The sequence below is a fragment of the Nonomuraea sp. NPDC003727 genome (genome assembly GCF_053586935.1).
In genome coordinates, this window is the sequence record NZ_JBSFNE010000027.1 from 1 (window position 1) to 56,705 (window position 56,705).

Below are 56,705 nucleotides of genomic sequence, written 5' to 3' on the forward strand. Positions count from 1 at the left end.
CCCGCTACGACAAACGCGCCTACATCTTCCTGGGAACCGTCACGGTCGCAGCCTTGGTCATCTGGCTCCGCACGTGATCCAGGAAACAGCTCCTAATCGCTGGCTGGACTCGACTCCCTTGCGGGCGATACGCACCGCGATGCGCCTGCCGCGCAGCCATCGGCGCAGGTCATCACGGTCATAAGCCTTGTCTGCGTGAAGCTTTCCGGGCTTGATCCACCGGCCGTGGCGAGGGTCGCGTCTCGTTTGAAGCTCGGTCACGACGGGTTGGAGGGCTTCGCTGTCGTGGGTGTTGCCAGATGAGACACCGACCACGACATGCAGTCCGGACCGGTCGGACAGGACATGCATCTTGGAACCCGGCTTGCCCCGGTCCACGGGGCTCGGGCCTGCAAGTTCGCCCCCCCCTTTTGGCCCGCACGTGGGCGGAATCGAGCACGACACGGGAGAGGTCGAGCAGGTCGGCGGCAGCGAGTTCGTCGAGCACCGCCTGGTGCAGCTTGGCCCATACGCCGGCCCGTGACCAGATCAGAAGGCGGCGGTGCGCGGTGGACTTCGATATCCCGAAACACGGTGGCAGGGCCCGCCACGCACATCCACTCACCAGCACGTAGACGATGGCCGCGAACACCGCTTCATCAGGCGTGTTCCGCGTCCCACCGCCCTGTGGACGCACCCGCGCCAGCGGTAACGACGGCCGGGCGATCTCCCAGAACCCGTCCGGGACGGTCCACCCCCACTCGTTCCTTCCCATGCCCTCTTAACGTCCGGCTCACCACATAGGACACGCTCTAAGGGGTAACCGACCGTCGAGGAGGGGACCCGTTGCGCCTGCCTGGCACTGCCGAGGCTCCGTCCGGCCGGCAGCAGGCTTTCCCTGGGAGACCGGCATGTCCGGCTCCTCGTTCTTGCGGTAGAGCTCGGATGGAAAGTCGTACTACCGGGAGGCACGCCCTGACGGGTTCGCGGTCATGGCCGGGATCGGCACAGGTCGGCGAAACTGTGCTTGATCCTGGAGACGGCCTGCTCGACGTGCGGGAGCTTGAGGGGGTCGTCCGCGGCGAGGGACTCTTCCTGCTGTTCCGGCGTATCACCGTAGAGCATGCTTGTAGCCACCTTGAAACGCAGTGCGCGTCGATCGTCGTCGAGTTGATGGCCTCCCAGAACCGCAATGCCATATCGATCCAGCAGGCGGCGCTGCAGGCGTGGTGAATCGGCGACGCCTTGCCTGGCAAGCGCCGAGCGAAGGCGTTCGAGATCGGGATAGAGATAGAAGCCTGCCGTCGGCGGACGGCACGTCGCACCCGCCGAGACCACGGCCCGGTGGACCGCTCGGGCGACGTGGCCGTGAAGGCGTGCGGCGGCCAATCTCCGATCCTGAACTTCCAGCGGCTCGGAGAAGGCGTATTCGGCCACGGCCTGCATGGGTCCGGCGAGCGAGGACCAGACATCGCTGGCGACCGCCACCAGCCCGTCCCGGAGCCATTCACCGAAGGCCCCGTCCGGAACGCGGAGCATACCGATACGCCACCCGCCGAGCGCCAGGCTCTTCGAGAGGCCGGTAACCACGACGGTACGCTCGGGCTCCACCTCTGCGGGACTCAGAAACGTCATGGCGGAGTCGTGAAGGGTGTCCCGATAGACCTCGTCCGAGACAATCAGCAGGTTCTCCTCGCGGGCGACGGCGCAGATTTCCCGGATCAGCTCCGGGGGCACGACGGTGCCGGTCGGATTATCCGGTGTGGTCAGAATGAGAATCCGGGGGTCATGCCCTTCAGCACGCGCTCGCCGGATCGCCTTTCTCGCCTGCGCCGGATCCGGTACGCCGCCGCACTCGTCAGGGATCGCCACATGAACGGTTCGTTTCCCGGTGAACTCGGCCTGCGGCCTGTAGCTGTTCCAGCACGGGCGTGGCAGAACGACATCGCCGGGCATCACCAGATTCAGCGCGAACAGCAGTGGCTTGCTGCCGGGACCGACCACGATCTGCCCGGCGTCGGTGGCAAGCCCTCGTCGCGCGAAATAGTCGGCTCCCGCCCGACGGACGTCGCTCTCCCCCGCGACCGGACCGTACCGGTTGCGGTGAGCGCTGTCTCGAAGGAGTCGCACCAAGGGAGCGAAAGCCGGCAGCCTCGCCTCGCCGAACCCGAGGTTGAGAACCGGCTCCCCCGTCGCGACGCGCGCCGCCACTTCCTCGTTGAGCCGAAGATTGGGCGACATACGCCACGTTGTCGAAGGGATCGGAGGCGACGTCACAGTCCGGTGTCTCCCTGCGAGGGTGCGGATGGTCTGGCAGCACGAAGGAAAGCGTCCATGGTCAGCCGGAATGCTGAATCCGTGTTGATCCCGATCGCCCGGAGCACATCGGCGGAGATTCCCCGAACAGTGGACGGAAATCTTCTACGCCGGTGAAGCCCGACCGGTGAGCGAAACAGCACGCGGCGCCCAATGCAGGGGAATGCGGCACGGCAGTCGACGTCATTCAAGGAAGCGCGTCCACCGGCACCCGCCACTACAGTTCAGCCAGGTGGCTACGAGCGGGCATCCAACTCGACCCGCATTGCCGATGCGCAGGAAAGGTGCGCGCTCCAGAAATACTCCAGCTCCTCGCCACAAGGGTGTCTGAGATCTCAGCGGTGCCGCGTATCGCATGTCTCCACTCTTGTATCACATCGTTCCGGAGCACAATACACCTATGCGCGGATATCCTCCACGGAGCGCCTCAAAGTCCGTTGTTAGGCTCCTATGGGGTACTCGTTGTGATGGAGAGTCGCGTACCCGTCCATACCTGCCCGTGTCGCCGATCTTCCGATGCAGGCGGCAATACCTGCGACGGGATACGTCTGCGGAGACGGAGGACTACCCCACGTGTTCCGGAGCAGCAGTCGGCCGCCCGCGCGTCGGGCAGGGGAACTCCGGCCCTCGTGGGTATGCCTCGCTGCGGGCCGCACACTCTGCCAGGTGACGCTGTTCGGGGACGGCGCGCCGCCGGAGTACGCCACCCGCCGCGCGCCTTCCGGCCAGGAGGAGTCGGCACTCGCCCGCGTCGAGCATCCCCGTCCAGGGCCGGGCATTCGCCGTGGGCCGGTGCCCAGTCTGTGCGTTCCCGCCTGAAAGCCCACCCGGACCGCAACGCCCGTCCCGGTCGCGCGGAGCTCGGCAACTCACGGCGTCAGAAGGCAGCTCACCCGACGCACCGGAGGCATGGCCGGCTACTGCGCAGCCGCTCATACTGAAGGGCGTAGTTCTCGTAGAATCGTCTGCGGAGGCTACTCCACGGCGTCCTTGCATGGTATATCTGACGGTACGCAGCAATTGAGCCCATACAATCAAGAGAACACTTCGAATAAGCAGAGGAAGCCGGGCAGCGTCTCACACCGTTCTGCCTCTCATCGTGTTTCCGTACCGAACACCGAAAGCGGGTGCAGGGGGCCTGAAGGCGGTTCTCCCCGCTTTGTTTGTCGCCCGGACTCCGCTGCCGACAAGGTGGTTGTCGAGAGTAGTCGCGTCGTACGGCACAGTACGTTCCACAACCAGGGAGAGCCTCGTTGAGCGATCGATCAATGCGTAGCGAACGCTTGTCGGATTCCGAGATGGAGCGATGGCTCACGCTGTTCTGGATGACCCAGGCCGATCAGACCCCTGTTCTCGAAGAGCACTGGCGCCTCAACCTGCCGGCCACGAGGGAACAGGTCACAGCGGGGGTATCACGCCTTTGCGCAAGACATGAGATGCTTCGGAGCATATTCGACATCGAGCCAAGCGGGCTTCCGGTTCGCAGAGTGGTTCCCATGGAGGATTTCGTAGCGCCGACCGTCTTCACTGACGCCGATACCCCGTTTCCGACTCCGGAGATCGGCGACGCGGTATCATCGGGCAGATTCTTATGGTACATGGTCTTTCTAGTTGAGAACGACCTCATCCACGAAGTTCAATTATATCTGCAACACATCATCGCGGACGCAGCAGGCTTTGCCCTATGGCGCACACAAATGGATCAGGCGATTCAAGGCGTGGACTGGACGCCCCAAAGGCTCGCAAAGAGCGACGGCGGGCACGCGGACAAAAGTGGTACCGACTCTCCGGCGAACGCGCATCGCGATGAGCGGCTTGCGCGATCAAGCCAAGCGATTGTGCCGGCAGTTCGCAGCGATGCCCCCCACTCCCACTTTCAAATCTCCACTGTACTGCCCGGCCTGGCGGTCGAGCTTCAACGAGTGAGCGACGCCGCAGGCGTAAGCGTCCCTGTCGCCGCAAAGTTCTTGCTCGCATGGGCGATGTCGCAACTCTCAGGGCGATCCGATGTCTTACTCGCCAACGTCGCCTCTACCGGAAGCCTCAACAGCGAGGAAATAGGCTGCAGGATTTCAAACCTGTACGAGCTGGTCACCGTACGCGATGAAGCCACATTCCATCAAGCACTGAGCGAGCTGCAGGCCGAATCGTTCAACACCTACTTGGCCTGGGAGGATCGCGACTACTCGCAAGAGGTTGACCGGCGCGCGCGGATGCTGCAGCGGAGAGGGATCGGCGGCATCGCACCGGTCTACTTCGACTACATCACCGCGGTCCAGCAATCCGCGCCCCTCCACAACGAAACCACAAGGCCGCGGCAGATCGTCATCGAGGTCGGCGCCAACGCCGTGGACTGTCTGTCGCCGGTGTTCATTTTTTACCATGTGAACGATCGAGACATTCAGCTTGAGATTCGGGCAGACGAAAGGGTCATCGACTCAGACCTTGCCAAGGATCTGCCTCACATTCTCACACGGCTGACTCTTCTCGCCCAGCAAGTCTCGTTGCCGGTCTCTGCGGCGAAAGAGTTTTTTCCCCAGAAATTCCGCAATCGTTCGGACGCGATTTCGGTCGGCGGTCGCTGGCTCTCCCCGTCAGGTTTGAAGCGTCTTCTGGCGGAGTCTCCAGATGTGATTCACGCGGAAGTGGAGATTTCAGGCGAGCAGGTAGCGGCCGAGCTGCAGCTTGCCGAGTCGGCCGACATATTCGACGTACACGAGTTCGTCACCTGCCGCCTCTTCTCCAATCGCACGGTCTGTGCTCCGGATGTCTATTTTTGGCACAAGCCGGGCCGTCCGGCACGTCAGAAATGGACGGCAAGCCGCGAGGCGCTGCCAAGGCTGGCATGCGAAACGGAGAACGAGGAGCTTCTCGTTGCGTCTATTCAGGCATTTCATCGTGACGAAATTTCGAACCTGGCAGAGTCTTACGTCCAAGCAGGGGGTCGCCTGCTCCTGGCTCCGGCGGTTGTGCGCCGATTGGAAGAGCATGGGCTGACCGGGCTTGGGAGAGAGCATTTTGAGGCGCCGTTCTCGTTGCGTAGTCTCGCGCGACTGCTGCGCCCCTCGCCTTTCCCAGTGCTTCCGCGCGCCCGGCAGCCCGGCAGCGACCCGGTTGAGGCCGACTCGGCTCAGGTGCCCCTCTTCCTGCAGCCCCCAAACTGACGCCACCATTTGTTCAGGACCAGGCTGGCGAAAGCCGTGGTCGTGGCGGCGGCGGGTTCGACCGCGCCCAGGAGCGCGGTCGTGATGGCCACTTGACTGCCCTGCTCCGTCGCAGGCCACCCGGAGCGATTCTTCCGCTCGGCGACACGGACCGGACCGCGGCCGGTGAACGGCGTGGGACGCACCACCGCCTCGGCTTCATCCACTGGATGGTCCCGCCCGGATTGTATGGACGCCATTCCCTCCTCGGCGAGGTGTTGCGGTACTCGATCAAGCCCGTGTGCCGCAGTACGGTCTGAACACTTGGCCGAATCGAAGAGGGGAACCGCTATGAGCTCCGCCACGTACGCGAACCCTTCGATTCCGAACCCGAGTTCGCGCTGATCGGCGGGGAGGTCACCGAGGGCGTAGTGCGCGTCGGTGATACGGTACGGCGTCCGGTCGGCTTCAACGCCCCGCTCGTTCATGCCGTGCCTGCGGGTGATCAACCCGAACTCCGCCACCCTGGCGGAGGTCATCTCGGCCGCGCCGCTGGAAGGTCAGTGGTGGTTCTGGTGGTCGTGGGCCGAGCCGATCACCCCTGTCGGCGACATCGCCACGACGGCCGAACGCATCCGCCGCGTGCTGGCCACAGCCGCGCCAGCGCGCGCCCTTCCGAGCGGTGTGACCGTGCCGATGACATAGACCCTGTCACCGGCAGCCTCCCGTCCCACGGGTGCGGGAACGGCCGGTGACAGCACACACGCCCTCACCCGCGCCGAAACCGGGTAACCAACGGCGCAGGCCCCGGCAACGGCCGGGTGAGGGTCCTTCTGTAGGGGTGAGAGCCGTAGCGCCGGCGCGCTTGCCCACCCCCGCAAACCGGTGACCGCAGGCGTCTTGCGCCACGGTGACCGCAGTCACCCTCCGGTGGCTGACCGGATTGAAGAGGAGGTCCGGTCCGCCACCCCCTCTCGACGATTACGGCGGAACCCCGTCCGCCGAATCGTCGCCAGGGCGGTCCCTCGCCCAGGTCAAAATTCGCGGCGGCTGGGGGCCGCGACGCGAGGGACCGCCCACCCCCCAGACGTCCGGCAGCAGCACCCCCTCCCATGTGTGAGAGCTGCTGCCGGGCCGCAGCCTCCGAGCGCCGGATGCGCGTCGCTGAGACGCTTCCGGCGCCCGGGGGATCTCCTTCGCCGGAGAACCAGAGAAGGGGAGGGAGGGCCGCCGTCAGGGGATGTCCGGCGGCCCTGCCTCCCCAACCTCCGCACGCGTCCTCACTGCCCCCGAGGTCTGCCCTGGTGTCTAGTTCTGACTGGTGGGCGGGTGGATCACCGACCCTCCCCGCTCGGTCCCCGGACCGGTTCCTCGCCCGGCAGGTCGTGGAGATCGGCGTCCGAACGAGCTCGGCGGCATTGGCGCCACGGGCTGGGCCGCCAAGAGCGCGGCGGTCGCCTCTGCCGCAGCAGCGGCGGCCTCCGGATAGACGCTGGTGTAGGTGTCACGGGTGAAGGCCGACGAGCGGTGCCCGAGCGTCTCCTGCACGATCTTGATGTATCGGCGCGGCGTTCGTGGCGTGTTCGGAGGCGTTTGAAGGCATAGAGCCAGGCGAGGGTGCGTTCGACCGGCGTCGGTGATCAGGTGATGCTTGGAACCGGGCCGGGCACGGTCGACCGGGCTGGGCCCGGTGTGATCCCCCTTTTGAGCACCCGGACGTGCGAGGAGTCGACCACCGCGTGGGCCAGGTCGAGAGCGCCGACGGCGCGTAGTTCGGCCGGCAACACCTCGTGCAGTCGCTGCCAGATGCCTTGCTCATGCCACTCGGCGAGGCGTCGCCAGCAGGTCGACCCGGACACCCCGAACGCGGCGGTCGGCAGGTCCTGCCAACCGATCCCGGTACGCAGTACGTACAAAAGACCCCGGAAAAGCTGATCTTGGCAGGGTCGTAGCCGCAGCCTGCCGGGAGACACGACACGACGGGCGGAGGCTGATCGGCGGCCGCGGCGCCGGCAGCGGCTTAAGCAGGCCGCCGGGGCCGAGGGCCCGCCGCCGCAGACCGGTTCGGGCCACGGAGTCACCGGCCGGCGGACGGCCGCCCGCCACCGTGCGTGGTTTCGTGGAGCAGTTCGCGACGCTGCCGGTCGGGACCGGCCTTCCACACAGGATTCCGGCCGCCGCGAGCGGTACGTCATCGACGACGACGTCTGGCTCCGGGCGTTCAATGCCGACACCGGGGCACAGGCCGAGCCGATAGCCGTAGGGTGGTTTCCGCCCTCTCAGCGGACGGGCTGCAGAGTGACGGGGAGCGGCCCAAGCTGAGATCTTTTCTCGGCACGTGGATATGGGTCTGCGGGGTTGTGGAGACGCTTGCCGGTGGCGTCGCCTGAGCAACTTCCTGAGTTTCCCACGGCCGGCGTGGCCAAATCCCCATCACGCAATACTTGCAATGGACCCAACAGGCCCGCAATGCGACCAACCCTCGCCACCACTCTACTGCGATGTCGCCTGATGCCGACTTTGACATTCAATGTTGAAGAGGCGCATGTGATGGCTCGCATCTGGGACCACGTCCCAGATGCGGTTGCGGTTGATCGAAAGTCGATCTGGTTACGATCGCTGTTCGACCTATCCAAATTGTGGCAATCCGGTACCGTGTTAGCAAGGCATAGAGGAGTCCATATGGCAAATCGCAGACTTCCACCCGCCATCCCTGCGCCCCCGTGGCGGACCGTCGCCAGGCCGGAGCCCGACAAGGAGCCGTTGACGCGGAATCTCATCCTGAAAACAGCCCTGCGAATTATCGACAGAGAAGGCTTGGACGCCTTGAGCATGCGCCGGGTCGCCCACGACCTGCAGACGGGGCCGGCCTCCCTCTACGCGCACGTGGCCAACAAGAACGAACTTCTGGAATTGCTCATCGATATGGTGTTCGGGGAGGTCTCGGTCCCACAGGCTGACGCCGAGCACTGGCAGGAGAAGCTGAGGGAACTCGCCTTCGAGCTCAGGCGGGCGCTGACCCGTCACGGGGATATCGCGCGGCTGGTCAGCGCCTTCGCGCCCTGCGGTCCGAACGGGGTATGGGTGGCCGAAGCATTCCTGTCCATACTGCGCGCCGCCGGGCTGTCGGACCAGGAGTGCGGCTGGGCGGTGGGCCGTCTGACCTTGTACATCACCGCGGACGCGCTCGAGGTGAGCCAGCACTTCAGCAGGGGGCGTGCGACCGAGCCCAACGTCGAGGCCCACTGGCGGCGGCTGGGCGACTACTACTCCAGCCTTCCACCGCAGCACTTTCCGCACACCACGGCGATGGCGGAGACCCTGCTCTCCGGTAGCGGCGACGCGCGCTTCGAATTCGGCCTCGACCTTCTCATGCATGGCCTGAAAATTGTTTGCGAAAATCAGCAGACGACGTCCGACGAAACTCCAGAACCTGCCGCATTCGTAGATCTTTAGATTAGGGTTCGCCACGTCGGCGATAGTGGCTGATCCGTACCGGGGATTGATGGACAAAGCCGGAAGTACGGCCGGCCCGGCACGGAATCGACGACGTTCGCGGTCGGAACGAACAGGCGCACCAGAACGTGGCGGACCTCGGTGAGCAAGGGCTTAAAGCAGCCAGAGCGTCAGCCGCGGCTGTTTCAAATCATGATGTCGGCGGCTGAACCTGCAGATCGATAGATGCGGTAGTACTGAACCGGTGTACCCGCGGCCAGCTCTTCGGCCAGTATTTCGATCACTTGGTGCACCCGCCAGAGTGCTCCCGCCCGCGCGCCAGGAACGGCCTCAGCGTTTCAGCGAGCTCACCAACACGTTCGAAGATCGAGAAGTGATTGCCGTCGTGGCGCACGACCGTGCACTCCCGCTGCGTGCAGTGCGCCCAGCCCGCGCCCGCGTCCGGCCCTACGAGCGGGTCCTCCCGTCCCTGGATCACCAGCAACGGAGCGGAGATCCGGCGCGGTGGTGAGCCGGAGTCGTAGGAGACGGTGTTGCGCACGTCGGCACGGATCAGCGGCACGAAGAGCGTGGCGGCGATCGACGGGCTGAGCCCGGCCGGCACGCCACCCACGGTCTGGAGCGCCTCGAACAGCTCCAGGTCGGTCAGCTCCAGAGCGTCATCCCCCCAGTTCGCCCTCGTCTGCGGTGGGTTGCGCCCGGAGACGACCACCAGGCACGGCCCGTCGCTCGCCGAATCCTCAATGATCGCGGCCATCTCGTAGGCGATGAGGCCGCCCATGCTGTGCCCGAACAGGATGTACGGCCCGCCCCCCGCTCTCTCCCGCACGCGGCGGGCGAGATCCATGGCGGCCGCGCGCACGGAAGGCGCGACCGGCTCAGCGGAGCGGGTGCCGCGGCCTGCGAGCTCCAGCGGGACGACCTCGGCATCGTCGGCGAACCACTCCTGCCAGCCGCGGTAGACCCGGGCTGATCCGCCGGCGTAGGGCACGCAGAAGAGCAGCGTCATTTGTGGAAGTCCTCAGGGTCGGCGGTGGCGATCTGGATGGTTCGAGGGCGTTCGGCGGGCAGGAGCAGGGAGTCGAGTTCCGACCGGAGCCTCGCTTCCGTGTCCGGTCGTGTGTCGGTGACCGTGATCTCCAGGTCGAGGGCACTCTCGCCGCCCGCGCCCTCGGTCAACCGCGGTACGCAGCGCACGACTCCGGCGATGGCGTTGACCGTCTGCCGCAGGCCGCTGAGCGAGACCTTCTCGCCGCGGATGATCGCGAAGTCCGACAGCCGGCCGCAGAAGTAGTGGTAGCCGTCATCGTCGACGGTGAAGACGTCGCCGGTGGCGATCCGGCCGGGGGCGATCAGGGTGCGCGCGGCCGCCGATCCACCGATCTTCCTCTCCAGCACGGTGTCAGACTCCACCAGGAGTTCGCCGGTCTCCGGGCGTAGGGACGTCCGTACCCCCGGCAGGGGCAGGCCGACGGAGGCGTGCCGGTGGGCCGGTTCGGCGTGGGCGGCGAGGGTCAGGACGCGCGGGCCCGCCTCGGTGAGGCCGTAGGTGAGGTACAGCTCGCCGTCTGGCCTGGCCGCCAGCAGCCGGGCTACCTGGGCCGGGTGGATCTGGTCCCCGCCGATGGTCATGACCCGGGGACCCGGTGACGGCAGGGCACCGTGGGCCAGGAGTCTGCGGGCGAGTTCCGGGGTGATGGAGGAGTGGGTCACGCCGTGGGCCGCGATGGCCGATTCGTAGCCGGCCGGGGTGAAGGGCGGCCCGGTGACGACGATCCGAGCGCCCGTGACATAGGCGGCCAGCACCTGGGCGACCATCGCGTACGAGTAGTACAGCGGCAGGTTGACCAGCACGGTGTCATCAGCTGTCATGCCGACCGCCGCGGCGTGGCGGCGGGCGTTGCGCAACAGGGCGTCGACGCGGTGCAGGCAGGCGCTGAAGGCTCCGGAGGTGCCGGAGGTGGACATGAGCACCTGTCCGGCCCGGTACGGCGGCGCCGCGTCGGCGTCGGGTTGCGCATGCCCGGCCCGGTACGGCGGGGCGGTGCCGGCCTCGGGTCGCGCTCGCCCGCCCCGGCCGACCGGCGTGTCGCCGTCGAGCAGCACCGCCTCAACCTCGCCGACGGCATGGCTGGCGGCCGCGCCGTACCTCGCCGGATCCGGTCTGGCGGCCAGCAGGGCCCGCGCTCCCAGTGTGGCCGCGAGCCGTCTTGTCCGGGCAGGCGGGGTCCTGGGGGCGATGGCGATCGGGACGAAGCCGAGCAGCAGGGCGGCCAGATAGGTGCGCACCGTCCGCATGGAGTTGGACAGCGCGATGATGACCGCGTCACCGGGTTCGAGGCCGAGCTTCGCGAGGTCGTCCAGGGTGCCGTCGATCCCTTCATGGGATGTCCGGGCGGCCAGGTCGGCCGACCTGGCCAGGAAGTCGGCGACCGGTCTCACGTCCAGCGGCGGTCCGTGGTTGGTGGTGGACATCAGAGGCATTCCCTTCATGCCGTCGTGGCGAGAGAGGCGATCGGGGCGGTCAGGAGGGCGCGGGGATCGGTGCCCGGCTCCGTGGCGGCCTGCAGCACGGCGCACCGGGCGGTGTGTCCCTCCGGGTGCGCCTGATGTCGCACCGCGATCACGTAGCGGGCGTGGCCGGAGCTGAGCCACGACTCCGCGACCGTCAGAGCTGTGTCGACGGTGTCGTCGTCGGCCGCCGCGAAAACCAGCGACGGTCCGCGCAGGCCCCATTGGATGCAGGTGAGCCCGGCCAGGATGCCCGGGTTGGCGCCGGCGAAGCGCAGTGGCGAGACCCGGCCGCGGGTGGTCGCCTGAGTTGCGAGGGCCCTGGAGGTCGGCAGGGGCCGGCTGCCGGTGAGCACGATCACCGCCACGTCGTTCCGGGCGGCGAGCACGTCCTCCCCGCAGCCGCTCTCGCCCAGGGCCGCCTCGACCGCCGCGGCGGTCAACCAGGCCACTGGGTCGGCGTAGAGGGAAGGGCGGTTGGCGGAGCGGGTGGTGGGATCCTCGACCGTGACTGCACCATGACCGGCGACGGCCGGAAGACCGGGCCAGGTGACCTCTTCTCCGGCCCTCCGCTCCTCGGACCTGCTCTCCGTTCCCGCCGTGCCCTCGCCGTGCGAGAACCGGACACAGGTGTTGAACCCGCCGAACCCCAGCGTCAGGCTGAGCCCTGCCCCGCCGTGCAACTCCTGCGCCGTGCCGTCCGCCAGCCGCAGCGTGAAGCCGGGCATCGGCGAGTCCAGTCCCGCGAGCGGCGGCGTCGCCCGGTGCCGCAGCGCCAGGATGGTGGCGATCGCCTCGATCGCGCCGGTGGCGCCCAGGCTGTGGCCCAGGGCGCCCTTCGTCCCGAAGACGACCGGATCGCGCTCGGATCCGGCGAAGAGCTCGTGCAGGCTGGTCGCCTCCACCTGGTCGTTGACAGGGGTGCCCGTCCCGTGGGCGCACACCACGGCGACGTCTCCGGTGCCGCCCGGGCATCGGCGCACCGCGGCGACCACGCTGTCACCGGTGGGATCGGGAGCGGTCAGGCCGGTGGCGTCGTTGGCGGAGCCCACGCCGTCCAGGCGGGCGAGGATGCGAGCGCCCCGGGCTCGAGCCGTCTCCTCCAGCTCCAGGACCAGGAACCCCGCGCCTTCACCGAGCACCATCCCGTCATGACCGGCGTCGAAGGCACGCAGCCCGGTCCTGCTCATCGTGCCGAGCGCCGAATGGCCCAGGCGCTTGGCCTCGCTCAGCACGTCGGCTCCACCCGCCACGCAGATCCCGGCCCTGCCACTTCGGAGCAGCGCCTCCGCGACGAGCAGGCTGTCGGCTCCCGCAGAGCAGGCAGTCGTCACACACAGCGGGGTACGCGGATGCCCGAGCCGGCGCGCGACCTCCTGGGTCCAGTGCCGTTCGGGCTCCTCCTCCGCGTCGAGCTGCCCTCCGAAACTGGTGCCGAGCACAAGCGTCACCGAGGGATCGTCCACCGCGACTCCAGCCTCAGCGAAGGCCTCGGCCAGCGTGCGGACAGCAAGGGCGATCTGCCGTTCTTCCGGAGCCAAGGACACATACGGCGGGCACGGCACCTGCCCGGCAAGCGACGTGCGGAGCCGGTGCGGCGAGCCGACCGGGACGACGCCGGTGGCGCCCGCACACAGCCGGCGCCACACCTCGTCGAGCCCGTCCCCGAGCGGCGTGGTCCACGCCATCCCGGTGACGACGACCACGGGCGCGTTCACCACAACTGCCGGCCCATCGCGCCGACCGTTGTCCGGGTGAGCGTCCCCTTGAAGGCTGCGACCGTCGCGCTGCCGACGGACGCGCGACACGAGAAGAAGAACGCGTCGCCACGCAGCCGATCAGCCCGGACATCGAAGACGACCTGGTCGCCGGGGACGACCGGCTTGGTGAAGCGGGCGGTGACAGAGCCGATGAGGGTAAGCTCGTCCTCGGCCAGCGGCCTGGTGCTCAGCAGGTAGAGGATGATGCCCGACTGGGCGAAAGCCTGCATGAGATGACTGCCCGGGTAGATCGCACGCTCCGGAAAGTGTCCCGCGATCGCGTCGAGGTTGCCGGAGACGGACAGCAGGCTCCTGAGGAACACCCCGGGCTCATGGTCGGTGACCCGGTCGATGTAGATCATCGGGTGACGGTGGCGCAGCCACTTCTTCATCTCGGTGAAGCCGAGCGTACGGTCGGCCGACGACTGATCCGCCTGCGGTGACGCCGTCTGGAGTTGCATGGGGCGGTCCTTTCTTTCTCCGCGGGAAGTCAGCTGACCATTTCCTCGTCTTTTTGGAGATGCTCCACCAGCGCCTGGACCCCGCCGAGCGTGGTGAAGTGCTCGGGGGAGAAATCGTCGTCGTCGATGGTGATCCCGAAGGTCTGCTCAATGCAGACCCGCAGCTCGACGTAGCCGAGCGAGTCGAGGCCGTAGACATCGCGCAGGCTGTCATCGGGCTGCATCCGCTCCGCCGGGATGTCGACGAGAAGCTCGGAGACGAGAATTCCCTTAATGGTCTGCAGGACGTTCACTGGTTTTCTCCAACAGGGTTGAATTCGTTTGTTAACGCGTCGACGAAGGCAGTGGAGTGCCTGGCCGCCACGAAATCCGGCTGGGCCAGCAGCCGCCGCAGCAGTGGGATCGTCGTGGCCATCCCTGGCCCCTCGACGGCGAACTCGGCCAGCGCCCGGTCGGCGCGGACGATCGCCTGCTCGCGCGTCGGCGCCCACACGATCACCTTGGCGAGCAGCGAGTCGTAGTCCGGCGGGATCACGTCGCCCTGGCCGAACCCGGAGTCGACCCGCACCCCGGGACCGCCCGGCGGGTGGTAGGAGGTCAGGCGGCCGGGCGTGGGGCGGAAGCCCGCCGACGGATCCTCGGCGTTGACCCGGCACTCGATGGCGGTGCCGGTCAGCGTGACCTGTTCCTGGGTGATGCCCAGGGGTTCACCGGCCGCGACGCGGATCTGCTCTCGCACCAGGTCGACACCGGTCAGCAGTTCGGTGACCGGGTGCTCCACCTGGATGCGCGCGTTGATCTCCATGAAGGTGATCTCGCCCGCGGCGTCGAGCAGGAATTCCATGGTTCCCGCCCCGGTGTAGCCGACACGGCGCGCCCCTGCCACGGCGTACACGCCGAGCCGCTCGCGAACCCGGTCCGGCAGGAGTGGTGAGGGCGCCTCCTCCACCAGCTTCTGGTTGCGGCGCTGCAGCGAGCAGTCGCGGTCGCCCAGGTGCAGAACGGTGCCGTGCGTGTCAGCCAGGAACTGGACCTCGACGTGGCGCGGGGCCTGGACCAGGCGTTCCAGGTAGACCTCGCCGTTGCCGAAAACCTGGCGTGCCAGGGCGGTCGTGCGCCGGTAGACCTCGCGCAGCTCGGCGCGGTCGCCCGCGGGCTCGATGCCACGGCCGCCACCACCGGCGGCGGCCTTGACGATGACGGGGTAGCCGATCCGCTCGGCCACCTCCTCGGCCTCGGCCTGCGTCGCCACGGGACCGTCGCTGCCCGGCAGGATCGGCAGCCCGGCCGCGGCGAGCAGGGCGCGGACCCGTGCCTTGTCGCCCACGCACTCCATCACCTCCGGGCTGGGCCCGATGAAGACGACCCCGTGGTCGGTGCAGATCCGCGCGAAGTCCGCATCCTCAGAGAGGAACCCGTAGCCGGGGTGGATGGCTTCGGCGCCGGTGCGCAGGGCGGCCTCGATGATCGCGGGCGGGTAGCGGTAGCTGCGCTTGGCCGGGGCCGGCCCGATGTGCACCGCCTCGTCGGCGTAGGCCACGAAGCGGGCGTCGCGGTCGGCCGTCGAATAGACGGCGACCGTCTCGATGCCCAGCTCGCGGCAGGTCCGTGCGATGCGGAGGGCGATCTCACCCCGGTTGGCGATGAGGATCTTGCTGAAGCTCACGGCTCCTCCGCCCTGATCCGCACCAGCGCCTGGCCGTACTCCACGGGCGTCGCGTCGCCGGTCACGACCTCGACCACCTCGCCCGCCAGGTCGCTCTTGACCGGATTCATCAGCTTCATCGCCTCGACGATGCCGACGGTCTGTCCCGCCCGCACGTGCTCCCCCACCTGGATGTACGGCGGGGCGCCCGGCTCCGGCGCCACGTAGAAGGTGCCGACCAGCGGGGCGGTGATCTCGTGCAGACCGGTATCGTCCGCTTCCGTTTCCTCCTCCGGCGCCGTCACCAGCGGCAGCGGGGCAGCGGGTGCGGTCCCGTGCGCCCACGAGATGTCCAGTGCCCACTCGCCCATCCGCAGCGAGAGGCTGGCCAGCGGACCCGACACGGTCTTGACGATGTTGCCGGCCTCTTCGCGCAGCAGGCGGAGGACCGCGTGCCGCTCGTCGGTGTGCTCAGTCATCGGCGATCATCCCCAGCACCCGGAAGCGTTCGTAGCGATGTTTGCGAAGCTCGTCGCCGCTCAGCCCGGCGAGCTCGCGCAGGGCCTGCCGTACACCGGCCTTGAGGTGTTCGGCCGCGGCGGCCGGGGCGGTCTGGGCACCGCCGGGCGGCTCGGGCACGATGCTGTCGACGATGCCCAGGCGGAGCAGGTCCGGTGCGGTGATCCGGAGCGCCTCGGCCATACGCGGGCCGTGGGACGGGTCGCCGAACAGGATGGTGGAGCAGCTCTCCGGGCTGATCACCGAGTAGACCGCGTGCCGGAGCATGAGCACCTGGTTGGCCACCGCCAACGCCAGCGCTCCTCCGCTGCCGCCCTCGCCGATCAGGACGGAGACCACCGGCACCGGCAGTTCCGACATGCCGGCCAGGCACTCCGCGATCGCCCAGGACTGCCCGCGGTCCTCGGCGCGGATCCCGGGAGCCGCGCCCTGCGTGTCCACGAGCGTGACCACCGGCAGGCCGAGCCTGCCCGCCAGCCGCATCAGCCGCAGCGCCTTGCGGTAGCCCTCCGGATGGGCCAGCCCGAAGTTCCTGGCGACCAGCTCGTCGGTGCTGTGCCCCTTCTGGTGCGCGATGATCATGACGGGGCGGCCGTCGAGGAGCGCTGGGCCGCCGACGATGGCCGGGTCGTCGCCCTCCAGCCGGTCGCCGTGGAGTTCGACGAAGTCCGTGCAGATCCGCCAGATGTAGTCCAGGGCGGTGGGGCGGCGGGTGTCGCGGGCCAGGCGCAGCGTCTCGTACGGCGTCGGCGCCTCCTGTGGTCCCCCCGGCGCCTCCTGCAGTTCTTCCAGTGGTCGCTCCCACGCGGTGACCTGGCCCGGATCCCGGGCCGAGGTCACCGCCAGCAGCCTGGCCAGCAGCGGGCGCAGGCCGTCCCTGGTCTCGACCCGGTCGATCAGGCCGCGGCTCTTGAGGTACTCGGCCGTCTGGAAGCCCGGCGGCAGTTCCTCCCGAGTGGCGGCGGCGATCACCCGGGGGCCGGCGAAGCCGACGCGTGCCCCGCGTTCGGCCACCAGGACGTCGCCGAGGGTCGCGAAGGAGGCGGTGACCCCGCCGAAGGTGGGATCGGTGAGCACACAGACGCTGAGCGGCCCGGCCTCACGCAGCGCGCGCATGGCCTGGGCGGTCTTGGCCATCTGCATGAGGGAGACCGCGCCCTCCTGCATGCGGGCCCCGCCGGAGGTGATGGCCAGGATCAGCGGGATCCGCTCGCGCAGCGCCGTCTCGCAGGCGCGGGCGACCGTCTCGCCGACGGCCGAGCCCATGCTGCCGCCCAGGAAGGCGAAGTCCATCGCCGCCACCACGACCCGCCGGCCGCCGATGGTGGCTCCGCCGTACAGGATGGCGTCCTGCAGTCCCGTACGGCTGCGCGCCTCGGCGAGCCGCTCGGGGTAGGGCCGCGAGTCCGCGAAGCCCAGCGGGTCGCCACCGCTGACCTGCGGCGCGGGGGTGAAGGAGCCGGGGTCGGCGATGGTGTCGATCCGTTCCCCGGCGGCGAGCCGCTGGTGGTGCCCGCACTCGGGGCAGACGCGGCGCGATCGCAGCAGCCGCGGCCGGTAGACGAGCGCGGCGCATTCCCGGCACAGCTCCCAGTCACCGGCATCCTTCGCTATGGCCATGAGCAAGACTCCTCGAGGTCGGTCAGGAGCGTCGGGGCGCGCTCAGCCGCGCGCCTCCGCTTCGATGGCTTCCTTGATCAGCTTCAGCTGCACGGCTGAGTTGGCGTTGACGCGGTCGGCCATGCCGGCGTCGTCAACCGGCATCTCCGGCTTCAGCTCGAAGTCCTGCACCCAGCGCAGCAGGACTCCCTCGTCGGTCTGGAGGTACTCCCAGAACAGGAACATGTACTTGAACGGCCCGAGCTCGACCCGCTGGGAGCGCACGGTCCTGGTGGCGGGGTCGGCGGTCCGGTCCGACACCCAGCTCCACACGACCCCGTTCTCGTCGGGGTGCATGGAGAGCCGGAACCGCACGGTGGTGTCGGTCCGGTGCAGGATCTCCGCCGCGCTGTACTCGCTGAACAGCTTCGGCCACGACTCGATGTCGTTGGTCATGTCCCACACGAGGTCCATGGGCGCGGCGATCGTGATGGCATTGTCGGTGTGTGCTGACATTTCAGGACCTCACTGCGTTGTCTGGGGTAGCGGCCATGAGGGCGTTGACGTAGTCGACGGCCTGCCGCGGCGTGCGCAAGTGCTCCATCGTCTTGTCCGAGATCTGGATGCCGTGCCGGCGCACCAGCTGGGAGACCAGCTCGTACTTGGCGAGCGAGTCGTAGCCGAGGGACTCGAACTCCTCATCGGCGTTGCTCTCGGTCAGTTCGTCGGCGTCGTCGACGCGCAACATCGACCGCAGGTCTTCGAGGGTGAAGACGCCGGTTGCAGGCTCTGACATGGTGTCGCTCTCTCCTCGTCGAATCGGTGAGTCGAATCGGTGAGTCGAATCGGTGAGTCGAATCGGTGAAGGGTCATGCGCCGAGCACGACGGCCGAGACGAAGCCGCCGTGCCCGCGGGCCACGACCATCGCGTGCCTGACCACGCACGGGCGCGGCTCGTTCAGCACGAGGTCGAGGTCGTAGAAATCGGGAACCGTGGTGGTCGCCGCCGTGTGGGGCACGCAGCCGTGGCGTATGGCGAGCAGGGCCGTGACCAGGTCGAGTCCGCCGCCCCCGGCGTGGAGCCGTCCGGTGAGCGCCTTCGGGACGGTCACCGGGACACCACCGCCGCCGAACACCTCGCCGATGGCCCTGGCCTCGTCGGCGTCGTCCGCGGGGACGGCCATCCCGTCCGCGAACACGACGTCCACATCTCGCGGCCCGATCCCGGCGTCGTCGAGGGCCCGCTCCATGGTCCGCCGCAGCGCCGACGGGCGGCCGGTCCACGGCGCCGGGTCGAAGCCCGCGGCGTGGCCGAGCACGGTGCCGCGGATCCGCGCCCCCCGCCGCCTGGCTTCGGCGGCGGGCTCCACGATGAGCATGGCGCCGCCCTCTCCTGGCACGTAGCCGGCCGCGGAGGCGTCGAACGGGCGGTAGGCATGCTCCGGTTCGTTCACGGTGGACAGGCGGCCCGAGGTGAGCTGGGCCGTCAGCCCGTAAGGGCACAGGGAGGCGTCGGTGCCGCCGACGATGGCGGCCTTCACCTCGTCCCTGACCAGGCGCCGCGCGAGCGCGACGGCATCCAGGCCGCCCGCCTGCTCCGCGCAGAGCACCCCGGCCGGCCCCTTGGTGCCGTGGCGGATCGAGATCTGCCCGGAGGTCGCCGCGTAGAACCAGGCGATGGACTGGTAGGGGCTGACCCACGAGGGGCCGTGCTGGTAGAGCCGCTCCATCTCCTTCTGGCCGAACTCCGTGCCGCCCGACGAGCTCGCCGTGACCACGGCCACCGCGTACTCGGGGAGCTCGGCCGGGTCGAGCGCGGCGTCCTGGAGCGCGGCCTGGGCCGCGCTCAGCCCCATCTGGGTGAAGCGGTCGGTCTCCCTCACGAACCGGGAGGGCATGGTGCCCCTCGCCACGTAGTCCTCCACCTGACCGGCGACGCGGACGGGGTAGGAGGCCGGATCGAAGCGGCTGATGGGACGGATCCCGCTGCGGCCTGTGAGGACCGACGACCAGTGCTGGTCCAGGCTCTGGCCGGTCGGCGCGACGACGGCCATGCCGGTGATCGCGAGCGTGCTCATGGGCGAACCGTTCCAGGTGCGGCCAGCAGGACGGCGGTCTGGAATCCGCCGAAGCCGCTGCCCACGTTGAGGATCACGTTCATGCGATGATCGCGGGCAACGAGCGGGACGTAGTCCAGGTCGCATTCCGGGTCGGGCACGTGCAGATTGGCCGTGGGCGGCACCACCTGGTGTTCCAGGGCGAGCACGCAGGCCGCCAGCTCGATCGAGCCGATCGCCCCCAGGGAGTGGCCGATCATCGACTTGATCGAGCTGATCGGCACCCGGCGGGCGTGGTCGCCGAGGCTGTCCTTGAAGGCCGCGGTCTCGTGCCGGTCGTTCTGCTTGGTGCCCGACCCGTGGGCGTTGATGTAGTCCACGGCGGTGGGGTCGAGCCGGGCTTCGCGCAGGGCGACGCGGATCGCCTCGGCCATCTCCCGGCCATCTGGGCGCAGGCCGGTCATGTGGAAGGCGTTGTTGCGCTGGCCGTACCCGACCAGCTCCGCCTGGATCCGGGCGCCGCGCGACCGCGCCCTGCTCTCCTCCTCGAGCACCAGGATCGCGGCGCCTTCGCCGAGGACGATGCCGTCGCGCCGGGCGTCGAATGGGCGCGAGGCGTGCTCTGGGTCGTCGTTGTTGGCCGAGGTGGCCTTGATCGCATCGAAGCACGCGTAGGTGATGGGTGACAGGGGCGCGTCGGTCGCGCCGGCGATGACGACGTCGGCCGAGTTCTCCTCGATCAGCCGGGCACCCATGCCGACGGCGTCCAGGCCGGACGTGCAGCCCGTGGAGACGAGCTGGACCGGCCCCTCGGCGCCCGCCTGCCAGGCCACCTCGGTGGCCAGGGTGCTGGGGACCATGTACCCGTACAGGTGCGGGACACCGTAGGTGTGGTCGACGAGCCACTGGCGGCCCTCGTCGGACAGGACCCGGTACTCCTCCTCCAGGGAGATCGTGCAGCCGACCGCGCTGCCGAGGCTGACCCCGACGCGGGCCGGGTCCACGCCGGACAGGTCCAGACCGCTGTCGGTGAGCGCCTCCCGCGTGCACACGACGGCGAACTGGGCGGCGCGGTCCATACGGCGCGTCTCGCGCTCGGTCAGGCCGGCCGCGCGCGGGTCGAAGTCGACCTCGGCGGCGAGCTGCGACCGGAACGGAGCGGGGTCGAACATGGTCAGGGTGCGGGTCGCGCTCTGGCCGCCGGCCAGCAGTTTCCAGAACGCGTCCCGCCCGACGCCACCGGGGGCGAGCACCCCCATCCCGGTGATGACGGCACGTCTCATCACGGCTCTCCCACTGACGGAAGGGGTTCCGTGTCGACGTGGCCGAGGTCGGGTCGCGGCGCCAGCGGCGAGAGATGGAACACGACGTGCGCCGTCGAGTCGCCCACGTTGGCCAGGCGGTGGCGTTGCCCGATGGGCACCAGGAACGAGTCGTCCGGGCCGAGGGCGATCGGCTCGTCCTCCACCTTCAACTCGAGCTCGCCCCGGATGACGTGGATGAACTCCTCCGAGTACGGGTGATAGTGCTCGCTCACGTACTCCCCGGGCTGCAGCAGCACGGAGCCGCCGAACCCCGACGTGGCGCCGCAGGTCTTCTGGCTCAGCGTCACCCGGATCTCGCCGCCGCGGTGGCGGTTGGGCGTGACGTCCGCGGCGTTGATGACCTTCGTGGTGGTTGTCATGTCTCAGGCCCCGTTCAGTGGTCGAGGGAGTGGCCGATGAGCAGGCACATGGGAGAGGTGGTGTTGATCGTCTCCGCCAGGCTGAGGCCGGAGCGCTCGAACAGCTCGGCCATCTCCGCCTTGGTGCGTTCGCGGCCGCCGCGCAGCACCAGCATCTGCAGGTCCAGGAAGGCCGCGCGCTTGTCGCCCGTCATGAGCTGCTCGACCACGACGATCCGGCCCCCGGGGCGCAGGGCGGCGCGGCAGGCCCGAAGGATCCTGGCGGCCGAGTCGTCGTCCCAGTCGTGCAGCACCCGGTTGAGCACGATGGTGTCGGCCTGCTCCGGCAGCGACTCGAGGTAGTCGCAGTCCACCACGTCCAGCCGGTCGCCGAGCCCGGCCTCCCGCGCCTTCTCGCGGACCTTGGCGGTGACCGCGGGCCGGTCGAGCAGGACCCCGGTCAGCGACGGGTCGCCGGCGAGGATGTCGACCAGCAGGGTGCCGTGGCCGCCGCTGACGTCGGCGATCCGGCCGGCGTCGGAGAAGTCGTAGGCGTTCAGGATCGTCCGGTTGAGGAAGCGGGACAGACCGGTCATCGCCTGGTCGAAGAGGACCCCGTCCTCGGGCGACATGGTGTCGAGGAAGGCCGGCAGGCTCGTGCCGACTACCTGGTCGAGAGCCGGCTTGCCGTGCCGTACCGAGTATTCGAGCTGCGACCACGCCTGCCACTGCCAGTTCGAGCCGAACAGGCGGGCGACGGCTCCGACGGAGTGCGGGTGGCCGTCGGCCAGCACGGCCGACAGCGGTGTCTGCTGGATCTTGTCCTCGCCGGTGCGGGCGAAGAAGCCGACCGTGCTGAGCGCCGAGATCAGCCGGCCCAGCGCCGCGGGATCGCAGCCGCACTCGGCGGCGAGCTCGGCGAGCGTGCGCGGCCCATCACCGAGCTGCTCGGCGATCCGCAGCTGCGCCGCGACCTGCAGGGCACGCGCGATCCACATCCCGTTCAGGAGCTCGAGTACGGCGAGCGGGGCGAAGTGCCCCTGCTGCTCCGCCTCCTCGGGCTCCTCCTCGACCGTCTCAGCCCGCGGCGGGATGTTCTGGTTTCCGGAGAAGACGTTGGCCGGGTCGTAGCGCCGCTTGAGCTCTACCAGCCGCTCGTACTTCTCTGGCCCGAAGGCGGCCTTGATCCGGTCCCCGCCCTCCTTGCCGATGAAGTTGAGGTAGGCGCCGCCGGTGCTGTACGGCTGGATCGCCCGGTGGAACTCGCGGGTCCAGGAGATCTGCCGCTCGGAGTCGGCCGGGTCCTCCCACATGGACAGGATGTGGATGTTGAAGGGCGCGTCGCGCTGGCCGAAGGCCATGGCGTCGTTGTCGACGCGGGCCAGCGCGCCGCCCAGCGGCATGAGGATCGTCTGCGTGAAGCGGGAGGGCACGCTCTGTGTGAAACGCACGATGTGGTCGATCGCCTCATCGGGCAGTTCAGCGAGGAACTCGGCCTTCCAGTAGTTCTGCATGCCGTCGTGGGTGCCGGGCTCCAGCAGCCCTTGCAGGTCGGTGTAGGCGATGGGCGCGACCATGTCACGCACGGGCGGGCCGAACTCGCGCAGCGGCCTGAGCACCTCCTCGCCCTCCTCGATGGGGCCGAAGTAGGACAGGACCGCGCCCACGACGGGCTTGCCGCGCGCGAACTCGGGGACGAACGGCTCGTCCGGCGCGGAGATGAAGGCGAGCCCGGCGCCGACCTCGTCCGGCGCCGTCGCCATGAAGTCGCGGAAATGCCGGATGAGGTCGGCGATCTGGAACGGCGGGTACATGACGAGCCCGCCGAGAACCTGCGGTCCGACCGGGTGGAGCTGGAACTCGAACTCGGTGACCACGCCGAAGTTGCCGCCGCCGCCGCGCACGCCCCAGAACAGCTCCTGGTTCTCCGTCTCCGAGGCTCTGAGCACCTTGCCGCCGGCGGTGACGATCTCCACGGAAGCGAGGGAGTCGCAGCTGAGGCCGAGCTTGCGCTCCAGCCAGCCGCTCCCGCTGCCGAGGGTCAGCCCGGCCACTCCCGTGCCGCGGACCCGCCCGCCGGTGACGGCCAGTCCGTACTTCTGCGCGGCGGCGTCGAACTCACCCCAGTTCGCGCCGCCCCCGACCCGGGCGCGCCGGCGGTCGGGGTCGATGGTGACGGAGTTCATGGGCCGCAGGTCGAGGCAGACCGAACCGTCGAGGACGGCGTCGCCCGTCACGCCGTGACCCCCGGCCCGCACAGACAGCGGCAGGCCCTGCCGCCTGGCGTGGGCGATTCCTTCGGCCACGTCGGCCGATGAAGCGCAGCGGATGATCAGGTCAGGTCGGCTGTCGATCATGCCGTTGAACACCTTGCGGTATTCGTCATAGTGCGGATCACCGGGCCTGACCACGCTGCCCTGAATGCGATGGTCGAGGGTCGACTCGTCAGAAGGCATGATTCTCCCTGGGACGGAGGGGGCTAGTGGAGAACGCGTATGCCATTCAGACGCGGGTGGGCATCGCCTGATACAGGAAAATATTCGGTATCTACGGCGGGGCTGCCCCGTCTGTAGGGCATGCCTTACACGCCGAGCGTCAGCAACAACGGTTATGAGCCTGAGCGGCGCCTGGAGCCTGAAGACCCGGCATACGCGGGCCAGGCCGCCTACACCCCATTCTTTCTGAAATACGTCTACGATCCGCTCGTCATCCGTTTCCAGAACAGGTTCACCTGGCGCTGTCCCAGCAAAGCCCTGCTCGCGCTTTATCGCGGGAACGCGTCGAGCGACCATCTCGACGTCGGCCCCGGGACGGGGTGGTACCTCAACAAATGCAGGTTCCCGGCCGCGGAGCCGAGAATAGCCCTGCTGGACGTCAACTCCGACGTTCTCCGCCGCGCCGCCGAGCGAATCGCCCGGCACCAGCCGCAATGCATCCGGGCCGATCTGCTGAAACCCCTCTCGCTGCGGAAAAGGCAGTTCGACTCGGTCGCCCTCGTCCATGTCCTGCACTGCCTGCCGGGCAACATCCAGGACAAGGCGCAGGTCTTCGACCAGCTCGCGCCGCTGCTCAGGCCGGGCGGCAGGCTGTTCGGCTCGACCATTCTCAGCCTCGGCGTGCCCCAGACCAGGCTGTCGCGTTCGCAGTTGGGCTACATGAACAAAATGGGCATCTTCGCCAACGAGCAGGACTCCCTGGAGGATCTCGAAAACGCGCTGGCGAAGCGGTTCACCCATGTCACGCTACACACCCGTGGCAGCGTCGCGCTGTTCTCGGTCACTGTCTAAGGAGGAATGCCGGATGACCGTTCGCATGATGCTCTTCTCGACCGTGGACGCGGAGCGGGAGCGCGAATTCGAGGCCGCGTTCAGCAAAGTCAGGGAACGCGTCGCCACCATGCCGGGGCACATCAGGGACGAGCTCCTCCGGCTGGAGGACACGGCCGGATCCTATGTCCTGGTCAGCGAATGGGAAAAACGCGAGCAATTCACCGCATGGCTGGAGTCGCCCGCCCACGACAGCATGACGGCGGAGATGCGGCCGTTCTTCCTCCGGCCCAGTGAGATGCGGTTCTATTCGCTCCGAGTCCCCTCTCCGCGAGGCTGATCCCATGCGCTTGATCGACCTGAGCATGACCATTGCCCAGCACCCTGACGACCCGGGCGTCCGGGATATCGACCGGTGGACTCACGACAGCGGTCCGGAACGGCTGGGCAATGCCGCGAAATCGCTGATCCAGCAGATCGCCGAACGCGAGGGAATTTCTCCCGTGCCTTTCCTGGAAAGGGAGCATTTTCCCGACGGCGTGTTCATGAGCAACGAGATCGTCACCCTCAGCGTGCACGGTGGTACCCATGTGGACGCTCCATATCACTACGGGCCGTCGTCGGCGGGCCGGCCGGCCAAGACAATCGAGGAGGTGCCGCTCGAGTGGTGCTGCGGCCCTGGGGTGCGGCTGTCGTTCCGCGACAAGAGGGCACTCGAGGTCATCACCGCCGACGACGTCCGGCGAGAGCTGGACCGGATCGGCCACCGGCTCAGGCCGCTCGAGGTGGCCCTCATCGAGACGGGCTGGAGCGAGCGCTGGCCGGACCCCGAGTACTACTCCGCGCACCCGGCGATGTCCCCCGAGGCGATCGAGGTCATCGTCGACCACGGCGTGAAGCTGATCGGGGTCGACACCGCCGGTTTCGACCTGCCGACCGCCCACATGATCGAGCAGTTCGTGAAGACGGGCGACTCCCGGCACCTGTGGCCCTGCCACATGTTCGGGCGCGAGCGCGAGTATCTGCAGATCGAACGCATGGCCGGCCTGGGCCGGCTCCCCGGGCCCACGGGCTTCACGGTGTTCTGCGCCCCGGTCCGGGTCCAGGGCGCCGGCGCCGGCTGGGCGCGGCCCGTCGCATTGATCGACCAGTGAACGGCGCGAGGAGTCAGTCACCATGCTCGACCGAGAAGGCACCCTGGCCGACTACGTCAACGTGCGCGACGGTGTGCAGCTGTTCTGCCGCCATGCCGGTCCGCGTACGGCGGAGCGACTGCCCGTGATCATGCTGCACGGCAACCGCGACAACCACTCGCACTACGCCGACCTACAGGAGCTGCTCAGCCCGGACCATCACACCGTCGCCGTGGACTTCCGCGGCCACGGCCTGTCCTCGACGCTGGACGTCCCGCCGAGCGCGACGCTGTTCGCCGACGACATCGAGCAGCTGATCCTGCACTACGGCTGGGAGAAGGTGGTCCTGGCCGGGCACTCGCTCGGCTCGGCGGTGGCCATCACGCTGGCCGGCCGGCGGCCCGACCTGGTGGGCGGGCTCGTCCTCATGGGGTCGGCGGCTTCCTTCAGCCTGCCCTTCCGGCGGCCGGAGCAGGTGCCGACCAAGGAGACCTGGGCCGAGTACGTGCGCGAGGCCAACACCCGCGCCGTTCCCTTCTTCTTCCACGACAAGCATCCGGACGTCGCCAGGCGGGTCAGCGCCGCCTGGTCCGCCATCACCTTCGAGGTGCACCAGAACCTCGTCAGGATGCGCCATCCGGATCTGGAGGAGACGATCCGCGGGCTCACCGTCCCGGCCCTGGTCATCGCCGGCGAGCATGACAGATGCACCACCGTCGAGCAGGCCCAGTGGATCCAGCGGCACCACCGCGACGCACGGCTGCGCGTGATCCAGGAGACCGCGCACTTCATGTACATGGAACGCCCGGGGGCGGTGGCGGAGGAGATCCGCGCCTTACTGCTCGGCCTGACGTGACATCCTCCCGCAAAAACGGGTGATGGGGCGGCCGCGGCCGCCCCATCACCCGCTCAGGCCGATTCCCTCCGCCGCTCCGGCGAATCCCCGGCCATGCCCATCGACTCCCGCAACCGGGCGATGACACGCAGCCGGGTGGGCCCGATGCTGCCCACAGGCATTCCCATCCGCTTCCCGATCTCCACGTAGGACAGGGGCGGATCGGCGACGAGCAGGTTCAGCAACTGGCGGTGCCGGCTGCTCAGACCCTTGAGTGCGCGGGCCAGCGCACGCTTGCGTTCGTGGGCGGCGGCCTCTTCGATCCAGTCGTAGCTGACCGTGTGTGCCGCGTCGAAGAAGCTGGGCCAGTCGTCGAACAGCACCAGGGGCCGCGACCGCCGGATGACGTTCACGCACTCGTTCCTCGACGTGGTGGCGATCCAGCCGGCCAGCGACCGCGTGTTGCGGATGCTCTTGATGTGCTGGAGGAGCTTCAGCCAGACGACCTGGTTCACATCCTCGGCGTCCTGACTCTGGAGCCCGTGTCTGCGCGCTATCAGCTGGACCAGCGGGAGGAAACGGCACAGAAGGCTGTTCCACGCCCACTGGTTGCCGTCCCTGGCCAGCTTGACCAGCTCTTCCAGACGGCGGTCGTTGCGGAAATCCTCCTTGCCTTCACCGGCGTACTGCGCTTTCCCCGGTAAGGAACCCGGTAAGGAACATGGCGCAGCCGCCGAAATCCGTTTTCTGCGGTTCAAAGCAACCCCTCGATCTCCCCGTGACGACACCTGGCCCCACTAATCGGCCAAATCCCCATGTGTCGCCTGTTGTAAAATCTGCCACTCGGCTACCAGTCTCATGCCGGAAAGCGCGAAATGTCAATCGTTGTGTGAATGAATTCAGCCAAACGCCTCGCCCGGCGATACGTGCTCTCATCTGCGAATACTCCGCAAAGAAAGGATGAAACCGGGCAGCACAATAACCCGTCCGATCTGCGAATGAGCAGATTCAGCGGGTCATGTAGAAATTCGTACGTGTTCGCGGAATTCCGCGAAATCAGGCCGAGACCCGTTCATTCCATTCGATGTGGTGATGGTGCATCCAGCCAAGGGAGGCTCCGCCATCGCCGGCGTAATATTTGAGCATCACCGGCATGATCATGTCGCGGATCATTCGCGTGACCGGCCCCACCGATTTGAAGGTTGACCATTTGGCGCCCGTGGCGACCACCCGCTCCACCCGCTCACGGCGAAGCGCCTCGTAGGCGCGGAACGCCTGCCGGACATCGGGCAGGTCACGCAGGCAGCGGCCGAGCTCGACCGAGTCCTCGATGGCCATCGACGCCCCCTGCCCGGCCGCCGGCGACGTCGCGTGCGCCGCGTCGCCGACGATGATCATGCGATCGCGGTGCCAGCGCGACACCGTGGGGATGTCGTGGAACGGCCACGCCGCGAGCTCGTGATCGGTGGCCTCGACGATCTTCCGGGCCGGTCCTGGATCCACGCCAAGCAGGTCGGCGAGCACCGCCCGCCAATGGGCGTCGCCAAGCTGTCGCAGCTCGTTCTGGCTCGGCTCGTTCGGGTACGGCGGGTTGGCGAACCACCACACCTCACCGCCCGGGGCTACGGTGTAACCGAAGAAACAACGCCGGCCGAAGACCATCTGATACTCCCCTGGCGGCACGTCGACCACCCCGGCCCTGGCATAACCGCTGATGTAGAGGTTGGGGATGTACCTGGCCGGCGGCGCGGCGGGATCGATCAGCGCACGCACCCTGGACTTGATGCCGTCCGCCCCGACGAGCAGATCGGCCTCACGCCTGGCGCCGTCCTCGAAGACAGCCGTTATGCCGCCGTCCTCGCCACTCATACCGACCAGCCGCCGGCCGTACTCAAATCCGATCCCGCGCCGCAACGCCTCGTCCCTCAGCGCCCCGCACAGGTCGGCTCGCCGGATCGTGCGCCCGACCGTCCCGTCGGCCAGCGGGAGGCCGGTGCCCGCCACGCCCAGGGAACGCCCGGTCCCGCTGCGGAAACGCATCTGCGGGGTGTCGAATCCCAGCCCGTCAAGGCACTTGTCCGCGTCGATCGCGCGTAAGGCGTCAATGCCGTTGACGTGCAGGATCACAAACGCGCCCACCCCTTCCGAGCCGCTGGGATGCGACTCGTAGACGACCGGTTCGAACCCCGCCAACTGCAGGGCCATCGCCACGGTCGGGCCCGCCACGCCTGCTCCGATAACTGCGACAGTCTTCATGATCCGTCTCCTCTGGTGAGGGATCGTGGAGTGGTCGTTCGGTCGCACAGGTCCAAGGGACTGCAGTCGCCGCCGACGCTGATCGCATCGCGACGGCGATCGAAGGGATACGTATCAGACGTGTCGGGGGCGTTCCAGATACGCATGGTTCGCCGATTCCCTCCATCCGGCGCCGGTTTTCCGGCCGCGCGATGTTGTGGACCTCAGACTCTTGCCTCCTACGACTACTCTCGCGAGACTAGTCGCGTGTCGTCAATACGCATCTTCATCCTCAGCGCGTTGTCGGAACGCGGCCCCATGCACGGGCACCACCTACGCCTCCTGTCCGAGGAGGAGCACCTCGACCTGTGGACCGACATCACCACCGGCGGGCTCTACGGTGCGATCAAGCGCCTCGCCGCCGAAGGACTGATCGAGGAGATGCTCAAGGAGACGGTGGGCTCCTACCCGACGCGCAAGATCTGGCGGATCACCGAGGCAGGTGCCCAGGCCCTGTCATCGCTCAAGATCAGCGGGCTGCGTGAAATCGTTCTCCGGCCCGACCCGTTCGACCTCGCCCTCACCCGGCTCGACCCGGACCGGCTCGATGGCCTGGAGTCCATCATCGCGGCCCGCCTCACCTCGCTGGAGGCGATGCTCACCGACTACGAGGCGCACATGCATACAGTCGCCCGCTACCTGTCCATGGCGGAGTCCCTCGCCATGCGGCACCACGTCGTGCGGCTGCGAGCCGAGATCGCCTGGCACCAGGAGCTCGTGGCGCAGCTGCCTCAGCTGATCCTCGACGAGAAAGCCCGGAGGAACTCGCATGACCCAGCAACATGAAACCCCGGTGACCACCCGTTCCACCTGGCTGGCGCTGGCCGTCCTGCTGGCGGGCGCCTTCATGGCGTTATTGGACAGCACCATCGTCAACGTCGCCATTCCGACGATCTACACCAGCCTCAACGCGTCGGAGGCCACGCTGTCCTGGGTACTGTCCGGCTACATGCTCGCGTACGGCCTGGCGCTGATTCCCGCGGGCCGCCTCGGCGACCGGTACGGCCACAAGCCGGTCTTCATCGCCGGGCTGGTCCTGTTCACGCTCACCAGCGTGGCCTGCGCGCTCGCCCAGAACGACCTGCAGCTCAACCTCGCGCGCGCCGCCCAGGGACTCTCGGCCGGCATCTTCTACACCTCCATCACCGCCTTCATCCACCTGATGTTCCCCGGCAGCCTCCGCGGCAAGGCCCTGGCGATCATGGGAGCGGTCATCGGCGTCTCCAGCGCCATGGGCCCGCTCGCGGGAGGCCTGATCATCGAGGCCTTCGGCGCGGAGAACGGCTGGCGCTACATCTTCGGCGTCAACCTCCCGATCGGCGTCATCGCCGTCCTCGCCGCATTCTGGCTGCTCCCCTCCGCCGGCAGGACCGAGGAGGACGACCGGGCCGACTGGGCCGGCCTCGTCATCCTCACCGTCGCGCTGGTCGTCCTGCTCGTCCCGCTCGTCGAGGGCCACAGCCAGGGCTGGCCGCTGTGGTCCTACCTCGTCTCGTTGCTCAGCGTGCCGATGCTCGGCGTGTTCGCCCTCTGGGAGCGCCGCGTGGCCAGGCGCGGCGGCAACCCCCTGGTCCCGCCGCACCTGTTCACCAGCCCCGCCTTCACCGGCGGCGTCGTGCTGGCCCTGGTCTATTTCGCCGCGTTCACCAGCATCTTCTTCACCATCTCGCTGCTGTGGCAGGCGGGGCTGGACGCGTCGGCCCTGGAGTCGGGCCTGCTGCTGATGACCTTCGCGATCGGCACCATCATCGGGGCCGCACAGAGTGACCAACTCGCCGCTCGCTTCGGCCGTACCGTGCTCATCATCGGCCTGGCCCTCGTGACAGCGAGCATGACCGCCATCCTGATCATCCTGGCTGTGGTCCCGCCCGGCAGCCTGCGGGGCTGGACGCTCGTCGCGCCGCTGGTCGTCGGCGGCATCGGCAGCGGGCTGTTCATCCCGCCCAACATGGACTTCATCGTCGCGACCGTCTCGCGGCGCGACGCCGGCGCCGCCAGCGGGGTCATCGGGACCATGCAGCGGGTCGGCAGCGCCATCGGCATCGCCGTGACCGGGCGGGTCCTGTTCGACACCCTGGACTTCACCACCGGTGGTTCCCCCGACGTGGTCTTCACCCGGAGCGCCACGTACGCCATGGGCGCCAGTGTCATGTTCGCGCTCGTCGCCATGGCACTCGTCTTCGCCCTGCCCAAGCACAGCGACGACGCCCCCGACTCCGCCAAGGGAAAGGAGCCCCTCCATGCTGCGTAACCGTATCTTCGCCTGGCATCTGGAGCTGAAGAACGTGCACCAGCGCCTGGAGAAGGCGCTGGAGGAAGCCAGAAAGGCCATCCGCGAGGGCAATCGTGCCTCCGCACTCAAGCCTGAACTGCGTGAGTTCTGCTACACGTTCTGCTCGGCGATGGGCAGCCATCATCGCAGCGAGGACGCCGAGTTCTTCCCTGCCCTGCTCGAGCAGATGCCTGAGCTGGAGCCCATCATCACCCAGCTCACCCGCGAGCACGAGGTCCTCTCACAGCTCCTGGCCGATTTCCAGCGGGCCCTGGACTCCTCCGAGTCGTCGCCGCAGGAGCTCTTCCGGCAGATAAACGAGATCAAGGGTGCTATGAAGGCGCACTTCGGCTTCGAGGAGGGGTCGCTGAAACGTGCGCTGCGCGTCCTCGATGCTCCGGAGAGCGACAAGCAGCGGATGTTCGGTGACGCCTAGTCTAGTCGCAGCCCGGAGAAACGCCATCGGACGGGCAGTCCGCCACCGCCCGTCCGATGATCAATCGCGCGCATGGCCGCATTCTTGGACCGTTCGAACGCCTCATCCACGACCTGCCACCATCGTGAAGATCACCAACAGCATCCGGGGAAAGCGTCAGAGCCACAATCGCGTTGCCCCGTCACGTGGTCGGGGGCCGCAGGCCGAGCCACTGCTCGGCGTCCCAGGCCTGGAACCGCTCGACCTCGGTGAACCCCAGCTTTGCCGCGAGGCGCATCGAGCTGACGTTGGCGCTCTGGGTGGTGAGCACCACCGGCTCGCCGGGAAGGACGCCGTCAAACCAGTCGAGTGCCGCCGCGCACGCCTCGGCAGCGTACCCTTGCCCCCAGGCCTTCGACAGGAACAGGTAACCGAGATCGGCCTTCCCCACAGCAGCCGGGCGACGGTGCCCGGCTGCTCTCCTGAGCAGGATCTGGCCGATCATCGCCCCGTCGAGCTCGACGACGAAACTCCCGGGCCATCGCTCGGGCACCTCGGGCATCTCACGCTCAAGCTCGTCACGCGGGCGGGGACCGCCGAGGTAGGTGTGCACCTCTGGCGAGGCGAGCAGCTCGATGAACGTTGCACGGTCCCGCCCCTCCGGCTCACGGAGCACGAGCCGCTCGGTCCTGATCAGCTCAGGCGGCCAAGCCACATGTCCTAGATCTGACATGCGCGCAGGCTGACAACCCTGGAGGACGACGTTCAACGTGGGCATGAACGCGCGCCTGATACTCAATGCCGCATCGACGCAGTGGGTTCGTCGAAGACCATGGTGTGCCCGAGTGGCCAGCCGGGGTCGCCGGTGCGGGCGAAGCGCACCCAGGCGGCGTGCATCGCGTCGGCCACGGCCTGCGGCGCGCCTGGCCCTGCGGTGCGTTCGACGCCGGGCGCGTCGAGCACGTCGAAGACGAAGGGCAGGTCGAGGTTGTGCACCGCGCCCACCCGTCCGCCGCCGACCGGGCTCTCGACGGGCGACTCCCACCGGAACTCGTAGGCGTAGGCGGGCCTGGCCTCCCGGATCCAGCGCGTCTCGCGGGTGAACAGGTGCTGGGTGAAGGCCCGTCCGACGCGCTCGGCGGGTGTGAGGCCGGGTTCGTCGACCTGGACGCCGAGGTGGTCGAGCGCGGCCTGCGCGGCGGCCTCGTCGAGGTCGGCGGCCAGGCGGCGGACGAACACGTCGGCCTCCTGGGAGGTGCAGCCGACCAGCAGTGGAAGGTGCCCGCTCGCGCCCGCGCGCAGGGCGGCCAGCGGGACGGCCGGGATCAGGTCGCCGTCGACGACCGGCTTGACCGGCACCGACTCGTTCAGCCCGCCGGAGTCGCCGGTCAGCGGCGGCGGCTGTTCGGCGACGAGCGCCTCGGGGGACAGCCCGGCGAAGGAGGATCTGGTCGGGTCGATCCGCAGCCGGGCGGCGAGCGTCCTGGCGTAGTCGCGCGCCTCCTGCTCGGTGGCGACCAGGTTGGCCGAGCCGCTCATCACGATCGCGCGCCGGAACAGCCCTTCGGCGCGGGGCATCGTCAGCAGGGTGGCGACGGCGGCGGCGCCCGCCGACTGTCCGGCGATCGTCACGTTGCCGGGGTCGCCGCCGAAGGCCGCGATGTTGTCGCGTACCCATTCCAGCGCGGCCAGCCAGTCGAGGACACCCCGGTTGAGCGGGGCGTCCTCCAGGGCCAGGAAGCCCTCGAAGCCGAGCCGGTAGTTGATGGCCACGCAGACCACGCCGTCGCGGGCGAAGCGGGGGCCCTGGTGCCAGGCCGCCCCGTTGCCGCCGATGGAGAACCCGCCGCCGTGGATCCAGACCAGGACGGGCAGCCCGGCCCGGCCGGTCTCAGGGGTGCGCACGTCGAGGTTGAGGCAGTCCTCGCCCACCTCGAAGACGTCGGGCGCGTACAGGCCGATGTCCTCGCCGGCGGCCTGCGGGGCGGCAGGGCCCCGCGTGACGGCGGGCCGTACGCCGTCCCACGCGGGTGGCGGGACGGGCGCGCCGAAGCGGTGCTCGCCGAAGGGCGGGGCGGCGTACGGCACGCCGAGGAAGGCGAGCACGCCCTCCTCGGCCCTGCCCTCGACCAGCCCGCAAGTGGTTCGCACGATCATGCGCGGCGCCATCCGGCCGTCCCTTCGACGATTCTGATCGCCGCCCGGGTGAGCGGCTCGAGGCTGGCCTCGTGCACCTTGTCGAGGGTGTCGGCCGAGTCGAACAGGTACATGGGAGCCGACAGGAAGTGCACGAGCGGCACCCCTTCGGGGTGGAAGAAGGCCCCGTCGGTGGGCGGCATCGGGGAGAACACGTCCGGCGGCAGCACGAACGAGCGTCTCAGGTCCTCCGCGACGAGGGCCGCCGCCACCAGGCTCTCCAGCTCCGGCTTCCTGGTGGTGAACCACCAGCCGGGTTCGGGGTCGCCGGTGGGCACCAGTTCGCCGTCCACGACCACGCACCGCCGGGCGGCGTGCTCCAGGTGGAGCTGGAGTACCACGTCGCCCAGCAGCCCGCGGTTCTCCTCGATGAAGGCCCGGGTGCCCGCGGCGTGCGCCATGTGACCTGCGGTCAGCAGGAAGATCAGGTTGTGCGGCCGGTCCCGTTCGGGCACGCCCGCCCAGTACTGGGCGGCGGCCAGCACCAGCGCGATCCCCGAGGCGTCCTCGACGGCCGAGGCCCATGGCGCGTCGTGGTGCGAGCCGATGATCACCCACTGGCCGGAGCGGCCGGGGAGCGTGCCGATCACGTTGTGCGAGACGGCCGGGCCCGTCTCCGACTCGACGGTGAGCGTGCCCGTGCAGGGTCCCTCGTCGACCAGGGCGAGCACCCGCCGCGAGTCGCCGCCCGACAGCCAGACGGCCGGCAGGTCGCGGTGCACGGCGTCGTAAGGCACGTAGTAGTCGCGTGTCTCCCACGGCACCCCGGTCAGCGCCCCCGCGAAGGCGGCGGCGCCGCCGTCCATGACGCCCTGGATGACGTCGAGGTAGTCGAGCTGGAACGGCAGCGTCTGGACCAGCTCGTCGAAGACGCCCTCGGGGTCGTGCACGGCCGTCGCCTGGTCCCTGAGGTAGGACTGCGGCAGCTCGGTGAAGGTGTACTCGGGCACAACGATCGCGCCCGGCACGACCTCGCGGCTGACCGGCGCGCTCACGGTCGCCTTCGGCGTGGTGTACGGCAGGGCGGACGCCGCCACCCGCACGACTCTCGACGGGTCAGCGTCCAGGCGCACCACCAGGTCCGCCGTCACCGGCCGCCAGACGGGCAGCTCGACCGGCGCCAGCCGTACGTCGCCGAGCCCGAACCCGGTGAAGAGCTCGGCGGCCCACGCGGCGGTCCAGTCGTCGGCCGGGTAGCCGGGACGCCTGATGCCCCGCGAGGTGACCGTCTCGATCCACTCCATCATCCGTGCGGTGTCCGGGATCATCGTTTCAGCCCTCCGAAGGTGAGCCCGGCCACGTAGTAACGCTGCAGCGCCACCATCAGGATGAACGGGGGCACGGCGGTGACCAGTGCCGCGGTGGTGGTCAGGTGATAGTTGAAGCCGGCCTCGCTCTGGAAGCTGGCCAGCCCCACCGGCAGCGGCCACAGCTCCTGCTCGTTGGCCACGATCAGCGGCCACAGCAGGTTGTCCCACTGCGCCAGGAAATGCACGAGGAACAGGGTGATGAGCGCGGGCTTGAGCAGCGGCACGGCGACGCGCGCGAAGATGCGGAACTCCCCCGCGCCGTCGACCCGCGCGGCCAGCAGCAGCTCCTTCGGGATGCCGAGGGCGAACTGCCGCACCAGGAAGACGCCGAACGCGCTGATCATGCCGGGCACCATCATGCCCTGGAAGGTGTTGACCCAGCCGAGCTCCTTCACGATGAGGAAGACGGGGATGACCAGGACCATCGGGGTGAGCGCCAGCGTGCCGACCACCAGCGCGAACAGGACGCGGCGGCCGGGGAAGGACAGCTGGGCCATCGCGTATCCCGCGGCGGCCGAGAAGATCACGTCCAGGACGCCGGTGCCGACGCACAGGATGAGGCTGTTGCGCAGGTAGGTGGGCAGGTTGCCCTCGCCGAACAGCAGCCTGATGTTCTCGGGCAGGTGGAAGCCGTTGAAGACCAGCCCGCGCAGGTCGGTGTCGTCGGGCGCCGAGGCGACGACGAGCATGGCGTAGACCGGCAGCAGCATGAACCCGACCGCGACGATCAGCCAGACGGTGCGCAGGATGGTTCCCGCTCTCATTCGTCGCCTCCCTTCAGGAACCCGAACTGCAGCGCCGAGACGATCACCATGGCGACGAGCAGCACCATGCCCATGGCGGCGGCGTAGCCCATGTGCTCGTAGGGGAAGGCGTTGGCCCAGATGTAGTACGGCAGCACCTGGGTGGCGTCGGCGGGCCCGCCGCCGGTGAGCAGGAAGGCGGGCACGAAGGCCTGCATCGATCCGGCCACCGAGATGACCAGGACGAACAGCAGGGTCCTGCGCAGCAGCGGGAGCGTGATCCGGGTGAACGTGGTCACCGCCCCTGAGCCGTCGATGGCGGCGGCCTCGTACACCTCGCCGGGCAGCGCCTGCAGCCCGGCGGTCAGGATGATCACGAACAGCCCCATGCTCTTCCAGACGACCATCACGACCAGGGCCCAGATGGCCAGGCCGGAGCTGGTCAGCCAGGACTGCGGATCGATCCCGACCAGGCCGAGGAGGGTGTTGGCCAGGCCGCGGTCGGAGTAGATGATCACCCAGACCATGGACGTGGCGGCGAGCGGCATCACGGCCGGAATCATGACGAGCGCTCTGAGCCGGCGGTTGAGCCGTCCCGGCTTGCTCAGCGGCACGGCCACCAGCAGGGCCAGCACGATCGTCGGGACCACCGTGCAGACCGTGTAGACGACGGTGATCCACGCCGAGTTGAGGAAGCCGGGGTCGGCGAACATGCGCTCGTAGTTGGCGAGGCCGATCCAGTTGGGCGTCCCTGCCATCTCGTAGTCGGTGAAGCTGAGATAGATGGCGGCCAGGAACGGGACGAGCCAGAACACGACGAAGAAGACGGCCACCGGGAGGGTCAGCGCCACGCCCGCCGTGGCCTGGGGCCGGGCGCTGACCCTGCCGAGCACGCTCACAGGACCAGCCGCACGGTGGAGTCGAAGGTCGCCGCGGCCTGGGCGGGGGTCGACTTGCCGTGGGCGACGGAGTCGACGGCGCCGGCCGCGGCCTTCGCCAGTTCGAGGGCGCCGGGGATGATCGGGCCGAAGTCGACATGCGGGAGGCCGTCGGCGACGATCTTCATGATCTCGGACCTGCCGCGCGGCCCGGCGTCGCGCCAGCCCCTGGCCGGGATGATGATGCCGTTGTCGAGGTTGGCGGCCACCGACGGGGCGCCCTGCAGGTAGTTGATGAGGTGCCAGGCGGTGAACTGGTTGGGCGAGTCCTTGGCCACGCCCCAGCCCCAGGTGTAGGCGGGAACGACGGGCGGGCCGCCGGCCCAGGTGGGCATGGGCGCGACGCCGTACTGCTTGCCGAAGGTGAGCTTGTCCTTGCCCAGCTTCTCCAGCGCGGGGCCGAGGAAGGCACCGCTGACGACCATGGCGGCCTCGCCGGAGTAGAACAGGCCGAGCGCGCCCAGCGGGTTGGAGAGCTTGGGGTTGCCGATCCCCGACATGTACGTCAGGGCGTTGAGGCCCTGCTCGGTGGACAGCGACGCCTTCGTGCCGCCCGCCGTGACGAGCTCGCCGCCCTTGCCCCTGACGAGGGCGGTCAGCGTCATGAGGGCCCACTGGGGGTCGCCGTAGAGCCACTGCAGGCCGACTCGCCTGCGGTCCTCGGAGGTGAGCTTGGCGCTGTACTCGGCGACCTCCTCCCAGGTCGCCGGGGGCCTGCCGGGGTCGAGTCCGGCCTCCTCGAACCGGTCCTTGCGGTAGTAGAGCATGCAGGGGTTGAAGTCGATGGGCACGCCGTAGGGCACGTCCTGGTAGGTGAGCGGGGTGGTCGTGCCCGGCTCGTAGTTCTGTAGCGAGAGCGCCCTGGTGTCGACGGGCGCGAGCCGCTTCTTCCTGGCGTGCGCGGGGAAGCTCCAGTGGCCGATCTTGAAGACGTCGGGCGGGGCGCCGCCGCTGAAGGCGGTCAGCAGTTTGGCGTCGAGCTGGCCCACGGGCAGGTGGAGCAGCTTCACGTCGACCTTGAACTCGGCGATGTAGCGGTGCACGAGCTCCTGGAACTGCCGGCCGGTGTCCTGCGAGCCGTGCAGCCAGACGGTGACCTCGCCGTGCGGCCTGCCGTCCGCGGCCTGCTGCCGAGGCTGGTCCTTGCCGCATCCGGCGAGCAGGGTGAGCGCGCCGGCGGCGAGTAGCCCACGCCGCGTCGGATCCGCCATGGTGGTTCTCCTAGGTGAGGTTCTTGAGGGCCTGGTTCTGCCAGGCGGTGTTGGTGGGGAGCTCGGCGGTGCCGCCGGCGAACGCCCCGCGGGCCTGGGTGTCGGCCTGGAGGCGGTACCTCAGCCAGGCGGTCACGTAGCCGAGGAAGGCGCCGCCGGTGTTCTGGATGTCGTTGTGCCCTGCGCCCTTGAGCAGCGCCCTGCCCGCTCCGGCGGTGGCCTGGTCGTAGTAGCCCTGCACGGTCGCGGCCGAGGAGATCAGCCAGTCGTTCGCGCCGCTGAGGAAGAGCACCGGGCAGGTCAGGTCGGCGACGGAGAACTCATCTCCTGGGCCGGCCATCCACTGCGCGGGCACGGCGATCGGCACGACGGTCTTGATCAGCCCTGCGGAGTCGTTGGCCGCGTTGATGGATCCCCCCGCGCCCTGGGAGTGGCCGGCGGCGGCGACCTGGGCGGTGTTCAGCTTGCCGTGGAAGACGCTGGCGGGGTCGGTGTCGAGGCTGATGAGGTGCTGGGCGGCGGCGAGGATCTCGGCGCCGGTGCCCGTGGTCGTGTCGGTGGAGGCGACCACCGCGAAGCCCCACGAGGCGAGGTGGTTGAGCAGTCCCGGATAGTCGTCGGGGGTGGCCCACGAGCCGTTGCCCCATGTGACGATCGGGTGCGTGACGCCGCCCGAGCCCAGGGTGGAGGGGTAGTAGAGCCGGTGGCCGCCCGAGGTGCCGGTGGCGACCGGCCACGGACCCGCTGCCTTGTAGATCGTCTCGATGGTGGAGGCGGCGTTGGCCTCGGTGGTCCACGACAGGAATCCGGCCGGCATGAGGCCGAGTGCCCCTGCCCGTAACGCCTGCCGGCGGGTGAAGTTCTCCATGGTCACCTCGTAGGCTATTTGGAGACGTGAACGTCTCCTAAGAGAGGGAAGTACGATCGGGGAGCGATGTCAAGACACGAACAGAAGGAAGTTCCGGCGGGCCGGCCACTCCCCAGGGGGCGGCACGGACTGTCCCCCGACACGGTGCGCGACTCCCAGCGAAACCGCCTCGTGGAGGCCATGCTGAGGCTCGTCGCGAGGCGTGGATACGCCGCCACGAGCGTGCCGGACGTGATCGCCGCCGCGCGGGTCTCGCGCAACGCCTTCTACGCCCAGTTCGCCGACAAGGAGGCGTGCTTCCTCGCCGGATGCGAGCGCGACCTGCCCGATATGATCGACTCGATCTACACGGCCGCGTCGGGGGCGGGCGACCGCTGGCGCGAGGCGCTCCGGCTGGGGATGACCGCCTACCTGCGGTGGTGGCAGGAACGCCCGGAGTACGCGCAGGCGTACTTCGTGGAGTTGCCGAGGGCGGGTGAGCGGGCCGTCGAGCAGCGTGACGCCGCCTACCGGCCCTTCCTCGACATGCTCGGGGCGCTGGCCGCGCAGGCCAGGCTGGAGGATCCCTCGCTGCCGCCGCTGCGTGCCGCGGTGCCCCGCCTGATCGTCTACGGGACCACCGAGTTCATCGCCTCGGAGGTACGTGAGGGCCGTGTCGCCACTCTGACGTCGTCGGCCGGCGACCTCTACCACTACACGCTCACCCTGCTCGCCGGCCCCGATCACGGCATCGCGACCACTCCTTCCGCCTGAACCAGCCAGCCTTCGGGGAAGCACTCCTCCGCCGCCATGTGGGCCACGGCGGCCAGCAGGCCACCGTTGCCCGGCAGGTAGAGGGGCAGCAGCCCGGGCCACTGGTGGTTGTGGCCGCTGGCCAGGTAGGTGTTCTTCGGGGCGTCCATCAGCAGCGCGTCCACGGCGGTGTCAGGCTCGCCGAGCCTGGCCGCGCACATGGCGAGCATCGGGAAGTCCCAGCCCCAGGCGCTCTCCAGATCCCAGTCGGCGAGCACGTCGTGCAGGGTGGCCCGCATGGTCTCGGGGTCGATCAGCGGGGTGGGCGGCACGAACCCGAGCGCGCCGGTCATCGAGGGGTGGTCGGTCCTGATCGTGTACGGCTCCACGCCGATGGCCGCGTAGACGCCGTCGCGCACCAGTGGCCGGGCCAGGCCGTGCAGGACCCGCGCCCACTCCGGGTCGGGGGCGAGGCCGAGCAGGCCCCGCCACTGCTGGGCCGTCTCCAGCCCCCACCACCAGTAGGCCAGCTCGAACGCGGGATCGCGCACCAACCGCCTGGACTCGTAGTAGGACTCCTGCGCCGGGACCAGCGGCGGCCCCAGATGCCCGCCGCCCGCGAAGGAGGCCATGAACTCGGCCGTCTCGAACACCAGGTCCCGGTAGTCCTCCAGCGCCCCAGGGCGGATCCGGCGGAGCAGCTCGGCGAAGTAGATCAGGTGCGGCTGCTGCCAGATGATGAAGGCGCCGATCTCGCTCGGGCTCTCCCTGCCCTCCGGCCCCACCTGCTTGGGCCAGCGGGCGCCGCGGAAACCCTGCCGTCCGGCCGTGGCCCTGGCCCGCGGCAGGATCGAGCGGTACCACGGCAGGCTCCGCTCCAGCAGCTCGGGCCTGCCCCACAGGGCGAAGTGGGCGGCGTGCCACCAGTGCATCTCCAGGTGGAACTTGCCGCTCCAGGAGTTGACGGCCAGCCCGGTCTCCTGCGGCGGGGTGGAGCCCGCGCAGTTGACCGCGGTGAGGTACTGCGAGAGCACGACCCGGCGTTCGAGCTCGGGCGCTCGCGGGTCGGTGCTGCCGTCGAAGCTCACCGCTCCCCCGCTCGTCCAGAACCTCTCCCAGTGGTCGGCGGCAGCCGTACGGACCTGGGAGAAGGACGGGAGCGCGGCGCCGACGGGGTGGCGCGCGAACTCGACGACGAGCTCGAGCTCGTCGCCCTGGATCAGGTACACGTGACCGCCGGGCGACGTGAGCCGCGCCGACCCCGCCCACTCGGCGGCCACGTGGTACCGGTCCGCGTCCAGGACGCGGGTGAAGTCGCAGCGCGAGCCGTACGGCGTGTGCGTGAGCGCGTGCGTGGTGGTGTGCCTCTCGGGTTGGTCCCAGTCGGCGGTGGTGTGCCAGCCATCGCTGGCGTAGGGGAAGGCGATCCTGATCCCCGCGCCGCCCACGACGCGGACGGCCAGCAGGTCCCGCTCGGGGTGACAGACCGTCTCCACCTCGTACGGCAGGCCGCCCAGCTCGAAGGAGCTGGACAGCGTGCCGGTCCACAGGTCGAGGGTCTGCGCCGACCGGCCGAGCGGGGCGGCCTCGTCGACGTCGAGGCCGATCCGGCCGAGATGCAGGCGGTGCGGGTTCACGTGCAGCCAGCCTCCCGCCTCGGTGGCCGGATACAGGTCCGGATAGCCGACGCCGTCGTAGTCGGTGAGCGCGTCCTCCAGCACGTGGCCCTCGGGGTTGGGCATCGTGTGCCAGCCCCACTGCGCCTGCGTGCCCAGCGGCGCGAAGGTCTGCAGCCCGGTGGCGTCGGCGGTGAAGGCGAACTCGCCGTTGCCGACGGTGAGCGGACACCCGGCGTCGGCGACGGTGTGCCGGCGCACGAGCCTTTTCCTGTCTATGCTCACGCGCACCCCGGCGTGCCGGAGGCGCGCTGCTGGCGCATGGCGGTCACGTCGCCCGCGACGGCCGACTGGGCCATCGGGCCGAGGTCGAGCACGACGTCGGTGAAGGCGAGGGCCGCCTTGCGCATCGCCGGCAGGTCGATCGCCTCGGTGCCGAACTGCGGCGAGAACAGCGTCTTGGGCGCGGCGATGGGCGCGATGACGGGCAGCAGGTGCTGGTTGTACGGCGTGCCCTCGCCACCGAAGCCGCAGTGGTGCGGCACCGTGGCGAGGTCGGCCGCCGACAGGCCCTTGAGGATCGCGGTGCGCCTCACGTCCCAGTACTCGATGTGGCCCTTGACCAGTTCGCGCAGCGGCGTGCTCTCGCTGACGGGGACCATCAGCAGTTCGGTGAGGGCGGGGTTGGCGACGAGCTGCTTGCCCGGCAGGCCGTTCGGCCTGGCGACCGCGTCGTAGCGCTTGGCGCCGAGGTGCTCGAGCACGACGACGGAGGAGACCCCGCCCTGGTCGTACTCGGCGTCGAGCTGGGCGGCGAGCTGACCGGCGCCGCCCTCGCGGACGTCGGGGCCGGTCAGGTGCTGGTAGAGGTGGCCGGTCACGAACGCGAACTGCACGGTGCGCGGACGGCACTCCACCGGTAGCGACGACAGGTAGCGGGCCATCTCGATCATGGCGAGCGGGCCGTTGTCCCACACCGGGCTCATGCCGTCGGTGTGGCTCTCCACGACGATCTTCTGGGCGCTCCCGCCGGGAAGCGTCGCGAGCAGGGTGCGGGTCGTCGTCGGCGTCCAGGCGGCGTGCACGGTCAGCGCGGCCCGGACCGGCTGCCCGGCGGCCAGCGCGTCCTTGATCTGCTTGCCCTGGTCGGCGCCGACGTATGCGCCTGGCACGCCGTACGGCAGGCCCTCGTAGGGCGCGTACTGGCCCTGGATCTGAGCATGCGGGAGCTGGCTGACCTCGATCACGCCCACCGCGCCCGCGGCGGCGGCCGCCTTGAGGTCGGCGTCGGCCGCGGCCGGGGCCTCCATCGACTCCGAGCCGAGCAGGTTGATCGTGAGGGCCGGGTCGTACATGGAGTAGCCGAGGGCGGGCGGATAGAACAGCAGGTTGGGCATGTTGGTCCACGGCAGGTCCCGGACGACGATCTTCCCGGCGGCGTTGGCCGCGGTGATGTTCGTCCCTGCGGCCAGGTGGACGAGTGGCGCCGAGACGCCGCCCGCGCCGGTGGAGGAGGAGAACGGTACGGGGGCCGCGACCTGCACGGCCGTACCGCCGACGGTCAGGCCGGTGCCGAGGCTGTCCCAGCGGTCGATGGCGTAGGGCAGGGAGGAGAGCTGGAGGCCGGGGATGGCCGCCATCTCGTCCTCCAGCCAGTCGACGTAGTCGGCGTGCGCGGTGGAGCCGGTCGGCCTGGGGCCGAACGCCTCCTGCTGCTCGGCCAGGCTGCTCAGGCGGGCCTCGGCGGCGAACGCGGCGGGGTCGACCCTGACCGGGCAGGCCGGAGCGGCCGTCTGGGCGGAGGCCGATGGCGCGGGCGCGACCAGCGGGAGGAGAAGGGCGAGGAGAGCGAGTCGTCTCACGTGGGGGGTCCTTCCATCGAATCGTTTTAATTCTTGGTCCGCGACAGTCCCCCGACAGGCGGCCGGTGTTCAGCGGCGAGGCGGTCCTGTGGTTCCGCGGACGATCAGCGTGGGTGACACCGACGACGTCACCGATCGTGAGCGTCCCTCGATGCGTTCGACGAGCAGGCGCGCGGCGGTCGCCCCGATCACGTGCCCGTCCTGGTCGACGCTGGTGAGCGAGATGCGCTTGAGCGAGGCGATGCCGATGTTGTCGTATCCGGCGACGGAGAGGTCCTCCGGCACCGACAGGCCCGCCTCGTCGGCGGCGCGCAGCACGCCGAGCGCCGCGATGTCGGCCCCGGCGAAGATCGCGGTGGGCCGGTCGTCGCGCGCGAGCAGTTCCCGCGCGCCCTCGAAGCCGCCCTCCTCGGTGAAGGAGGTGGCCAGCACGTCGTCGGCGAGTCCGTGGGCGCGCATCGCCTGGCGGTAGCCTTCGGCGCGCACCGTGTGCGGCAGTCCCTGGGCGCGGGCCCGCTCCAGGTGGGTGATGTGCGCGATCCGGGTGTGCCCGAGCCCGACCAGGTGGTCGACCACGAGCCCCGCCCCCATCACGTCGTCGTCGACGACCGCGTCGTAGGCCGCGGCGCCGCCGTGCCTGCCCACCACGACGATCGGGATGGCCGTCGCGATGGCGGCGAGTTCGGCGTCCGACATGACCGGCGAGATCAGGATGAGCCCGTCCATGCTCCGGTCGATCATGGCGTCGGTCATCCTGGCCTGCGTCTTGGGCTCGATCCCGCCAGGTCCGAGCAGCACCTGGTACTCGGTGTCGCCCAGCCGGCCGGTGACGCCCTCGATGATGTCGGGGAAGAACGGGTTGCGGGTGTCCGAGAGCATGACGCCGAGGGTGTAGGTGCGTCCGCGCAGGGCGCGGGCCGCGGCGTGCGGGCGGTAGCCCAGCTCGTCGATGGCCTGCGTCACCTTGGCCTGCATCTCCGCGCTCACGCCGTAGGCCCCGCGCACCACCTTGGACACGGCGGCCGTGGAAACCCCGGCTCGCCTGGCCACATCGGCGATCGTCACCCGTCCGCTCGTCACACGCCGTCCTTCATAGAGCTTTCGTAGAACGCACTACACACTTTTCCGAAAGGTGAGGCTAGCCCGCTACCGGCACTCAGGTCTACCTCTTGACGGGCGATTCTCTCGTGCCCTAACAATGGAGAACGTTCTACACAGCAATCCCCAAAGTGAACAGGAGCACGGGCGTGAGAGCACCATCCCGTCTGCTCGGCGCGGCGATCGGCGCCGCCCTCGCCCTGTCCCTCTCCGGCTGCGGGTCGTCCGCCCCGGAGGGGACCGGTCAGGTGAAGCTGACCCTCTGGCACAACAGCGCGGACCCGGCGCCGCTGCTGGAGATGTACAGGAAGTTCGAGAAGCAGTCCGGCCACAAGATCGAGCTCGTGTCGATCCCGTCCGACGGCTTCGAGGAGACCACCCAGACCAAGTGGGCCACCGGCGACCGCCCGGACATCCTGGAGTACCACGCGACGGTGAGCGGCCTGCTCGCCCTCAACCCGGCCGAGAACCTGCGCGACCTGACAGGCGAGGCGTACATCGCCAGGTCCGGCGACCTCTACGAGGCCGCCGGGTCCGTCAACGGCAAGGTCTACGCCGCCATCACCGGCTTCCCCCAGGTCTTCGGCCTCTACTACAACAAGAAGGTCTTCACCGCGGCCGGGCTGACCCCGCCCTCGAACTTCGCCGAGCTCGCCGCCGCCTGCCCCAAGCTCAAGGCCGCCGGCGTCACGCCGGTCTTCGAGTCGGGCGGGTCGATCTGGCCGGTGCAGATCCTGCCCATCCTCTACCTGGCAGGCGCCAACCAGTCCAACGCGTACGGCAAGGCCATCGCGAGCCACAGCAGCACGCTGGCCGACGCGGGCTCGCCCTTCGTCGCCGGCCTGACCGCCTACGCCAAGCTGAAGGCCGACGGCTGCTTCAACAAGGACATCGTCACCGCCAAGTTCGAGGACTCCATGAAGGCCCTCGTGACCGGCAAGGCCGCCATGGTCGCCCAGCACTCCGACATGCTCCCGGCCCTCCTCGCAGCCGCGGACGGCGACCAGAAGACCGTCGACGAGTCCGTCGGCTTCGTCGGCCTGTCGAGCGCCAAGCCGCTCGCGACCTACGCGCCCGGCCCGATCGGCACGTTCTACCTGCCCAAGACCGGTGACGCGGCGCGGGAGAAGGCATCGCTCGACTTCGTGCGCTTCATGACCGGCCCTGCCTACGCCGAGTACATCACCGCGTCCAAGACCTTCCCCGTGTTCAAGGACGTGCCCGACCCGCAGGGCGTCTCGTCCGTGCTGCAGGACGTCAAGAAGGCGTACGACACCGGCGCGGTCATCTCCTTCAACTCCGACATCCCCGGCATGGGCGGGCTGGCCCAGCTCATGTCCGAGCTGATCGCCGGGCAGAAGGATCCGCAGAAGGCGGCGACCCAGCTACAGGGCCAGGTCGAGCAGGCGGCCAAGGCGGCAGGGCTGCCCGGATGGTGATGCGGAACAGGGTGGCCTGGCTGCCCTGGGCGCTGCCCGCGATCGTGCTGGTCACGGTCTTCTTCGTCGCCCCGTTCCTGCTCAACGTCCGGTTCGCGTTCTCCTCCTGGACGAGCTTCCGGGCCGAGATCACCTGGAACGGGCTGGAGAACGTCCGCACGCTGATCGAGCAGGACCTGCTGGCCAACGCGGTCACCGTGACCGTGCTGTACGCGATCCTGTGCATGGCGATCCAGAACACGGTCAGCCTCTCGCTGGCCCTGGCCCTCCAGCGGACCAGCCGGATCAACACCGTCTTCCGCTCGGCCTTCTTCCTGCCGACGCTCATCTCGCCGCTGGCCGCCGGATACATCTGGCGCGGGCTGCTCGCCCCCGACGGGGCGGTCAACTCCTTCCTCGGCATCGAATGGGCATGGCTGGGCGAACCGTCCACCGCGCTGGTGGTGGTCGCGTTCATCGACGCGTGGAAGTGGAGCGGGCTGATCACCCTCGTCTACATCGCGGGCCTCAACTCCATCCCGAAGTCGCTGCTGGAGTCGGCGACGGTCGACGGGGCCGGGTCGTGGACCCGGTTCCGGAGGGTGGTGTTCCCCATGCTCGCCCCGGCGCTGACCTTCAACGTGGCGGTCACGCTGGTGGGCGCGCTCAGCGCGTACGACGTGATCGCCGCCACCACCGGCGGCGGGCCCGGCGACCACACGCGGGCCCTGAACGTGGTGATGCGCCAGCAGTGGGGGCAGGGCTTCTTCGGCTCCGCCAGCGCGCTGGGGTTCACCGTGACGCTGCTGGTGATCGCCACCGCCGTGCCCCTCGTGTGGTGGCTGCGGCGCAGGGAGGTGACGGGATGAGAGCGGTCCTCAAGTACACGGCGCTGACGCTCTTCGCGATCCCGTGGGTCCTCGTGCCCGTCTGGCTCGTGGTCGTCAACTCGTTCAAACCCGCCGGCGAGGCCGCCGAGCTGGGCCTCGGCCTGCCCAGGACGTGGGCGATCGCCGAGAACTACGGCATCGTGCTCGACCGGGGCGGCTACCTGACGGGGCTGGTCAACAGCCTCAAGGTGACCGTGCCGATCGTGGTGGCCGTGGTGTTCCTCGGCGCGGCGGCGGCGTGGGCGTTCGGGCGCAGCCGGTCGCGGTGGCTTCAGGCGGCCTACTTCGTGATGGGGCTGTCGATCCTGCTGCCGCCGTCGATCATCCCGACCGTCTACCTGCTGCGTGCCCTGTCGCTGGACGACGGCTCGCTCGGCTATGTGCTGACCATGACCGGCTGCCGCCTGGGCATCGTGATCTTCCTGGCGACCGGATTCGTCCGGGCGTTCCCCCGCGACCTGGAGGACGCCGCCGCCATCGACGGCGCCTCCCGCCCGCAGGTCTTCGTCCGCATCCTGCTGCCCCTGCTGCGGCCGGTGCTGTTCGTCGGCAGCGTGATCCTGATCATCAACGTCTGGAACGACTTCTTCTTCGCCCTCTTCCTGCTGCAGGGCAGCGCGAACGCCACGCTGCCGCTGAGCCTGTTCCAGTTCGCCTCCGGCACCCTGCAGAGCCTGAACTGGAACCTCGTCTTCGCCCACGTCCTGCTCACCACACTGCCCCTCGTGGCGGTGTACGTCGTCGCGCAGAAGCGCGTCCTGGCCGGTCTTACGGAAGGTGCACTCAAGGGATGACCACTCACGACATCGCGCTCGACTGGGTCAGGCGCGAGATCAAGGAGGGGCGGCTGCCGTGCGCGGTGTTCGGCGCCGCCACCTCCGACGGGATCCAGGTGCTGGAGGCGTTCGGCGCGCACGACGGCCGCGAGACCAGGACCGAGGACCACTTCGCGCTGTTCTCGGTGACCAAGCCGCTCATGGGGCTGGTCGCCCTGCGCCAGGTCGAGCGCGGGCTGCTGTCGCTGCGCCGCCCGCTGCGGGACGTACTGCCGAACTTCGCCCGGCCCGACGTGACGCTCTGGCACCTGCTCACCCACACCAGCGGCATCGCCGAGCAGACGCTCACGCCTGACGACCTGCTGGAGCACCTCGTCACCGCGCCGTCGATGTTCGAGGCAGGCACGCTCAGCCAGTACTCCAACCTGGCCTTCGCCGGGATCGCGGAGATGGTCCGCGACGTCACAGGCCGCGACGTGGCCGACGTGATCGACTCCGCCCTGAACACGCTGGTGCCGGGCGGCGGGCGGATCACGTTCGACCCGGCGTGCGACGCGGCCGAGGTCCACGGCATCGAACTGCTCGGGCCTGGCTTCGACTTCGCCACGTTCGTACGGCTCCGCCACCCGGCAGGGGCGCTGTTCTCCCGCGCCGAGGACCTCCTGGCGCTGGGCGGGGCGCTGCTGCGCGGCGACCGCGGGCTGATCCACCCGACCACCCTGGCCGCCATGACGACCCCGCAGACGACCGGCCTGGTCAAGCTGCAGCCCGACCCGGTCAACGCCGGGCAGGACTGGGGCCTCACCTGGAACCTGCGCCACTCGGCTCCCGGACTGCTCGACCGGCGGCTGTACGGGCACGGCGGCGCCTCGGGGTGCCAGTGGTGGATGTACCCGGAGCAGGACGCGTGCTTCGTGCTGCTGATCAACGTGATGGCGCCGAGCCTGTCCGGCGTCGACGTCGACGGTCTGCACAACGCCTTCACCACCGGGCTCGATGCGTGAACCGGGATTCGGGGGTGCTCGGAGTGCAGGTCTCCGGCGCGCAGGCGCCGTTCATCCGTTCGGCCCTGCCCGCTCCACGGGTGGGCCTGACGTGCGGTCTGGCGGATCCGGTGGGCGTGGACGAGCCGTCGCCCCGGCTGTCGTGGGACGCCCGGCTGATCCAGGAGGCCACCGTGGTGGTGTCCTCGGACGGGCGCGAGGTGTGGCGGTCGTCCGTGCCTGCCGGATCGTACGGCGTGGACGTGCCGGATGAGTGGCTGGCACCGCTGACGCCGTACACGTGGAGTGTGGAAGGGCACGCGACCGGCGCGTTCACCACGGGCCTGCGGGCGCGCGGCGGGTGGGACGCCCCCTGGCTGGCGGGCGACCCCCGGGCGGCGGTGAGCCTGCGCGGGTCGTTCACCTGGCGTCACGCTCCCGGGCGCGCCTGGCTGGCCGCCACCGCGCTGGGCGTCTACCGGGCGCTGCTCAACGGGGTGCGGCTGGGCGAGGAGGAGCTGGCCCCCGGCTGGACCGACTACGGTCGCCGGACGCGCTATCGGCTGCTGGAGCTCACGGAGCTGCTCGTACCCGGCGAGAACGAGCTGGAGCTGTGGCTCGCTCCCGGCTGGTACGCCGGTCACGTCGCCGGCGGCGGCCCGCGCCGCTACGGCGACCGGCCCGCTGCCAGCGCCCAGGTGCTCGTACGGGACGACGACGGGGTCCGCCGCGTGTTCGCCACGGACGCGGCCTGGACCCGGCGGGATCTCGGCCGCCCGCGCGCCGACCTGGTGATGGGCGAGACCGTCCAGGCCCCATCCCGGCAGGTCGGACCCGCCGAGACGACGGCCGCCCCGGAGATCCTGGTGGAGGCCGACCCCGCTCCCCCGGTGCGGGTGACCGGCACGGTGCCCGCCGTGTCCGTGACCGAACCCGCGCCGGGCGTCCAGGTGGCCGACTTCGGGCGGAACGTCGTCGGGCGCGTACGGCTGCGCGTCGACGCGCCGGACCCCGTACGGATCGTGGTGCGGCACGGGGAGGAGCTGACCGCGACCGGGCGGCTCTACACCGACAACCTGCGCACCGCGGACCAGCGTGACGAGTTCGTCCTCGGCCCCGGCGCGCACGTCGTGGAGCCCGCCTTCACCCTGCACGGGTTCCGCTACGCGGAGGTCACCGGCTGGCCGGGCGCGCTGACGCCGGACGACCTGGAGGCGGTGCTGCTGTCCTCCACGCTCGCCGTCACCGGCTCGCTGACCGTGAGCGATCCCGCCGTACGGCAACTCGTCGCCAACATCGGCGCGTCGGCGGACGGCAACCTGGTGAGCGTGCCGACCGACTGCCCGCAGCGCGACGAGCGGACCGGCTGGACGGCCGACATCTCGGTGTTCGGCTCGACGCTCAGCTTCCTGCGGCACACGCAGGCGTTCCTGTCCGGCTGGGTGACGACGCTGATCGACGGGCAGCGGGCCGACGGCGCGGTCCCGCATGTCGCGCCGGTCCTGCCCGAGTACGGATACGACTCCCCCGTATGGTCCGACGCGCTGGTCGAGGTGCCGTGGCTGCTGTGGCGGCGCTACGGCGACGACCGCACGCTGCGCCGCGCCTACGACCCGATGCGGCGGTGGGCCGACTACTGCCTGGCCCAGGCCGAGGACGGCATCAGACCGGGCAGGGCCCTGGGCGACTGGCTGGCCCCCGGCACGGTCGAGACGCCCAAGAGCCTCATCGCCACCGCCGCCCTCGCCCGCAGCCTCCGCCTGGTCGCGCACGTGGCCGACGTGCTCGGCGAGCCGCACGCGCCGGAGTACGGCGAGGCGTTCACCCGCGTGTCGGGCGCCTTCCAGCGGGCCTTCCTCAGCGGGCCGAGGCTGCACACCGAGACGCAGACCGGCTACGCCGTCGCCCTCGCCTGGGACCTGGTCCCGCCCGAGGACCGGGCCGCGTCGGCGCAGGCGCTGGCCGAGCTGGTCCGCGCCGACGGGCACCGGCTCATGACGGGCTTCGTCGGCACCCCCCTGCTGCTGCCCGTGCTGTCCGAGACCGGCCACCACGACCTGGCGTGCCGGATCTTCAACCAGGAGGGCTATCCGTCCTGGCGCTACCAGCTCCGCGCCGGGGCGACGACCATGTGGGAGCGCTGGGACGCCTGGCACCACCGGCACGGCCTGCAGACGCCGGCCATGAACTCCTTCAACCACTACGCCTACGGCTGCGTGGGCGACTGGCTGTTCCGGCACGTGGCGGGCCTGGGCGACGACCCGCGCGGGACAGGTGGCGGCTTCGGCGAGCTGCTGCTGCGTCCCGGCCCCGTCCCGCTGCTGCGCCAGGCGCACGCCCGCTACGAGAGCGCGTCGGGGACGGTCGAGTCGGGCTGGCGGGCCGGGCCCGACGGGGTGCAGTTCACGTTCGCCGTCCCGGAGGGCGTGACCGCCCGCGCGGTGCTGCCCGTGCGCGGCGCATGGGACGGGATGAGCGTCAACGGCACCTTCCTCATGGGCCTCAGCGAGCAGCTGCCGACCACCAGGCTGGCCGACGGGGGCTGCGCCCTGAACCTGCCGCCGGGCCGCTGGTCGTTCACGGCCCCTGCGGCGGCCACGGCCCACCTGCTCCAGGAGTGGGACGACCTGGGCCGGTGAGCTGGTTGTGAGGCTTGCGGTCACCACTCGTGTCGCTTGTCGTCACTGAGTGGTGACGCCGCCTGACGGGTGAGGCGCCGCTCGGCCGTACAGGCAACTACAGTCAGCTGACGGAAGCCGGGCCCCACCACGCGTCCGTAGCGTCGGCGGCATGCACGTTCCCACCTACTCTCTCGCCGAGCGAGACCGCCGCTGGGCGCTCGCCCGGCAGATCATGGAAGCCGAGGGCGTCCAAGCTCTCATCGCCTACGGCGAGCATGAATGCGCCGACCTGGCGCCCTTCGCGCCGGATGTGTACTTCACCAACGACCGTCCCGGTGCGATCGTCATCTTCTGCCGCGACGCCGACCCGATCCAGCTGACCTGGTCCACGCTTCCCGTCGCCGACCACATCCAGGCACGCAGACGCGGCGAGGAACTGTGGATCGCCCCGCGCGACATCCGCGTCGCCAAGCACGCGGCAGGCGTGGTCGAGGTCCTGCGCGAACACCGCCTGGAATCCGCGGCGGTCGGCGTGCTCGGGCTGGACCCCTACCCGCCCTTCCACATCAACCCGATCATGCCGCACGGCTTGTGGAGCCAGGTACTCGCCGAGCTGCCCGAGGTGACCTTCACGCCGGTCGGGCTGAGCCACCTGTTCGCCACCATCTGCCAGTCGGAGGAGGAGCTGGCGGTCGTCCGGCACTCAGCCGCCGCCGGTGACGCGATGGCCCGGGCCATGCTGAACGCGGCCAGGCCCGGCGTCAGCGAGGCCGAGGTGTACGCCGCGGGTATGGCGGCGGCCTTCCAGCGCGGCGTGGCCGCCCCCGACATGCTGCTGTCCTCCGGTCCCGGGTTCATCTCCTGGGGCCCGCCCGCCTGGTCCTACCGCCCGCAAGCGCCACGCGTCATCGACGACGGTGACGTCATCATGGCCGAGGTGTTCTGCCGGTTCGGCATGAAGGAGACCCAGCACCAGGTCGCCATCGCCGTCGGCGAGCCGCACCCCGACATCGAGCTGGGCGCCGAGGTCGCCCGCGCCAGCTACGAGGCCGGGCTGGCCGCGGCCCGGCCAGGCAACACCTTCGGCGACCTCGTCGAGGCCATGCAGGCCCCGTTGAAGAACGCCGATGCCTGGAACATCCACCCGCTCGTGCACACCCTCAACCCGATGGGGCCCGTCTGCGGCTTCGGCGCGGGACTGCGCCGCGTGCCCGAGGCCCAGGAGTACGGCCGGCTGTTCGAGGTGCCCACCATGGGCGGCGAACTCCCGCTGGCCCCCGGGATGACCTTCGCCTTCGAACCCAACGCCGTCATCGGCGACCACCTGGTCAATCTCGGCGGCACCGTCGTCATCGGCGAGGAGGAACCCCACGAGCTCAACCCGTTCACCGCCCAACTGCTGAGGAGCAACTCATGATCACCGTCGACCACGTCGCCCGCTATCCCCAGCCGGTGGAGGCCGTCTTCGCCGTGCTGGCCGACCTGGGTGGATACCCGGCATGGCAGTCAGACGTGCTGGAAGCACACCTCGACGGTCCACTGCGGGAGGGCGCCGCCCTCAACCAGGTGCGCAAGGTGATGGGCCGCCGTACCGAGATCGCCCTCACCGTGACCGAATGCCTGCCCGGCGCGCGCATCTCGCTGCGGACCGCGCCGGGCACCCGACCCGGCGTCTCTCAGACGTACGGCGTGCTGCCTGCCGAGGGTGGGTGCGCGGTGGAGTTCCGTCTGGAGCTCGACGGCGTGCCGAAGATGGCAGAGCATCTCGTCAAAGCCCAGCTCGGCAAGCAGGTGCCGCTGATGTTCGAGCGTCTGGAGGCCCAGCTGTGACCACCCGCATCCCCGACCGTGAGATCGCCGAACGGCCCGCCGGATACGCCGGACCCAACCTCTCACCCGCAGGTTTGCGACTGCTCCCCCGCGAGTTGGCGCCCGGCGTCCACGCGCTGATGGCGAACCTGCCGCCGAAGGACAACAACGGGCTCGTCGTCGGCCACGACACCGCCCTGATCGTCGACGCGGGAATCACCCCCGAGGTGTCTCGGCAGATCCAGGACCTGGCCGCCGAGCTGACCGACCGGCCGGTGCGCTACCTCGCCAACACGACCTACCACGGCGACCACACCTTCGGAAACCTGGCCTTCCCCGAGGACACCGTCATCGTGTCGTCACGCCTCAACAAGGAGAACATGGCCGATCTGGACTACGAGAAGCAGGTCAGGTCGGGCAACATGTACGGCGACGAGGCGTCGTTCACCGCCGTGACCCGCTGGCGGCTCCCGGACATCACCTTCGACTCCTTCGCCGAGATCGACCTCGGCGGCCGAACAGTCCAGCTCTGGCACTTCGGCCCCGGCAACGGCCCCGGCGACACCGTCGTCTACGTCCCCGACACGCGGACCGCCTGGACCGGCAATTTCCTGGCGCACGCGGGCATCGCGCACATGCTGCTCCAGGGCGGCCCGCTGCCGTACCTGGAGTCACTGCGCCGGATGAGGCAGGCGCTGCCCGACCTGGAGACGATCGTGCCCGGCCACGGCCCGATGGGCGGCGGGCACGCCGCCATCGACACGCTCATCGCCTATCTGGAACTGCTGCACGAGGAGGTCCTCGCCGCTGTGCGGGCCGGCCGTCCCTTGGATGAGACGATGGCCGCCTGCACCAACCCGTGGGCCGAGCGACTCGATCCGGAGCTGTCAGCCGCGCTCGCCACCTACCAGGTCCCACCGGACCTCGCCCGGCACGCCATGCTCGACCTGTGCAGGAACCTGCATCGGCTCAATATCCTGGCGACCTACCGCCTCTATGTGGGACGTTGAATCACATGCTGAAGGAAGTGGTCGCCCGTCCCATCGGTCACGTGATCGGCGGGCGGGAGGTGGTCTTCGACGACGATTGGGGGACGGTCTCCGCCGTCATCAGGTTGGACGCGGCGCAGTTCGGCCCTGACGCGCTGGCCGGCCTGGACGGTTTCTCGCACCTGGAGGTCATCTACTTCTTCGACCGGGTGCCGGCCGAGAAGATCGAGACCGGCGCCCGCCACCCCCGCGGCAACACCGACTGGCCGTTGGTCGGGATCTTCGCCCAGCGCGGCAAGAACCGCCCCAACCGGCTCGGGCTCTCTCGCTGCCGCCTGACCAAGGTCGATGGGCTGGAGGCGCACGTGCGGGGCCTGGACGCGGTGGACGGCACTCCCGTGCTGGACATCAAGCCGTACATGAGCGAGTTCGGCCCCGTCGGACCCACGACCCAGCCCCCGTGGGCCACCGAGATCATGCGCCACTACTACTGACGTACCGCGCCCGACCTGCCTCGTCACACCGGTCGGTAGGGTGGCGGGCGTGTTGAGGGGGCGGGCAGCCGAGGTCGCAGCGCTTGAGCGTGCCCTGTCGCGGGCGCGGGAAGGCCGTGGCGGTGCCGTGGTGATCCGCGGCGAGGCGGGCGCGGGCAAGACGACTCTGTTGGAGTCCGTGTCTTCCTCGGCCGGGGAGTCCAGGCTGCTGTGGGCCTGGGGCGTGGAGTCGGAAGCCGAGCTCCCCTACGCGGGATTGCAGGTGCTGTTCCGTGAGGTGCGTGATCTGGCCGATCGGCTGCCGGAGCAGCACGCCCGCGCCCTGCGCGGGCTGATCGATTCGCCGTACGGCGCGGCGGGCGATCGTTTCCTGGTCGGTGCCGCCGCGCTGACCCTGCTCGGCGAGCTGGCCGAGGAGCAGCCGGTGGTGGTGTTGATCGACGACGCGCACTGGCTGGACCTGGAGTCGGCCGAGGCGCTGCTGTTCGCCGCCCGCAGGCTGGGCGCCGAGCGCGTGGCCATGATCTTCGCCGTGCGCGACGGCTCGCCGGTGTTCGACCGTCCGGGCGTGCCGGTCGTGGAGTTGGGGCCGCTCTCCGACGAGGCCGGGGCGGCCCTGCTCGCTGATCATGCGCCCGACCTGCATGTCTCGGCACGTCAGGGATTGCTGTCCCAGGCGCAGGGCAATCCCCTGGCGCTGGTGGAGCTGGTCGGCGCGCTCAGCCCTGCCCAGCGGGACGGCATTGAGCCGGTGGACGAGCACGAGATCGGTGTCATGCCGGTCTCCTGGCGGATCCAGCGGATCTTCGATGCGCGGATCGGTGCGCTACCCGCGCCTGCGCGCACGCTGCTGACGATCGCGGCGGCGGACGACACGGGCGACCCGGCCCTGATCGTACGCGCGGGGCAGCGGATGGGCGCATCGGTGGCCGATCTGGGGCCTGCGGCCGACGCCGGGCTGATCCGGGTCGCCGAGGGCCGCTTGAGGTTCCGCCATCCGCTGGCACGCGCCGCCGCCTATCAGAGCGCGCCGCTGTCGCAACGGATGGCCGCGCACCACGCACTTGCCGAGACGGTCGGGGATGGCGGACGCCGGGCCTGGCACCTGGCCGCGGCGACGGTGGGCCATGACGAGCAGGCGGCGACCGAACTGGAGCGCAACGCCGAGCTGTTCAGGTCGCGTGGCGGCCTGGCCGCGGTCGCCGCTGCCTACCGCCGCGCGGCGCAACTGACCGAAGATCGGGACACCCGGGGGCGCCGCCTTGCCGCAGCGGCCATGGCGGCGAACGAAGCGGGGCTGATCGAGCACGCCGCCGCGCTAGCGGGCGAGGCGCTGCCGTACGTGCGCGACCCGGCGTGGATCGCCCGCCTGGCCTTGACGAGGGCCCGGTTGGAACATGCCAGGGGCCGGCCGGAGTCAGCGCGCACACTCCTGCTCGACGCGGCCACGCATGTTGCGCCGCTCGACCGCCAGGCGGGTGCCTTGATGACGTTCGAGGCGATGGCGGCGGCCTGGGACTCGCCCGTCCCTGAGGCAGCAGCCGGGGACACCGCTGCCCGGCTGTCCGGCCTGGACGTGCCCGATGCCTTTCTCCTCCGGGGCGCCGACGGGCTGCGCCTGCTCGCCACGGGCGACATCGCGTCCGGCGCTGCCGCGCTGCGGGATTTCGCGGCGCACGTCACCGCTACCCGTCACGATCGCGGCCTGTCCGAACAGTCGCGGCTGCAGGGCTGGGAGATGCTGCTCGGCGACCACCAGACCGTTCACGATGACGCGGTCGCCCTGGACCGGGAGTGCCGTGAGCAGGGCGCGCTCGGCGCGCTGCCCAGAGTGCTGCTGCGACTGGCGCACTGCCGGCTGTTCCTGGGCAGGCACCACGACGCGCACGCCACCGCGATCGAGGGGCTGGAGATCGCGCGTGACACGGGGCAGCGCCACTACGTGACGATGCTCGTCGGGGTGCTGGCCATACTGTCCGCGATCGACGGCGACAAGACGGGCTGCCGGCGGTCGGCCGGCGAGGACCTGCCGAGCCCCGCCTGGCACGCCTACGCGCTGGGCCTGCTCGATCTCGGCTTCGGACGGTATGAGGCGGCGGCGCACCGGCTGGCCGGCGTCACCGCGGGCCCCCACCGGCATGTCGTCGTCGCCGTGCTCAGCCTGCCCGAGCAGGTGGAGGCGGTAGCCAGGCTGGGCGGGGACGCGAGTGAGGCGTGCGAGCAGTTCGAACGATGGGCGACCGGGACGGGCACACCGTGGGCGCGGGCCATCGCGCTGCGCTGCCGGGCCCTGCTCGCGCCGGACGAGCAGGCGGGCCCTGCCTTCGAGGCCGCGCTGGCCGCGCATGCCGGGGACGGGCGACCGTTCGAGCTGGCGCGTACACACCTGCTGTATGGCGAATGGCTACGGCGTGCCAAACGGCGTGGAGCCGCACGCCGGCACCTGGGATCGGCGCTGGAATCGTTCGAGCGGATGCGCGCCGCACCCTGGGCCGAGCGGGCCAGGAGCGAGCTGCGGGCAACCGGCGCCGATCCGCTGCCCACAGCGGGTGCGGGGGATCTCGTCGCGCGGCTGACCGCGCAGGAGTTGCAGGTGGTACGGCTCGCCGCGGCCGGCATGAGCAATCGCGAGATCGGCGCTCGGCTGTTCATCAGCCCACGCACCGCCGGCTATCACCTGTCCAACGCCTACCCCAAGCTGGGCGTGACCTCCCGCATCGGGCTGGCCAGGCTCGACCTGGCCGACAACCCGGTCATCTGACAGATCCGGGACTCCCCGCCCCACCAGTAGCGTCGCTCAACGACGCGAAAAGAAGGGTTCCCATG

General features: G+C 69.6%; 51 protein-coding genes and 2 pseudogenes. 22 read left to right on the top strand and 31 right to left on the bottom strand.

Annotated elements, in window-relative coordinates; translation table 11 throughout:
* Positions 1–57 precede the first annotated feature (57 nt).
* The 3 genes and pseudogenes from ACWDLG_RS40195 to ACWDLG_RS40205 form a co-directional block, all read right to left on the bottom strand.
* Positions 58–444 carry a transposase gene (locus tag ACWDLG_RS40195; RefSeq protein ID WP_449930130.1) on the bottom strand — a complete coding sequence of 129 codons (387 nt, stop codon included), beginning with the start codon at positions 442–444 and terminating at the stop codon, positions 58–60.
* A 109-nt stretch (positions 445–553) separates the two neighbouring features.
* Positions 554–754, bottom strand: a pseudogene (locus tag ACWDLG_RS40200) (transposase); the annotation flags it as partial.
* Positions 755–969: 215 nt separating this feature from the next.
* Positions 970–2,220 carry a pyridoxal phosphate-dependent aminotransferase gene (locus tag ACWDLG_RS40205; protein WP_449930132.1) on the bottom strand — a complete coding sequence of 417 codons (1,251 nt, stop codon included), beginning with the start codon at positions 2,218–2,220 and terminating at the stop codon, positions 970–972.
* A gap of 741 nt (positions 2,221–2,961) precedes the next feature.
* On the opposite strand from ACWDLG_RS40205, the gene ACWDLG_RS40210 reads away from it, so the two are divergent.
* Together ACWDLG_RS40210 and ACWDLG_RS40215 are read left to right on the top strand one after the other, a co-directional pair.
* Positions 2,962–3,114: a hypothetical protein gene (locus ACWDLG_RS40210; protein WP_449930134.1), complete on the top strand. Its 153-nt coding sequence runs from the start codon at positions 2,962–2,964 to the stop codon at positions 3,112–3,114.
* Between the two features lie 479 nt (positions 3,115–3,593).
* A complete protein-coding gene (locus tag ACWDLG_RS40215; protein ID WP_449930136.1) occupies positions 3,594–5,459 on the top strand; it encodes a hypothetical protein in 1,866 nt (621 codons plus the stop codon).
* On the opposite strand, the gene ACWDLG_RS40220 is transcribed toward ACWDLG_RS40215, so the two are convergent.
* Positions 5,426–5,947, bottom strand: a complete 522-nt coding sequence (locus ACWDLG_RS40220) for a hypothetical protein (RefSeq protein WP_449930138.1) — start codon at positions 5,945–5,947, stop codon at positions 5,426–5,428. The genes ACWDLG_RS40215 and ACWDLG_RS40220 overlap by 34 nt on opposite strands.
* Between ACWDLG_RS40220 and ACWDLG_RS40225 the strand changes: the two genes are divergently transcribed.
* Complete coding sequence (locus ACWDLG_RS40225) at positions 5,940–6,143, top strand: hypothetical protein (protein WP_449930140.1); 204 nt, start codon at positions 5,940–5,942, stop codon at positions 6,141–6,143. The two genes, ACWDLG_RS40220 and ACWDLG_RS40225, sit on opposite strands and share 8 nt — an antisense overlap.
* A 924-nt stretch (positions 6,144–7,067) precedes the next feature.
* Here ACWDLG_RS40225 and ACWDLG_RS40230 read toward each other — a convergent pair.
* Positions 7,068–7,420 (bottom strand): annotated as a pseudogene (locus tag ACWDLG_RS40230) (transposase); the annotation flags it as partial.
* A gap of 781 nt (positions 7,421–8,201) precedes the next feature.
* Here ACWDLG_RS40230 and ACWDLG_RS40235 point away from each other — a divergent pair.
* The gene (locus ACWDLG_RS40235; protein ID WP_449930142.1) at positions 8,202–8,894 is read left to right on the top strand and encodes a TetR/AcrR family transcriptional regulator; all 693 of its coding nucleotides are present in this window, start codon (positions 8,202–8,204) and stop codon (positions 8,892–8,894) included.
* A 280-nt stretch (positions 8,895–9,174) separates the two neighbouring features.
* On the opposite strand, the gene ACWDLG_RS40240 is transcribed toward ACWDLG_RS40235, so the two are convergent.
* From ACWDLG_RS40240 to ACWDLG_RS40305, 14 genes are all read right to left on the bottom strand, one after another.
* Positions 9,175–9,903, bottom strand: coding sequence for a thioesterase II family protein (locus ACWDLG_RS40240; protein WP_449930144.1), 729 nt, complete (start codon positions 9,901–9,903; stop codon positions 9,175–9,177).
* Positions 9,900–11,369, bottom strand: a complete 1,470-nt coding sequence (locus ACWDLG_RS40245) for a class I adenylate-forming enzyme family protein (protein WP_449930146.1) — start codon at positions 11,367–11,369, stop codon at positions 9,900–9,902. The genes ACWDLG_RS40240 and ACWDLG_RS40245 overlap by 4 nt, the downstream gene beginning before the upstream one ends.
* A gap of 14 nt (positions 11,370–11,383) precedes the next feature.
* Positions 11,384–13,123: a beta-ketoacyl synthase N-terminal-like domain-containing protein gene (locus ACWDLG_RS40250; RefSeq protein WP_449930148.1), complete on the bottom strand. Its 1,740-nt coding sequence runs from the start codon at positions 13,121–13,123 to the stop codon at positions 11,384–11,386.
* Positions 13,120–13,626 (bottom strand): 3-hydroxyacyl-ACP dehydratase FabZ family protein, encoded by a 507-nt coding sequence (locus ACWDLG_RS40255; protein WP_449930150.1) that lies wholly within the window; start codon positions 13,624–13,626, stop codon positions 13,120–13,122. The genes ACWDLG_RS40250 and ACWDLG_RS40255 overlap by 4 nt, the downstream gene beginning before the upstream one ends.
* Before the next feature lie 29 nt (positions 13,627–13,655).
* Positions 13,656–13,919: an acyl carrier protein gene (locus tag ACWDLG_RS40260; protein ID WP_449930152.1), complete on the bottom strand. Its 264-nt coding sequence runs from the start codon at positions 13,917–13,919 to the stop codon at positions 13,656–13,658.
* The gene (locus ACWDLG_RS40265; protein ID WP_449930154.1) at positions 13,916–15,292 is read right to left on the bottom strand and encodes an acetyl-CoA carboxylase biotin carboxylase subunit; all 1,377 of its coding nucleotides are present in this window, start codon (positions 15,290–15,292) and stop codon (positions 13,916–13,918) included. The genes ACWDLG_RS40260 and ACWDLG_RS40265 overlap by 4 nt, the downstream gene beginning before the upstream one ends.
* A complete protein-coding gene (locus tag ACWDLG_RS40270; protein WP_449930156.1) occupies positions 15,289–15,750 on the bottom strand; it encodes an acetyl-CoA carboxylase biotin carboxyl carrier protein in 462 nt (153 codons plus the stop codon). The genes ACWDLG_RS40265 and ACWDLG_RS40270 overlap by 4 nt, the downstream gene beginning before the upstream one ends.
* Entirely contained in the window at positions 15,743–17,410 is a 1,668-nt protein-coding gene (locus tag ACWDLG_RS40275; protein ID WP_449930158.1) for an acetyl-CoA carboxylase carboxyltransferase subunit alpha, read from the bottom strand. The genes ACWDLG_RS40270 and ACWDLG_RS40275 overlap by 8 nt, the downstream gene beginning before the upstream one ends.
* A gap of 42 nt (positions 17,411–17,452) precedes the next feature.
* Entirely contained in the window at positions 17,453–17,905 is a 453-nt protein-coding gene (locus ACWDLG_RS40280; RefSeq protein WP_449930160.1) for an SRPBCC family protein, read from the bottom strand.
* A 1-nt stretch (position 17,906) separates the two neighbouring features.
* Positions 17,907–18,185: a phosphopantetheine-binding protein gene (locus ACWDLG_RS40285; RefSeq protein ID WP_449930162.1), complete on the bottom strand. Its 279-nt coding sequence runs from the start codon at positions 18,183–18,185 to the stop codon at positions 17,907–17,909.
* 73 nt (positions 18,186–18,258) lie between these two features.
* Positions 18,259–19,467, bottom strand: coding sequence for a ketosynthase chain-length factor (locus tag ACWDLG_RS40290; RefSeq protein WP_449930164.1), 1,209 nt, complete (start codon positions 19,465–19,467; stop codon positions 18,259–18,261).
* Complete coding sequence (locus tag ACWDLG_RS40295; RefSeq protein ID WP_449930166.1) at positions 19,464–20,732, bottom strand: beta-ketoacyl-[acyl-carrier-protein] synthase family protein; 1,269 nt, start codon at positions 20,730–20,732, stop codon at positions 19,464–19,466. The genes ACWDLG_RS40290 and ACWDLG_RS40295 overlap by 4 nt, the downstream gene beginning before the upstream one ends.
* Entirely contained in the window at positions 20,729–21,130 is a 402-nt protein-coding gene (locus tag ACWDLG_RS40300) for a cupin domain-containing protein (RefSeq protein ID WP_449930168.1), read from the bottom strand. Before ACWDLG_RS40300 ends, ACWDLG_RS40295 begins: the two co-directional genes overlap by 4 nt.
* Positions 21,131–21,144: 14 nt before the next feature.
* Entirely contained in the window at positions 21,145–23,565 is a 2,421-nt protein-coding gene (locus ACWDLG_RS40305; protein ID WP_449930170.1) for a methyltransferase, read from the bottom strand.
* A 120-nt stretch (positions 23,566–23,685) separates the two neighbouring features.
* Here ACWDLG_RS40305 and ACWDLG_RS40310 point away from each other — a divergent pair, with 120 nt between their 5' ends.
* From ACWDLG_RS40310 to ACWDLG_RS40325, 4 genes are read left to right on the top strand one after another with little or no spacing between them, the layout of a single operon-like run.
* Positions 23,686–24,396: a class I SAM-dependent methyltransferase gene (locus ACWDLG_RS40310; protein WP_449930172.1), complete on the top strand. Its 711-nt coding sequence runs from the start codon at positions 23,686–23,688 to the stop codon at positions 24,394–24,396.
* 13 nt (positions 24,397–24,409) lie between these two features.
* Positions 24,410–24,715, top strand: coding sequence for an antibiotic biosynthesis monooxygenase family protein (locus ACWDLG_RS40315; RefSeq protein ID WP_449930174.1), 306 nt, complete (start codon positions 24,410–24,412; stop codon positions 24,713–24,715).
* A 4-nt stretch (positions 24,716–24,719) separates the two neighbouring features.
* Positions 24,720–25,529, top strand: coding sequence for a cyclase family protein (locus ACWDLG_RS40320; protein WP_449930176.1), 810 nt, complete (start codon positions 24,720–24,722; stop codon positions 25,527–25,529).
* A 22-nt stretch (positions 25,530–25,551) separates the two neighbouring features.
* Positions 25,552–26,364: an alpha/beta fold hydrolase gene (locus tag ACWDLG_RS40325; RefSeq protein WP_449930178.1), complete on the top strand. Its 813-nt coding sequence runs from the start codon at positions 25,552–25,554 to the stop codon at positions 26,362–26,364.
* 53 nt (positions 26,365–26,417) lie between these two features.
* On the opposite strand, the gene ACWDLG_RS40330 is transcribed toward ACWDLG_RS40325, so the two are convergent.
* Positions 26,418–27,101 (bottom strand): RNA polymerase sigma factor, encoded by a 684-nt coding sequence (locus ACWDLG_RS40330; protein ID WP_449930180.1) that lies wholly within the window; start codon positions 27,099–27,101, stop codon positions 26,418–26,420.
* Between the two features lie 298 nt (positions 27,102–27,399).
* Positions 27,400–28,599: an FAD-dependent oxidoreductase gene (locus tag ACWDLG_RS40335; RefSeq protein WP_449930182.1), complete on the bottom strand. Its 1,200-nt coding sequence runs from the start codon at positions 28,597–28,599 to the stop codon at positions 27,400–27,402.
* Positions 28,600–28,845: 246 nt separating this feature from the next.
* Here ACWDLG_RS40335 and ACWDLG_RS40340 point away from each other — a divergent pair, with 246 nt between their 5' ends.
* Genes ACWDLG_RS40340 through ACWDLG_RS40350 form a run of 3 tightly spaced genes read left to right on the top strand, consistent with a single transcriptional unit; the run spans position 28,846 to position 31,346 of the window.
* Positions 28,846–29,424 (top strand): PadR family transcriptional regulator, encoded by a 579-nt coding sequence (locus ACWDLG_RS40340; RefSeq protein WP_449930184.1) that lies wholly within the window; start codon positions 28,846–28,848, stop codon positions 29,422–29,424.
* Positions 29,408–30,889 (top strand): MFS transporter, encoded by a 1,482-nt coding sequence (locus tag ACWDLG_RS40345; RefSeq protein WP_449930186.1) that lies wholly within the window; start codon positions 29,408–29,410, stop codon positions 30,887–30,889. The genes ACWDLG_RS40340 and ACWDLG_RS40345 overlap by 17 nt, the downstream gene beginning before the upstream one ends.
* Positions 30,879–31,346: a hemerythrin domain-containing protein gene (locus tag ACWDLG_RS40350; protein ID WP_449930188.1), complete on the top strand. Its 468-nt coding sequence runs from the start codon at positions 30,879–30,881 to the stop codon at positions 31,344–31,346. Before ACWDLG_RS40345 ends, ACWDLG_RS40350 begins: the two co-directional genes overlap by 11 nt.
* 181 nt (positions 31,347–31,527) lie before the next feature.
* Here the strand turns inward: ACWDLG_RS40350 and ACWDLG_RS40355 are convergent, their stop codons facing one another.
* The 7 genes from ACWDLG_RS40355 to ACWDLG_RS40385 all read right to left on the bottom strand — a co-directional run bounded on the left by ACWDLG_RS40355 (position 31,528) and on the right by ACWDLG_RS40385 (position 38,591).
* The gene (locus ACWDLG_RS40355) at positions 31,528–32,040 is read right to left on the bottom strand and encodes a GNAT family N-acetyltransferase (RefSeq protein ID WP_449930190.1); all 513 of its coding nucleotides are present in this window, start codon (positions 32,038–32,040) and stop codon (positions 31,528–31,530) included.
* 80 nt (positions 32,041–32,120) lie between these two features.
* Positions 32,121–33,482: a carboxylesterase/lipase family protein gene (locus ACWDLG_RS40360; RefSeq protein WP_449930192.1), complete on the bottom strand. Its 1,362-nt coding sequence runs from the start codon at positions 33,480–33,482 to the stop codon at positions 32,121–32,123.
* Positions 33,479–34,789: a M28 family metallopeptidase gene (locus tag ACWDLG_RS40365; RefSeq protein WP_449930194.1), complete on the bottom strand. Its 1,311-nt coding sequence runs from the start codon at positions 34,787–34,789 to the stop codon at positions 33,479–33,481. The genes ACWDLG_RS40360 and ACWDLG_RS40365 overlap by 4 nt, the downstream gene beginning before the upstream one ends.
* Entirely contained in the window at positions 34,786–35,595 is an 810-nt protein-coding gene (locus tag ACWDLG_RS40370) for a carbohydrate ABC transporter permease (protein WP_449930196.1), read from the bottom strand. Before ACWDLG_RS40370 ends, ACWDLG_RS40365 begins: the two co-directional genes overlap by 4 nt.
* Positions 35,592–36,473 (bottom strand): carbohydrate ABC transporter permease, encoded by an 882-nt coding sequence (locus ACWDLG_RS40375; RefSeq protein WP_449930198.1) that lies wholly within the window; start codon positions 36,471–36,473, stop codon positions 35,592–35,594. Before ACWDLG_RS40375 ends, ACWDLG_RS40370 begins: the two co-directional genes overlap by 4 nt.
* Positions 36,470–37,723, bottom strand: a complete 1,254-nt coding sequence (locus ACWDLG_RS40380) for an ABC transporter substrate-binding protein (RefSeq protein WP_449930200.1) — start codon at positions 37,721–37,723, stop codon at positions 36,470–36,472. The genes ACWDLG_RS40375 and ACWDLG_RS40380 overlap by 4 nt, the downstream gene beginning before the upstream one ends.
* A 10-nt stretch (positions 37,724–37,733) precedes the next feature.
* Positions 37,734–38,591 carry a poly(ethylene terephthalate) hydrolase family protein gene (locus tag ACWDLG_RS40385; RefSeq protein WP_449930202.1) on the bottom strand — a complete coding sequence of 286 codons (858 nt, stop codon included), beginning with the start codon at positions 38,589–38,591 and terminating at the stop codon, positions 37,734–37,736.
* A gap of 180 nt (positions 38,592–38,771) precedes the next feature.
* Here ACWDLG_RS40385 and ACWDLG_RS40390 point away from each other — a divergent pair, with 180 nt between their 5' ends.
* The gene (locus tag ACWDLG_RS40390; RefSeq protein WP_449930203.1) at positions 38,772–39,344 is read left to right on the top strand and encodes a TetR/AcrR family transcriptional regulator; all 573 of its coding nucleotides are present in this window, start codon (positions 38,772–38,774) and stop codon (positions 39,342–39,344) included.
* Here ACWDLG_RS40390 and ACWDLG_RS40395 read toward each other — a convergent pair.
* The 3 genes from ACWDLG_RS40395 to ACWDLG_RS40405 form a co-directional block, all read right to left on the bottom strand.
* Positions 39,314–41,200 (bottom strand): hypothetical protein, encoded by a 1,887-nt coding sequence (locus ACWDLG_RS40395; RefSeq protein ID WP_449930205.1) that lies wholly within the window; start codon positions 41,198–41,200, stop codon positions 39,314–39,316. The two genes, ACWDLG_RS40390 and ACWDLG_RS40395, sit on opposite strands and share 31 nt — an antisense overlap.
* A gap of 20 nt (positions 41,201–41,220) precedes the next feature.
* Positions 41,221–42,801 (bottom strand): hypothetical protein, encoded by a 1,581-nt coding sequence (locus ACWDLG_RS40400; protein WP_449930207.1) that lies wholly within the window; start codon positions 42,799–42,801, stop codon positions 41,221–41,223.
* 69 nt (positions 42,802–42,870) lie between these two features.
* Complete coding sequence (locus tag ACWDLG_RS40405; RefSeq protein ID WP_354922112.1) at positions 42,871–43,881, bottom strand: LacI family DNA-binding transcriptional regulator; 1,011 nt, start codon at positions 43,879–43,881, stop codon at positions 42,871–42,873.
* 167 nt (positions 43,882–44,048) lie between these two features.
* Between ACWDLG_RS40405 and ACWDLG_RS40410 the strand changes: the two genes are divergently transcribed.
* The 10 genes from ACWDLG_RS40410 to ACWDLG_RS40455 all read left to right on the top strand — a co-directional run bounded on the left by ACWDLG_RS40410 (position 44,049) and on the right by ACWDLG_RS40455 (position 56,640).
* Entirely contained in the window at positions 44,049–45,338 is a 1,290-nt protein-coding gene (locus tag ACWDLG_RS40410; protein WP_449930209.1) for an ABC transporter substrate-binding protein, read from the top strand.
* Positions 45,338–46,186, top strand: a complete 849-nt coding sequence (locus ACWDLG_RS40415; protein WP_449930211.1) for a carbohydrate ABC transporter permease — start codon at positions 45,338–45,340, stop codon at positions 46,184–46,186. Before ACWDLG_RS40410 ends, ACWDLG_RS40415 begins: the two co-directional genes overlap by 1 nt.
* Positions 46,183–47,001: a carbohydrate ABC transporter permease gene (locus ACWDLG_RS40420; protein WP_449930213.1), complete on the top strand. Its 819-nt coding sequence runs from the start codon at positions 46,183–46,185 to the stop codon at positions 46,999–47,001. Before ACWDLG_RS40415 ends, ACWDLG_RS40420 begins: the two co-directional genes overlap by 4 nt.
* Positions 46,998–47,987, top strand: coding sequence for a serine hydrolase domain-containing protein (locus ACWDLG_RS40425; RefSeq protein WP_449930215.1), 990 nt, complete (start codon positions 46,998–47,000; stop codon positions 47,985–47,987). The genes ACWDLG_RS40420 and ACWDLG_RS40425 overlap by 4 nt, the downstream gene beginning before the upstream one ends.
* Positions 47,988–48,001: 14 nt before the next feature.
* Positions 48,002–50,605: a family 78 glycoside hydrolase catalytic domain gene (locus tag ACWDLG_RS40430; RefSeq protein ID WP_449930217.1), complete on the top strand. Its 2,604-nt coding sequence runs from the start codon at positions 48,002–48,004 to the stop codon at positions 50,603–50,605.
* 151 nt (positions 50,606–50,756) lie between these two features.
* On the top strand, positions 50,757–52,004 hold the full coding sequence (locus ACWDLG_RS40435) for a M24 family metallopeptidase (protein ID WP_449930219.1): 1,248 nt from the start codon (positions 50,757–50,759) through the stop codon (positions 52,002–52,004).
* Positions 52,001–52,417 (top strand): SRPBCC family protein, encoded by a 417-nt coding sequence (locus ACWDLG_RS40440; protein WP_449930221.1) that lies wholly within the window; start codon positions 52,001–52,003, stop codon positions 52,415–52,417. The genes ACWDLG_RS40435 and ACWDLG_RS40440 overlap by 4 nt, the downstream gene beginning before the upstream one ends.
* Entirely contained in the window at positions 52,414–53,406 is a 993-nt protein-coding gene (locus ACWDLG_RS40445; RefSeq protein ID WP_449930223.1) for an MBL fold metallo-hydrolase, read from the top strand. Before ACWDLG_RS40440 ends, ACWDLG_RS40445 begins: the two co-directional genes overlap by 4 nt.
* A gap of 5 nt (positions 53,407–53,411) precedes the next feature.
* The gene (locus tag ACWDLG_RS40450) at positions 53,412–53,879 is read left to right on the top strand and encodes an SAM-dependent methyltransferase (RefSeq protein ID WP_449930225.1); all 468 of its coding nucleotides are present in this window, start codon (positions 53,412–53,414) and stop codon (positions 53,877–53,879) included.
* A 49-nt stretch (positions 53,880–53,928) separates the two neighbouring features.
* Positions 53,929–56,640, top strand: coding sequence for a helix-turn-helix transcriptional regulator (locus ACWDLG_RS40455; protein WP_449930271.1), 2,712 nt, complete (start codon positions 53,929–53,931; stop codon positions 56,638–56,640).
* Positions 56,641–56,705 lie beyond the last annotated feature (65 nt).

Excerpts from the sequence above, each read along its gene's own strand:
- ACWDLG_RS40205 (WP_449930132.1), bottom strand. The coding sequence starts at position 2,220 with ATGTCGCCCAATCTTCGGCTCAACGAGGAAGTGGCGGCGCGCGTCGCG.
- ACWDLG_RS40215 (WP_449930136.1), top strand. The coding sequence starts at position 3,594 with ATGGAGCGATGGCTCACGCTGTTCTGGATGACCCAGGCCGATCAGACC.
- ACWDLG_RS40240 (WP_449930144.1), bottom strand. The coding sequence starts at position 9,903 with ATGACGCTGCTCTTCTGCGTGCCCTACGCCGGCGGATCAGCCCGGGTC.
- ACWDLG_RS40245 (WP_449930146.1), bottom strand. The coding sequence starts at position 11,369 with ATGTCCACCACCAACCACGGACCGCCGCTGGACGTGAGACCGGTCGCC.
- ACWDLG_RS40255 (WP_449930150.1), bottom strand. The coding sequence starts at position 13,626 with ATGCAACTCCAGACGGCGTCACCGCAGGCGGATCAGTCGTCGGCCGAC.
- ACWDLG_RS40270 (WP_449930156.1), bottom strand. The coding sequence starts at position 15,750 with ATGACTGAGCACACCGACGAGCGGCACGCGGTCCTCCGCCTGCTGCGC.
- ACWDLG_RS40275 (WP_449930158.1), bottom strand. The coding sequence starts at position 17,410 with ATGGCCATAGCGAAGGATGCCGGTGACTGGGAGCTGTGCCGGGAATGC.
- ACWDLG_RS40280 (WP_449930160.1), bottom strand. The coding sequence starts at position 17,905 with ATGTCAGCACACACCGACAATGCCATCACGATCGCCGCGCCCATGGAC.
- ACWDLG_RS40285 (WP_449930162.1), bottom strand. The coding sequence starts at position 18,185 with ATGTCAGAGCCTGCAACCGGCGTCTTCACCCTCGAAGACCTGCGGTCG.
- ACWDLG_RS40290 (WP_449930164.1), bottom strand. The coding sequence starts at position 19,467 with ATGAGCACGCTCGCGATCACCGGCATGGCCGTCGTCGCGCCGACCGGC.
- ACWDLG_RS40300 (WP_449930168.1), bottom strand. The coding sequence starts at position 21,130 with ATGACAACCACCACGAAGGTCATCAACGCCGCGGACGTCACGCCCAAC.
- ACWDLG_RS40305 (WP_449930170.1), bottom strand. The coding sequence starts at position 23,565 with ATGCCTTCTGACGAGTCGACCCTCGACCATCGCATTCAGGGCAGCGTG.
- ACWDLG_RS40310 (WP_449930172.1), top strand. The coding sequence starts at position 23,686 with ATGCCTTACACGCCGAGCGTCAGCAACAACGGTTATGAGCCTGAGCGG.
- ACWDLG_RS40315 (WP_449930174.1), top strand. The coding sequence starts at position 24,410 with ATGACCGTTCGCATGATGCTCTTCTCGACCGTGGACGCGGAGCGGGAG.
- ACWDLG_RS40320 (WP_449930176.1), top strand. The coding sequence starts at position 24,720 with ATGCGCTTGATCGACCTGAGCATGACCATTGCCCAGCACCCTGACGAC.
- ACWDLG_RS40325 (WP_449930178.1), top strand. The coding sequence starts at position 25,552 with ATGCTCGACCGAGAAGGCACCCTGGCCGACTACGTCAACGTGCGCGAC.
- ACWDLG_RS40335 (WP_449930182.1), bottom strand. The coding sequence starts at position 28,599 with ATGAAGACTGTCGCAGTTATCGGAGCAGGCGTGGCGGGCCCGACCGTG.
- ACWDLG_RS40345 (WP_449930186.1), top strand. The coding sequence starts at position 29,408 with ATGACCCAGCAACATGAAACCCCGGTGACCACCCGTTCCACCTGGCTG.
- ACWDLG_RS40350 (WP_449930188.1), top strand. The coding sequence starts at position 30,879 with ATGCTGCGTAACCGTATCTTCGCCTGGCATCTGGAGCTGAAGAACGTG.
- ACWDLG_RS40360 (WP_449930192.1), bottom strand. The coding sequence starts at position 33,482 with ATGATCGTGCGAACCACTTGCGGGCTGGTCGAGGGCAGGGCCGAGGAG.
- ACWDLG_RS40365 (WP_449930194.1), bottom strand. The coding sequence starts at position 34,789 with ATGATCCCGGACACCGCACGGATGATGGAGTGGATCGAGACGGTCACC.
- ACWDLG_RS40370 (WP_449930196.1), bottom strand. The coding sequence starts at position 35,595 with ATGAGAGCGGGAACCATCCTGCGCACCGTCTGGCTGATCGTCGCGGTC.
- ACWDLG_RS40380 (WP_449930200.1), bottom strand. The coding sequence starts at position 37,723 with ATGGCGGATCCGACGCGGCGTGGGCTACTCGCCGCCGGCGCGCTCACC.
- ACWDLG_RS40385 (WP_449930202.1), bottom strand. The coding sequence starts at position 38,591 with ATGGAGAACTTCACCCGCCGGCAGGCGTTACGGGCAGGGGCACTCGGC.
- ACWDLG_RS40390 (WP_449930203.1), top strand. The coding sequence starts at position 38,772 with ATGCTGAGGCTCGTCGCGAGGCGTGGATACGCCGCCACGAGCGTGCCG.
- ACWDLG_RS40415 (WP_449930211.1), top strand. The coding sequence starts at position 45,338 with ATGCGGAACAGGGTGGCCTGGCTGCCCTGGGCGCTGCCCGCGATCGTG.
- ACWDLG_RS40420 (WP_449930213.1), top strand. The coding sequence starts at position 46,183 with ATGAGAGCGGTCCTCAAGTACACGGCGCTGACGCTCTTCGCGATCCCG.
- ACWDLG_RS40425 (WP_449930215.1), top strand. The coding sequence starts at position 46,998 with ATGACCACTCACGACATCGCGCTCGACTGGGTCAGGCGCGAGATCAAG.
- ACWDLG_RS40435 (WP_449930219.1), top strand. The coding sequence starts at position 50,757 with ATGCACGTTCCCACCTACTCTCTCGCCGAGCGAGACCGCCGCTGGGCG.
- ACWDLG_RS40440 (WP_449930221.1), top strand. The coding sequence starts at position 52,001 with ATGATCACCGTCGACCACGTCGCCCGCTATCCCCAGCCGGTGGAGGCC.
- ACWDLG_RS40450 (WP_449930225.1), top strand. The coding sequence starts at position 53,412 with ATGCTGAAGGAAGTGGTCGCCCGTCCCATCGGTCACGTGATCGGCGGG.